The organism is Gracilibacillus halotolerans (genome assembly GCF_014206945.1).
Lineage (GTDB): Bacteria > Bacillota > Bacilli > Bacillales > Amphibacillaceae > Gracilibacillus > Gracilibacillus halotolerans.
On the sequence record NZ_JACHON010000006.1, the window covers coordinates 1 to 56,172 of the forward strand.

Annotated in this window: 71 protein-coding genes, 1 rRNA gene and 2 other annotated features (1 of these 74 only partly in view); of the genes, 70 read left to right on the top strand and 2 right to left on the bottom strand. The window is 38.8% G+C overall.

All coding sequences use genetic code 11. From position 1 onward, the window contains the following. The first annotated feature begins 157 nt into the window (after positions 1 to 157). From rrf to rpsI, 69 genes are all read left to right on the top strand, one after another. Positions 158 to 273: ribosomal RNA gene (gene rrf, locus GGQ92_RS08215) — 5S ribosomal RNA — on the top strand. Positions 274 to 421: 148 nt separating this feature from the next. Next, the gene (locus GGQ92_RS08220) at positions 422 to 1,597 is read left to right on the top strand and encodes a GNAT family N-acetyltransferase (RefSeq protein WP_184246965.1); all 1,176 of its coding nucleotides are present in this window, start codon (positions 422 to 424) and stop codon (positions 1,595 to 1,597) included. A gap of 292 nt (positions 1,598 to 1,889) precedes the next feature. Beyond that, complete coding sequence (locus GGQ92_RS08225) at positions 1,890 to 2,588, top strand: MgtC/SapB family protein (RefSeq protein WP_184246968.1); 699 nt, start codon at positions 1,890 to 1,892, stop codon at positions 2,586 to 2,588. 120 nt (positions 2,589 to 2,708) lie between these two features. Continuing rightward, positions 2,709 to 3,173 (top strand): CtsR family transcriptional regulator, encoded by a 465-nt coding sequence (locus GGQ92_RS08230; RefSeq protein ID WP_184246971.1) that lies wholly within the window; start codon positions 2,709 to 2,711, stop codon positions 3,171 to 3,173. Positions 3,174 to 3,184: 11 nt separating this feature from the next. Next, positions 3,185 to 3,730 carry a protein-arginine kinase activator protein McsA gene (mcsA, locus tag GGQ92_RS08235; RefSeq protein WP_184246975.1) on the top strand — a complete coding sequence of 182 codons (546 nt, stop codon included), beginning with the start codon at positions 3,185 to 3,187 and terminating at the stop codon, positions 3,728 to 3,730. Then, the gene (gene mcsB, locus GGQ92_RS08240) at positions 3,720 to 4,793 is read left to right on the top strand and encodes a protein-arginine kinase McsB (RefSeq protein ID WP_184246979.1); all 1,074 of its coding nucleotides are present in this window, start codon (positions 3,720 to 3,722) and stop codon (positions 4,791 to 4,793) included. Before mcsA ends, mcsB begins: the two co-directional genes overlap by 11 nt. 4 nt (positions 4,794 to 4,797) lie before the next feature. Continuing rightward, positions 4,798 to 7,224 (top strand): ATP-dependent protease ATP-binding subunit ClpC, encoded by a 2,427-nt coding sequence (clpC, locus tag GGQ92_RS08245; RefSeq protein ID WP_184246982.1) that lies wholly within the window; start codon positions 4,798 to 4,800, stop codon positions 7,222 to 7,224. A 314-nt stretch (positions 7,225 to 7,538) separates the two neighbouring features. After that, positions 7,539 to 8,912: a DNA repair protein RadA gene (radA, locus tag GGQ92_RS08250; RefSeq protein ID WP_184246985.1), complete on the top strand. Its 1,374-nt coding sequence runs from the start codon at positions 7,539 to 7,541 to the stop codon at positions 8,910 to 8,912. Positions 8,913 to 8,979: 67 nt separating this feature from the next. Beyond that, positions 8,980 to 10,080, top strand: a complete 1,101-nt coding sequence (locus tag GGQ92_RS08255; protein ID WP_184246988.1) for a PIN domain-containing protein — start codon at positions 8,980 to 8,982, stop codon at positions 10,078 to 10,080. A 454-nt stretch (positions 10,081 to 10,534) separates the two neighbouring features. Then, positions 10,535 to 11,230 carry a 2-C-methyl-D-erythritol 4-phosphate cytidylyltransferase gene (gene ispD / locus GGQ92_RS08260; protein ID WP_184246991.1) on the top strand — a complete coding sequence of 232 codons (696 nt, stop codon included), beginning with the start codon at positions 10,535 to 10,537 and terminating at the stop codon, positions 11,228 to 11,230. Next, positions 11,227 to 11,709 carry a 2-C-methyl-D-erythritol 2,4-cyclodiphosphate synthase gene (gene ispF, locus GGQ92_RS08265; protein WP_184246994.1) on the top strand — a complete coding sequence of 161 codons (483 nt, stop codon included), beginning with the start codon at positions 11,227 to 11,229 and terminating at the stop codon, positions 11,707 to 11,709. Before ispD ends, ispF begins: the two co-directional genes overlap by 4 nt. Before the next feature lie 52 nt (positions 11,710 to 11,761). Continuing rightward, positions 11,762 to 13,228 carry a glutamate--tRNA ligase gene (gene gltX, locus GGQ92_RS08270; protein WP_184246997.1) on the top strand — a complete coding sequence of 489 codons (1,467 nt, stop codon included), beginning with the start codon at positions 11,762 to 11,764 and terminating at the stop codon, positions 13,226 to 13,228. Positions 13,229 to 13,297: 69 nt separating this feature from the next. Then, positions 13,298 to 13,548, top strand: a binding site (T-box leader). 215 nt (positions 13,549 to 13,763) lie between these two features. Next, positions 13,764 to 14,429, top strand: a complete 666-nt coding sequence (gene cysE / locus GGQ92_RS08275) for a serine O-acetyltransferase (protein WP_184247000.1) — start codon at positions 13,764 to 13,766, stop codon at positions 14,427 to 14,429. Then, a complete protein-coding gene (gene cysS / locus GGQ92_RS08280) occupies positions 14,410 to 15,807 on the top strand; it encodes a cysteine--tRNA ligase (protein ID WP_184247003.1) in 1,398 nt (465 codons plus the stop codon). Before cysE ends, cysS begins: the two co-directional genes overlap by 20 nt. A 2-nt stretch (positions 15,808 to 15,809) precedes the next feature. Then, positions 15,810 to 16,217 carry a Mini-ribonuclease 3 gene (locus GGQ92_RS08285; RefSeq protein WP_425486390.1) on the top strand — a complete coding sequence of 136 codons (408 nt, stop codon included), beginning with the start codon at positions 15,810 to 15,812 and terminating at the stop codon, positions 16,215 to 16,217. Beyond that, the gene (gene rlmB, locus GGQ92_RS08290; protein WP_184247009.1) at positions 16,214 to 16,963 is read left to right on the top strand and encodes a 23S rRNA (guanosine(2251)-2'-O)-methyltransferase RlmB; all 750 of its coding nucleotides are present in this window, start codon (positions 16,214 to 16,216) and stop codon (positions 16,961 to 16,963) included. The genes GGQ92_RS08285 and rlmB overlap by 4 nt, the downstream gene beginning before the upstream one ends. Next, entirely contained in the window at positions 16,963 to 17,472 is a 510-nt protein-coding gene (locus GGQ92_RS08295; RefSeq protein WP_184247012.1) for an NYN domain-containing protein, read from the top strand. Before rlmB ends, GGQ92_RS08295 begins: the two co-directional genes overlap by 1 nt. Before the next feature lie 105 nt (positions 17,473 to 17,577). Then, complete coding sequence (gene sigH / locus GGQ92_RS08300; protein ID WP_184247312.1) at positions 17,578 to 18,222, top strand: RNA polymerase sporulation sigma factor SigH; 645 nt, start codon at positions 17,578 to 17,580, stop codon at positions 18,220 to 18,222. A gap of 83 nt (positions 18,223 to 18,305) precedes the next feature. Further along, positions 18,306 to 18,452 (top strand): 50S ribosomal protein L33, encoded by a 147-nt coding sequence (gene rpmG, locus GGQ92_RS08305; protein WP_184247015.1) that lies wholly within the window; start codon positions 18,306 to 18,308, stop codon positions 18,450 to 18,452. Positions 18,453 to 18,490: 38 nt separating this feature from the next. After that, positions 18,491 to 18,670 (top strand): preprotein translocase subunit SecE, encoded by a 180-nt coding sequence (gene secE / locus GGQ92_RS08310; protein ID WP_184247019.1) that lies wholly within the window; start codon positions 18,491 to 18,493, stop codon positions 18,668 to 18,670. Positions 18,671 to 18,988: 318 nt separating this feature from the next. Then, positions 18,989 to 19,525, top strand: a complete 537-nt coding sequence (nusG, locus tag GGQ92_RS08315) for a transcription termination/antitermination protein NusG (RefSeq protein WP_184247024.1) — start codon at positions 18,989 to 18,991, stop codon at positions 19,523 to 19,525. A 162-nt stretch (positions 19,526 to 19,687) separates the two neighbouring features. Further along, positions 19,688 to 20,113 (top strand): 50S ribosomal protein L11, encoded by a 426-nt coding sequence (gene rplK / locus GGQ92_RS08320; protein ID WP_184247027.1) that lies wholly within the window; start codon positions 19,688 to 19,690, stop codon positions 20,111 to 20,113. A gap of 131 nt (positions 20,114 to 20,244) precedes the next feature. Continuing rightward, positions 20,245 to 20,940, top strand: coding sequence for a 50S ribosomal protein L1 (rplA, locus tag GGQ92_RS08325; RefSeq protein WP_184247030.1), 696 nt, complete (start codon positions 20,245 to 20,247; stop codon positions 20,938 to 20,940). Positions 20,941 to 21,003: 63 nt separating this feature from the next. Next, positions 21,004 to 21,141: a sequence feature (ribosomal protein L10 leader region), on the top strand. Between the two features lie 26 nt (positions 21,142 to 21,167). Then, complete coding sequence (gene rplJ, locus GGQ92_RS08330) at positions 21,168 to 21,668, top strand: 50S ribosomal protein L10 (protein WP_184247033.1); 501 nt, start codon at positions 21,168 to 21,170, stop codon at positions 21,666 to 21,668. Positions 21,669 to 21,720: 52 nt separating this feature from the next. Continuing rightward, positions 21,721 to 22,083 carry a 50S ribosomal protein L7/L12 gene (gene rplL, locus GGQ92_RS08335; RefSeq protein ID WP_184247037.1) on the top strand — a complete coding sequence of 121 codons (363 nt, stop codon included), beginning with the start codon at positions 21,721 to 21,723 and terminating at the stop codon, positions 22,081 to 22,083. Between the two features lie 102 nt (positions 22,084 to 22,185). Next, positions 22,186 to 22,806, top strand: a complete 621-nt coding sequence (locus tag GGQ92_RS08340; protein ID WP_184247315.1) for a class I SAM-dependent methyltransferase — start codon at positions 22,186 to 22,188, stop codon at positions 22,804 to 22,806. 416 nt (positions 22,807 to 23,222) lie between these two features. Beyond that, positions 23,223 to 26,762 carry a DNA-directed RNA polymerase subunit beta gene (gene rpoB / locus GGQ92_RS08345; RefSeq protein ID WP_184247318.1) on the top strand — a complete coding sequence of 1,180 codons (3,540 nt, stop codon included), beginning with the start codon at positions 23,223 to 23,225 and terminating at the stop codon, positions 26,760 to 26,762. Between the two features lie 38 nt (positions 26,763 to 26,800). After that, on the top strand, positions 26,801 to 30,409 hold the full coding sequence (gene rpoC / locus GGQ92_RS08350) for a DNA-directed RNA polymerase subunit beta' (RefSeq protein WP_184247040.1): 3,609 nt from the start codon (positions 26,801 to 26,803) through the stop codon (positions 30,407 to 30,409). Positions 30,410 to 30,637: 228 nt separating this feature from the next. Further along, entirely contained in the window at positions 30,638 to 30,886 is a 249-nt protein-coding gene (locus GGQ92_RS08355; protein ID WP_184247043.1) for a 50S ribosomal protein L7ae-like protein, read from the top strand. Between the two features lie 107 nt (positions 30,887 to 30,993). After that, positions 30,994 to 31,407, top strand: coding sequence for a 30S ribosomal protein S12 (gene rpsL, locus GGQ92_RS08360; RefSeq protein WP_184247046.1), 414 nt, complete (start codon positions 30,994 to 30,996; stop codon positions 31,405 to 31,407). 38 nt (positions 31,408 to 31,445) lie between these two features. Beyond that, positions 31,446 to 31,916 (top strand): 30S ribosomal protein S7, encoded by a 471-nt coding sequence (rpsG, locus tag GGQ92_RS08365; protein WP_184247049.1) that lies wholly within the window; start codon positions 31,446 to 31,448, stop codon positions 31,914 to 31,916. A 34-nt stretch (positions 31,917 to 31,950) separates the two neighbouring features. Continuing rightward, a complete protein-coding gene (fusA, locus tag GGQ92_RS08370; protein WP_184247052.1) occupies positions 31,951 to 34,029 on the top strand; it encodes an elongation factor G in 2,079 nt (692 codons plus the stop codon). A gap of 111 nt (positions 34,030 to 34,140) precedes the next feature. Then, the gene (tuf, locus tag GGQ92_RS08375) at positions 34,141 to 35,331 is read left to right on the top strand and encodes an elongation factor Tu (protein WP_184247055.1); all 1,191 of its coding nucleotides are present in this window, start codon (positions 34,141 to 34,143) and stop codon (positions 35,329 to 35,331) included. A gap of 400 nt (positions 35,332 to 35,731) precedes the next feature. Then, positions 35,732 to 36,040 (top strand): 30S ribosomal protein S10, encoded by a 309-nt coding sequence (rpsJ, locus tag GGQ92_RS08380; RefSeq protein WP_184247058.1) that lies wholly within the window; start codon positions 35,732 to 35,734, stop codon positions 36,038 to 36,040. 28 nt (positions 36,041 to 36,068) lie between these two features. Further along, on the top strand, positions 36,069 to 36,698 hold the full coding sequence (gene rplC / locus GGQ92_RS08385; RefSeq protein WP_184247061.1) for a 50S ribosomal protein L3: 630 nt from the start codon (positions 36,069 to 36,071) through the stop codon (positions 36,696 to 36,698). Between the two features lie 25 nt (positions 36,699 to 36,723). Next, on the top strand, positions 36,724 to 37,347 hold the full coding sequence (gene rplD / locus GGQ92_RS08390; protein WP_184247065.1) for a 50S ribosomal protein L4: 624 nt from the start codon (positions 36,724 to 36,726) through the stop codon (positions 37,345 to 37,347). 1 nt (position 37,348) lies between these two features. Beyond that, positions 37,349 to 37,636, top strand: a complete 288-nt coding sequence (rplW, locus tag GGQ92_RS08395) for a 50S ribosomal protein L23 (RefSeq protein ID WP_184247321.1) — start codon at positions 37,349 to 37,351, stop codon at positions 37,634 to 37,636. A 25-nt stretch (positions 37,637 to 37,661) separates the two neighbouring features. Next, entirely contained in the window at positions 37,662 to 38,492 is an 831-nt protein-coding gene (gene rplB, locus GGQ92_RS08400; RefSeq protein WP_184247068.1) for a 50S ribosomal protein L2, read from the top strand. A 57-nt stretch (positions 38,493 to 38,549) separates the two neighbouring features. Then, positions 38,550 to 38,828, top strand: a complete 279-nt coding sequence (rpsS, locus tag GGQ92_RS08405) for a 30S ribosomal protein S19 (RefSeq protein WP_184247071.1) — start codon at positions 38,550 to 38,552, stop codon at positions 38,826 to 38,828. Positions 38,829 to 38,847: 19 nt separating this feature from the next. Next, positions 38,848 to 39,189, top strand: a complete 342-nt coding sequence (gene rplV, locus GGQ92_RS08410; RefSeq protein ID WP_184247075.1) for a 50S ribosomal protein L22 — start codon at positions 38,848 to 38,850, stop codon at positions 39,187 to 39,189. 3 nt (positions 39,190 to 39,192) lie between these two features. After that, positions 39,193 to 39,834, top strand: coding sequence for a 30S ribosomal protein S3 (gene rpsC, locus GGQ92_RS08415; protein WP_184247078.1), 642 nt, complete (start codon positions 39,193 to 39,195; stop codon positions 39,832 to 39,834). 18 nt (positions 39,835 to 39,852) lie between these two features. Then, positions 39,853 to 40,287, top strand: coding sequence for a 50S ribosomal protein L16 (rplP, locus tag GGQ92_RS08420; protein ID WP_184247082.1), 435 nt, complete (start codon positions 39,853 to 39,855; stop codon positions 40,285 to 40,287). Beyond that, the gene (rpmC, locus tag GGQ92_RS08425; RefSeq protein ID WP_184247085.1) at positions 40,277 to 40,480 is read left to right on the top strand and encodes a 50S ribosomal protein L29; all 204 of its coding nucleotides are present in this window, start codon (positions 40,277 to 40,279) and stop codon (positions 40,478 to 40,480) included. The genes rplP and rpmC overlap by 11 nt, the downstream gene beginning before the upstream one ends. 18 nt (positions 40,481 to 40,498) lie before the next feature. Next, a complete protein-coding gene (gene rpsQ / locus GGQ92_RS08430) occupies positions 40,499 to 40,762 on the top strand; it encodes a 30S ribosomal protein S17 (RefSeq protein WP_184247088.1) in 264 nt (87 codons plus the stop codon). Between the two features lie 33 nt (positions 40,763 to 40,795). Next, positions 40,796 to 41,164 carry a 50S ribosomal protein L14 gene (rplN, locus tag GGQ92_RS08435; protein WP_184247091.1) on the top strand — a complete coding sequence of 123 codons (369 nt, stop codon included), beginning with the start codon at positions 40,796 to 40,798 and terminating at the stop codon, positions 41,162 to 41,164. A gap of 41 nt (positions 41,165 to 41,205) precedes the next feature. Further along, the gene (gene rplX / locus GGQ92_RS08440; protein ID WP_184247094.1) at positions 41,206 to 41,517 is read left to right on the top strand and encodes a 50S ribosomal protein L24; all 312 of its coding nucleotides are present in this window, start codon (positions 41,206 to 41,208) and stop codon (positions 41,515 to 41,517) included. 26 nt (positions 41,518 to 41,543) lie between these two features. Next, positions 41,544 to 42,083, top strand: a complete 540-nt coding sequence (rplE, locus tag GGQ92_RS08445; protein WP_184247097.1) for a 50S ribosomal protein L5 — start codon at positions 41,544 to 41,546, stop codon at positions 42,081 to 42,083. A 21-nt stretch (positions 42,084 to 42,104) separates the two neighbouring features. Continuing rightward, complete coding sequence (gene rpsN, locus GGQ92_RS08450) at positions 42,105 to 42,290, top strand: 30S ribosomal protein S14 (protein WP_054787917.1); 186 nt, start codon at positions 42,105 to 42,107, stop codon at positions 42,288 to 42,290. 29 nt (positions 42,291 to 42,319) lie between these two features. Beyond that, positions 42,320 to 42,718: a 30S ribosomal protein S8 gene (rpsH, locus tag GGQ92_RS08455; RefSeq protein WP_184247100.1), complete on the top strand. Its 399-nt coding sequence runs from the start codon at positions 42,320 to 42,322 to the stop codon at positions 42,716 to 42,718. A gap of 28 nt (positions 42,719 to 42,746) precedes the next feature. Next, positions 42,747 to 43,283, top strand: coding sequence for a 50S ribosomal protein L6 (gene rplF, locus GGQ92_RS08460; RefSeq protein WP_184247103.1), 537 nt, complete (start codon positions 42,747 to 42,749; stop codon positions 43,281 to 43,283). A 30-nt stretch (positions 43,284 to 43,313) separates the two neighbouring features. Continuing rightward, entirely contained in the window at positions 43,314 to 43,676 is a 363-nt protein-coding gene (gene rplR, locus GGQ92_RS08465) for a 50S ribosomal protein L18 (protein ID WP_184247106.1), read from the top strand. 18 nt (positions 43,677 to 43,694) lie between these two features. Further along, the gene (gene rpsE / locus GGQ92_RS08470; protein WP_184247109.1) at positions 43,695 to 44,198 is read left to right on the top strand and encodes a 30S ribosomal protein S5; all 504 of its coding nucleotides are present in this window, start codon (positions 43,695 to 43,697) and stop codon (positions 44,196 to 44,198) included. Between the two features lie 13 nt (positions 44,199 to 44,211). Then, positions 44,212 to 44,394, top strand: coding sequence for a 50S ribosomal protein L30 (gene rpmD / locus GGQ92_RS08475; protein ID WP_184247112.1), 183 nt, complete (start codon positions 44,212 to 44,214; stop codon positions 44,392 to 44,394). Between the two features lie 38 nt (positions 44,395 to 44,432). Next, positions 44,433 to 44,870: a 50S ribosomal protein L15 gene (gene rplO, locus GGQ92_RS08480; protein WP_184247115.1), complete on the top strand. Its 438-nt coding sequence runs from the start codon at positions 44,433 to 44,435 to the stop codon at positions 44,868 to 44,870. Continuing rightward, positions 44,870 to 46,165 carry a preprotein translocase subunit SecY gene (gene secY, locus GGQ92_RS08485; RefSeq protein WP_184247118.1) on the top strand — a complete coding sequence of 432 codons (1,296 nt, stop codon included), beginning with the start codon at positions 44,870 to 44,872 and terminating at the stop codon, positions 46,163 to 46,165. The genes rplO and secY overlap by 1 nt, the downstream gene beginning before the upstream one ends. A gap of 43 nt (positions 46,166 to 46,208) precedes the next feature. Further along, positions 46,209 to 46,859 (top strand): adenylate kinase, encoded by a 651-nt coding sequence (locus tag GGQ92_RS08490; protein WP_184247121.1) that lies wholly within the window; start codon positions 46,209 to 46,211, stop codon positions 46,857 to 46,859. A gap of 73 nt (positions 46,860 to 46,932) precedes the next feature. Then, positions 46,933 to 47,259 (top strand): KOW domain-containing RNA-binding protein, encoded by a 327-nt coding sequence (locus GGQ92_RS08495; protein ID WP_184247124.1) that lies wholly within the window; start codon positions 46,933 to 46,935, stop codon positions 47,257 to 47,259. Next, complete coding sequence (infA, locus tag GGQ92_RS08500; RefSeq protein WP_184247127.1) at positions 47,246 to 47,464, top strand: translation initiation factor IF-1; 219 nt, start codon at positions 47,246 to 47,248, stop codon at positions 47,462 to 47,464. The genes GGQ92_RS08495 and infA overlap by 14 nt, the downstream gene beginning before the upstream one ends. A 31-nt stretch (positions 47,465 to 47,495) precedes the next feature. Continuing rightward, positions 47,496 to 47,609, top strand: a complete 114-nt coding sequence (rpmJ, locus tag GGQ92_RS08505) for a 50S ribosomal protein L36 (RefSeq protein WP_003156543.1) — start codon at positions 47,496 to 47,498, stop codon at positions 47,607 to 47,609. Between the two features lie 21 nt (positions 47,610 to 47,630). Next, positions 47,631 to 47,996 carry a 30S ribosomal protein S13 gene (gene rpsM, locus GGQ92_RS08510; RefSeq protein WP_184247130.1) on the top strand — a complete coding sequence of 122 codons (366 nt, stop codon included), beginning with the start codon at positions 47,631 to 47,633 and terminating at the stop codon, positions 47,994 to 47,996. Positions 47,997 to 48,011: 15 nt separating this feature from the next. After that, entirely contained in the window at positions 48,012 to 48,401 is a 390-nt protein-coding gene (rpsK, locus tag GGQ92_RS08515) for a 30S ribosomal protein S11 (protein ID WP_184247133.1), read from the top strand. A 183-nt stretch (positions 48,402 to 48,584) separates the two neighbouring features. After that, positions 48,585 to 49,529 (top strand): DNA-directed RNA polymerase subunit alpha, encoded by a 945-nt coding sequence (locus GGQ92_RS08520; RefSeq protein ID WP_184247135.1) that lies wholly within the window; start codon positions 48,585 to 48,587, stop codon positions 49,527 to 49,529. A 32-nt stretch (positions 49,530 to 49,561) separates the two neighbouring features. After that, positions 49,562 to 49,915 carry a 50S ribosomal protein L17 gene (gene rplQ / locus GGQ92_RS08525; protein WP_184247138.1) on the top strand — a complete coding sequence of 118 codons (354 nt, stop codon included), beginning with the start codon at positions 49,562 to 49,564 and terminating at the stop codon, positions 49,913 to 49,915. A gap of 166 nt (positions 49,916 to 50,081) precedes the next feature. Beyond that, positions 50,082 to 50,912, top strand: coding sequence for an energy-coupling factor transporter ATPase (locus tag GGQ92_RS08530; RefSeq protein WP_184247141.1), 831 nt, complete (start codon positions 50,082 to 50,084; stop codon positions 50,910 to 50,912). Continuing rightward, complete coding sequence (locus GGQ92_RS08535) at positions 50,888 to 51,754, top strand: energy-coupling factor transporter ATPase (protein ID WP_184247143.1); 867 nt, start codon at positions 50,888 to 50,890, stop codon at positions 51,752 to 51,754. Before GGQ92_RS08530 ends, GGQ92_RS08535 begins: the two co-directional genes overlap by 25 nt. After that, on the top strand, positions 51,751 to 52,548 hold the full coding sequence (locus GGQ92_RS08540) for an energy-coupling factor transporter transmembrane component T family protein (RefSeq protein WP_184247146.1): 798 nt from the start codon (positions 51,751 to 51,753) through the stop codon (positions 52,546 to 52,548). The genes GGQ92_RS08535 and GGQ92_RS08540 overlap by 4 nt, the downstream gene beginning before the upstream one ends. Before the next feature lie 10 nt (positions 52,549 to 52,558). Then, complete coding sequence (truA, locus tag GGQ92_RS08545; RefSeq protein WP_184247149.1) at positions 52,559 to 53,296, top strand: tRNA pseudouridine(38-40) synthase TruA; 738 nt, start codon at positions 52,559 to 52,561, stop codon at positions 53,294 to 53,296. A 180-nt stretch (positions 53,297 to 53,476) separates the two neighbouring features. Further along, on the top strand, positions 53,477 to 53,914 hold the full coding sequence (rplM, locus tag GGQ92_RS08550; protein ID WP_184247152.1) for a 50S ribosomal protein L13: 438 nt from the start codon (positions 53,477 to 53,479) through the stop codon (positions 53,912 to 53,914). 20 nt (positions 53,915 to 53,934) lie between these two features. Then, on the top strand, positions 53,935 to 54,327 hold the full coding sequence (gene rpsI / locus GGQ92_RS08555) for a 30S ribosomal protein S9 (protein WP_184247155.1): 393 nt from the start codon (positions 53,935 to 53,937) through the stop codon (positions 54,325 to 54,327). 68 nt (positions 54,328 to 54,395) lie between these two features. Here the strand turns inward: rpsI and GGQ92_RS08560 are convergent, their stop codons facing one another. Beyond that, positions 54,396 to 55,310 (bottom strand): tyrosine-type recombinase/integrase, encoded by a 915-nt coding sequence (locus GGQ92_RS08560; RefSeq protein WP_246384263.1) that lies wholly within the window; start codon positions 55,308 to 55,310, stop codon positions 54,396 to 54,398. 128 nt (positions 55,311 to 55,438) lie between these two features. On the opposite strand from GGQ92_RS08560, the gene GGQ92_RS08565 reads away from it, so the two are divergent. Next, positions 55,439 to 55,804: a DUF6262 family protein gene (locus GGQ92_RS08565; protein ID WP_184247161.1), complete on the top strand. Its 366-nt coding sequence runs from the start codon at positions 55,439 to 55,441 to the stop codon at positions 55,802 to 55,804. Between the two features lie 129 nt (positions 55,805 to 55,933). Here GGQ92_RS08565 and GGQ92_RS08570 read toward each other — a convergent pair whose 3' ends face one another. Next, positions 55,934 to 56,172: the 3' portion of a tRNA-binding protein gene (locus GGQ92_RS08570; protein ID WP_184247164.1), read on the bottom strand. 91 nt of this gene lie beyond the right edge of the window; only the last 239 of its 330 coding nucleotides appear in the window; the start codon falls outside the window, past its right edge; the stop codon is at positions 55,934 to 55,936.

A 56,172-nucleotide genomic window follows, 5' to 3' on the forward strand; every position in this document is an offset into this window, starting at 1 on the left:
TTGATAGGTTCGAGGTGGAAGCATGGTGACATGTGAAGCTGACGAATACTAATCGATCGAGGACTTATCTATACTACAATGATTGTACGTTTTGATACTTGTCAAAAATATCTTATCCAGTTTTCAGGGTATAGAAATCCTGAAAAAATATATACTGTCTGGTGGCGATAGCGAAGAGGTCACACCTGTTCCCATACCGAACACAGAAGTTAAGCTCTTCAGCGCCCATGGTAGTTGGGGTTTTACCCCTGCGAGAGTAGGACGTCGCCAGGCAACTGAAAAAACTCTTAAGCATTAGTGCTTAAGAGTTTTTTGTATGTTTAAAACTGCTTAATTGCTTGTAAGTTCTTTAATAATTGTGTCTGTGTTATAATACTTAGTCAAAAGTTATTGTATAACGTAGAGAGGGTGGACAACTAAAATGCCTGATATTCGAAAAATTGATACACATATAAATGAAGAGATTTTACGTATGTCGGAATACGCTTTTCAGTATCGTCTAACTGAAGCCGAATTTAAGAGAAAGAAAAAGGATATTCAAAATCATAGTGTTTTTGGTTCCTTTGAGGAAGGAAACCTAGCAGCAAAAGTACATATTATTCCATTAGAAGTTTTTATTAATCGTCAAACTTATAAAATGGGTGGAGTAGCTGGTGTAGCAACATGGCCAGAATATCGAAGAAGTGGACATGTGAAGGGGTTATTAAAGCAATCCCTACAAGATATGAAAGAAAAAGGTCAGGTATTATCATTCTTACATCCATTCTCAATTCCTTTTTATCGAAAATATGGTTGGGAATTAATATTTGAGCAAAAGAAATTAAAAATTCCAATCAATGATTTACGGAAAAAGTGGAATATAGATGGAAAGGTTAGAAGAACGCCATTTAATGAGGATGCGATATCTGTCATTCAGCCAGTATATGAGAGTTTTGCGAAAAATTACAATGGTCCATTGACTCGTGATATTAACTGGTGGATGAATAGAATTTGGAATGAAGATTTAGTCGTTGCAATCGGTTATAACGAGAAGGATGAGGCGGATAGCTATATTATCTACAAAGTGAAAAATCGTATATTTCAAGTAGAGGACTATGCTTATCATTCTTTATTTGGTCTAAAGAGAATATTAGAATTTATGTCGAATCACGATTCTATGGTAGATTATATCGAAATTAAAGTACCTGCAAATGAGAAGATGGATTTACTATTTCAAGATCGACAATTAGAACAACAGGTCAAGGCTTATTTTATGGGGCGTATAGTAAATGTCGAGAAGTTTTTACAACAATTCCCTTATAAAGCATCAGAGGGTTTTAAGCCATTTCAATTACGTGTAGAGGATGCCTTTATGCCTGAAAACTCAGGGACCTATGTATTTGAACAAGATCAACACACTATAACAATAAAGAAGCAAGATAATACAGATTACCCTGTTATTGAGTGTTCTGTTCAACAATTAACAGCAATCATGTTAAGTTATCAAACTGCTCAAGAGCTCGCAGCAATGGGACTAATTACAGGAGACGAGCAATCTATCGAACAATTAAATAGTCTTGTTCCAGTGCAACAAACCTATATGCCAGATTTCTTTTAAACGTATTTCTGTTAAGTCTCTAACTATTAGAGGCTTAACAGATTTTTTATATTTTGACCAAAGCGTGAGGTATATCAATCTCTCTACAATAACGCTTGAAAGCAATATTTTAAAGTAAGGATAAATATATTTAAAAAGTAGTGAATATTTTGTATAATAGAAACCCTTCAACACATGGAACTTTATGGGAATGCCTTTACTTGAAATTAAATAAAACTGTATGCTTCGTTCTACTCGGGTTTACTACGAATAAAAATGGGATATTACATGGAGGAAGGAGTGGAATTAAAGAGTGATAGAAGAGATTTTTGACCCACAATTTACTGAATCAATTGTAAAAATTTTAATTGCTTTAGCCTTATCTGGGGTTATTGGTTTTGAGAGAGAGATTAATAAGCATTTCGCAGGATTTCGTACCCATATATTAGTTGGTGTGAGTGCATGCTTGATGATGTTATTATCGATTAATGGTTTTGAATATTTTATTGAAAAATATGATAATGTACGTTTTGACCCTGCACGTATCCCTTCCTATGTCATAAGTGGAATTGGTTTTCTAGGTGCAGGTACCATTATGGTCAATCGAGGTACGATTCGAGGATTAACTACAGCAGCCTCTATTTGGGCAGTGGCTGGATTAGGTTTAATTGTAGGGATAGGGATGTACAAAGAAGCAGTATTTACTACCATCATCATTCTTATAAGCTTAATTGTACTAAATAAGTTTGAAATTATATTACATCGTAAGGAACATCAAATATCCTTTGAAGTAAGAATCTCCAATCAACAAGAACCATCTGCTTTTATGGAAAAAATCCAAAGTTTTTCTATAGATATTAAAGAAGTAAACATTTCTCAAGAAGATGAAAATACGACAAAAATCAAAATGTTTATAAATGCGAAGCATCGAAAAAACAAAGATAATTTGTATGTATGGCTAATGCAGCAAAAAGAAGTCGAAAGAATCATGATTAAATTTCATGGCGAGTAGGTTTATTGATAGTTGATAAGGTAATAATATGAAGAGATGATATTGTTGGCAATGACTTCTGATTTGAGTATAATAGACGTATAGTCAAATATAGTCAAAGTCAGATTGGAGGCGGGAAGCATGCGCAATATTTCCGATGTTATAGAAGAATACTTGAAGGAAATCATACAGCGTAATGACAAACAAATCATTGAAATAAAGCGAAGCGAAATTGCGGATCAATTTGAGTGTGTGCCCTCGCAAATTAATTATGTCATCAATACAAGATTTACCTTGGAAAAAGGTTACTTAGTAGAGAGTAAGCGCGGTGGCGGAGGGTTTATTCGAATTAGTAAAGTAACCAATGAAGATAAAGCAAAGCTTATTGACGAAATCCTCCTCATGGTCCAACCAAAAATCTCTCAACAAAAAGCAACGAACATTTTAGAGCGATTATTAGAAGAAGAGCTAATCACCAGTAGAGAGGCAAGGATTATGCTCCATGCGATAGAACGGGAGACATTACCATTCCAATTGCCGATTCGTGATGAACTTAGGGCAAGGATATTATCAGCAATGCTACAGGCTTTGAAATATCATTTCTAGGAGGTGAGTTGATGGAATGTCAAGAATGCCATCAAAATCCCGCAACGATTCACTTTACCCAAGTGATTAATGGTGATAAGAATGAAATACATGTATGTGAAAAATGTGCTGTTGAGAAAGGTTATATTCATCATAAAGAAGAGCCTTACTCATTGCATCACTTACTCTCAGGGTTATTTCACTTCGATACAGACTTAATGCAGCAGAGTCAACAAAATAAAAAAGCAACGCTGACTTGTAATAATTGTGGAATGACGTACCGACAGTTTGCGAAAATAGGTAAATTTGGTTGTAGTCAATGTTATTTAACATTTAACGAACATTTAAACCCTCTATTACGTCGTGTACATGGTGGAAATACAATGCACGAAGGGAAAATACCTAAACGACAGGGAACAAGCATTTATCAACGGAAGCAATTACGTGATATGAGGGAAAAATTAAGAAATTTGATAGAAGAGGAAGCTTTTGAAAAAGCTGCAGAGGTTCGTGACCAAATTAAAGAATTAGAGCGAACGATAGGTCAGTCGGAAGAAGGTGAACATGATGGGTCTTGAGCACTTTATGAATGAAGCGATTAGCCCATGGCTTAAAGAAGAAGGACCAGATAGTGACATTGTAATGAGTAGTCGAATTCGTTTGGCTCGGAATCTAGATGGGGTTTCTTTTCCGCTTATTGCAAATGAAAAACAATTAGAAGAGATTCTGTACTTTGTAGAAAAGGAATTCAATCAACGGTCTTACGCATCTTATTCAGATTTTGAATTCCTCCGATTATCAGAGTTAAAACAAATTCAAAAGCAAGCACTAGTTGAAAAACACTTAATAAGTCCTCATTTAATTGAAAGATCCGATAATGCGGCAGTATTAATCTCTAAAAATGAGCAAGTCTCCATCATGGTAAATGAAGAGGATCATATACGAGCGCAATTATATTTTCCAGGATTCCAGCTAGAACGGGCATTAAAGGAATCTTTTCAAATAGATGATTGGTTAGAAGAAAAATTAGACTTTGCTTTTGATGAAAAATTTGGTTATTTAACGACTTGTCCCACAAATGTCGGTACAGGCATGAGAGCCTCTGTTATGATGCATCTACCCGCACTTGCCATTACAAGCAGGCTAAACCGAATGGTACCAGCTATCAACCAAATTGGCTTGGTGGTGCGAGGGTTGTACGGAGAGGGAAGTGAAGCACGAGGTAATATCTTTCAAATTTCGAATCAAGTAACACTAGGGAGATCAGAAGAAGATATTATTGAGGACTTGAATGGAATTGTGCAGAAATTAATTGAACAAGAAAGAGAAGTGAGACAAAATTTAGTTCAAGAAACTCCAATAGAATTAGAAAATAAAATTTATCGTTCATTGGGGACTCTAAAGTACAGCCGAATCATAGAATCAAAAGAAGCTGCGCAATGCTTGTCGGATGTGCGACTAGGGATTGACCTCGGTTTTATCCATAATATACCGAGATCTATCTTGAATGAATTAGTTGTATTAACACAGCCAGCATTTTTACAGCAATATGCGAAAAAAAGGCTATCTGCAAGTGAAAGAGATATATTTAGAGCTTCGCTTATCCGCGAACGACTTACATTAGAAGAGAAGGAGGAATGATGAGATGATGTTTGGACGATTTACCGAAAGAGCACAGAAGGTACTAGCATTATCACAGGAAGAGGCAGTGAGATTAGGCCATAACAATATAGGAACAGAGCATATTTTACTCGGTCTAGTGAATGAAGGAGAGGGTATTGCAGCTAAAGCACTCCATGCAATTGGGCTAGGTGCAGACAAAATACGAGAAGAGGTAGAATCTCTCATCGGAAAAGGGAATCATGTATCTCAATCCATTCACTATACACCTCGTGCAAAGAAAGTCATCGAATTGTCCATGGATGAAGCACGTAAACTGGGTCATTCTTATGTGGGGACAGAACATATCCTTCTCGGTTTAATACGTGAGGGAGAGGGAGTTGCAGCTAGAGTTCTTAATAACCTAGGTGTAAGCCTAAATAAAGCTCGTCAGCAGGTTCTGCAGCTATTAGGCAATACAGAGTCAAATGGGTCTCAAAACGGCCGTAATAGCCAATCTAATAGTGCAAGCACTCCAACCCTTGATTCCTTAGCACGTGATCTGACGGCAATTGCCAAGGAAGGTAAAATTGATCCTGTTATCGGTAGGGAAAAAGAAATCGAACGTGTTATTCAAGTATTGAGTAGAAGAACGAAGAATAACCCTGTACTAATTGGTGAGCCAGGTGTCGGTAAAACTGCGGTAGCAGAAGGGTTAGCGCAACAAATTATTAATAACGAAGTGCCGGAAACATTACGTGATAAACGTGTCATGACGTTAGATATGGGGACCGTTGTCGCAGGCACTAAATACCGCGGTGAATTTGAAGACCGTTTAAAGAAAGTAATGGAAGAAATACGACAAGCTAACAACGTCATTTTATTCATTGATGAGCTTCATACATTGATTGGTGCTGGTGGAGCAGAAGGAGCGATAGATGCTTCTAACATATTAAAACCATCTCTTGCGCGTGGAGAGCTTCAATGTATTGGTGCTACTACGCTAGATGAATATCGTAAATATATCGAGAAGGACGCAGCATTAGAGCGCCGTTTCCAGCCAATTCAAGTGGATCAACCATCTGTAGAGGAATCCATTCAAATCTTAAAAGGTCTACGTGATCGCTATGAGGCACATCACCGCGTTACGATAACAGACGATGCGATTGAAGCGGCAGCGAAACTATCAGATCGATATATTACGGATCGCTTTTTACCAGACAAGGCGATTGATTTAATCGACGAAGCAGCTTCTAAAGTCCGTTTACGCTCTTACATCACACCACCTAACTTAAAAGAATTAGAGCAACAGCTTGAGGAAGTTAGAAAAGAAAAAGATGCCGCTGTACAAAGTCAGGAATTTGAAAAAGCTGCTTCTCTCCGTGATAGCGAACAAAAGTTACGCCAAGAATTAAAAGAGACCGAAGCGAAGTGGAAAGAAAAGCAAGGACAAGAGAACAGTGAGGTAGTAATTGAGGATATAGCTAGCGTTGTTTCTCTATGGACTGGAGTGCCTGTAGCTGCTCTAACAAAGGATGAGAGCGAGCGACTGCTCAACTTAGAATCAATCCTTCATGATCGTGTAGTAGGCCAGGATGAGGCTGTTAAAGCTGTTTCTCAGGCTATTCGCCGAGCAAGAGCCGGGTTAAAAGACCCGAAACGTCCGATTGGTTCCTTTATCTTTTTAGGTCCAACTGGGGTTGGAAAAACCGAATTGGCTCGTGCATTAGCGGAAGCAATGTTTGGCGAAGAGGATGCGATGATCCGAGTCGATATGTCCGAATACATGGAAAAGCATACGACTTCTCGTTTAGTAGGATCTCCTCCAGGTTATGTTGGCTATGAAGAAGGCGGACAATTAACAGAGAAAGTAAGACGTAAACCTTATTCTGTTGTCCTCCTAGATGAGATCGAAAAGGCACATCCTGAAGTATTTAATGTTCTATTACAAGTATTAGAAGATGGCCGATTAACGGATGGGAAGGGTCGTACGGTAGACTTCCGTAATACTGTACTCATTATGACCTCCAATGTAGGTGCTTCTGAACTAAGGAGAAATAAATATGTAGGCTTTAGTCTTGGAGATGAGCAACAAAACTATAAAGACATGAAAGATAAAGTTACAGATGAACTTAAAAAAGCCTTTCGTCCAGAATTTTTAAACCGTATTGATGAGACGATTGTCTTCCACTCTCTAGAGAAGAAGCATATGCGCTATATCGTCGATTTAATGGTAAATCAACTACAAGACCGTTTGAAAGAACAAGAGATTAACTTTACTCTCACAGAAAAGGCACTTAATCATATTGCTGAGGAAGGATTTGAACCAGAATATGGAGCAAGGCCTTTACGCCGGTCTATTCAGAAAAATGTAGAGGACTTACTTTCAGAAGAATTGCTAAAAGAAAACATTAAAAAAGGTGAACAAATCACGATAGATATCAATGACAGTGGTAAATTCACTATTCAGTAGAATTCCATAAAATGAATGCTATTGGAAAAGGACACTAGTGCCAATTAACAGTATTGGCGCTAGTGTCTATCCCTCTTTTTACATAATGTTTACACGTAGTAATTAGGCTAAAAACTGGCTTCATTAGCTGACCAGCTTTCTCCAAATGCTTTATCCCTCGAGTCAATGTAGTAATCTTCTATTTTTCCATGAGTAAATCTGTTTATATGAAGATATTTTTTTACACTTTTTCCATACAACCTTAAAGAAATTGATAGATGTTTGTAACTTCATAGATATGTTTATCGTATATAATAGTAGAGGAGAGTTATAAATTGGTGAAACGAAAAACGAAGTTTGTATGTCAGTCATGTGGATACGAATCGCCGAAATGGATGGGGAAATGTCCTGGGTGCCAAGAATGGAATACATTAGTGGAAGAAGAGACTGTAACCTCTTCTAGAGGAAATTGGGCGATGCGTTCGACGACCACACCCCAAAAGCCGATGACAATTAGCTCAATTTCATCGGAGAAAGAGCCGAGAATTACGACGAGTATGCAAGAACTAAATCGCGTATTAGGTGGAGGAATCGTACCAGGATCGTTAGTTTTAATTGGGGGGGATCCGGGTATTGGAAAGTCGACGCTTCTTTTGCAGGTCTCTAACCAACTAGCTGAAAAGCCATTGGATGTTCTTTATATTTCGGGAGAAGAGTCGGCGAAGCAAACGAAACTAAGAGCTGAAAGACTAGGGATTACTAGTGGGAACTTATATGTATTATCTGAAACTAATTTAAGAGATATAGCTAGTCAAATTAATGAATTACAGCCAAAATTTGTCGTCATCGACTCGATTCAAACGATCTATAAAGAAGAAGTTACGAGTGCACCAGGTAGTGTTTCGCAAGTTCGCGAATCTACAAGCGAATTAATGAAAATCGCTAAACAGCAACATATACCTATTTTCATTGTAGGTCATGTGACAAAGGAAGGCTCCATCGCGGGACCGCGTCTTTTAGAGCATATGGTGGATGCTGTGCTGTACTTTGAAGGAGAGCGACACCATACGTATCGAATTTTGCGTAGTGTAAAGAACCGATTCGGTAGCACGAATGAGATGGGTATATTCGAAATGAAAGAAGAAGGTTTGACGGAAGTGCTCAACCCATCCGAGATGTTCTTAGAGGAGCGTTCACAGGGTGCTGCAGGCTCTACGATTGTTGCTTCGATGGAAGGGACAAGGCCTGTTCTTGTAGAAATACAATCGCTCATTTCACCTACGAGCTTTGGTAATCCGCGGAGAATGGCGACAGGTATCGATTATAACCGTGTCCCGTTATTAATGGCTGTCTTAGAAAAAAGGGTCGGATTAATGCTCCAAAACCAGGACGCCTATGTAAAAGTGGCGGGTGGCGTTAAATTGGACGAGCCTGCTATTGACTTGGCTGTCGCAGTATCTATTGCATCCAGCTTTAGGGATCTTCCTTCACAGAAAGACGATGTCCTCGTCGGAGAAGTTGGTTTGACTGGAGAAGTTAGAAGAGTGTCACGAATAGAACAACGAGTCCAAGAGGCTGCGAAGCTTGGATTTAGCCGAGCAATTATACCAGCTAGAAATCTAGATGGCTGGAACCCTCCGAAATCAATCGAAGTGATCGGTGTTCATTCTGTCCAAGAAGCCATTCAAAAAACTTTAGGGAATGGTTAAGTAGTTGAAAAAGCAACGTTTAAAATATGAGAAACAGGAGAGAATGGAAATAGGAGGTGAAAAAGTGGTGTTAAAGCGATTTGTGCAATTATTTTTTATTATAGCTGGAGGAACGGCAGGATATTTATATATTCCGAGATTGATGGAGTTACTAGGTTTCTCTGGAGATACGTGGATTGTGTCAACACCAACCGGTCCATATGTAGGTCTAGTAATCGGCGCAATTATTCTATTTGTCTTATCTCTGTGGCTTGCTGATTACATTGTTAACTTTTTTACGTGGATTGAAGAATCACTAATAAAGCTACCAGTGGCAGACCTATTGTTCGGAAGCTTAGGGATTATTATCGGTCTAATCATTGCTTATTTTCTTACCAGTCCTATCCAAGCAATTGAGTTAAAAATAGTCTCGCAAGTTTTCCCTATTTTTCTAAGTATTTTGTTAGCTTATTTTGGCTTTCAAGTCGGGTTTAAACGAAGAGATGAATTCTTAAGTTTATTTGCCTTACCTAGAAGGGAAAAAAGAAGACCGGTTCAGGAAGAAGCGGAAAAAGGTGTACCTAAACCAAAAATTTTGGATACGAGTGTCATTATTGACGGAAGAATAGCAGATATCTGTCAAACTGCCTTTTTAGAAGGTTCTATTTTAATACCTCAGTTTGTATTGGAAGAGCTTCAACATATAGCGGACTCATCCGATACGTTAAAACGTAATCGAGGAAGAAGAGGACTTGATATACTGAATCGTATGCAGAAGGATCTCCCGGTTAGTGTGGAAATCTATGAAGGTGATTTTGAAGATATTCAAGAGGTAGATAGTAAGCTAGTAAAACTCGCTAAAGTATTGAACGGTATAGTTGTAACGAATGACTTTAATTTGAATAAGGTTTGCGAATTTCAACATGTACAAGTTCTAAACATTAACGATTTGGCTAATGCCGTTAAACCGGTAGTCCTTCCTGGAGAAGAGCTCCACGTACAAGTTATTAAAGACGGTAAAGAGCAAAATCAAGGTGTTGCTTATTTAGATGATGGAACAATGATTGTAGTAGAAGAAGGCAAGACATATATGGGTAAAACAATCGAGGTAATTATTACGAGCGTTCTCCAGACTTCTGCTGGAAGGATGATCTTTGCAAAGCCGAAATTGCTTGAAAAAGCATTGTAAAAAAGGTATAACATAGTAAGGATAGAAAGTGATAACGTATGGTTATCACTTTTCTGTTTTGTTCTGGAATGGGGCTGAGACAGAAGTATTTTTATAATTCTAGAACCAAATATTATAACAACGCCTTGTCAAAAAACTTCGCTTTCCGCAGGCAACGCCTCAACTAATTACAAAAGCTTTCAAAGAACTTTTGTAATGGATTTTCGGCTGTTGCTTTTCCTGCAGGAGTCTTGTATTTTGACTCGGCTTCTAGTATGCTCCTATATCATGCTTTTGTGTTATCTATTTTGGTTTTGACTTAATCACTTTTCTGTTTTATAAAGAAGTCCCCTTTAATTTGGATAGCAGTGGGTGATTTTGTTCATTTATCCTACATAGAAAATAATGTTATCCGGCTATCTTAGAGCAATTTATATAAAAAGCAATGGGTCGGTAATATAGAAGAGGTGACCAAATGGTACCATATGTTGCTATTGTTTTAGCGGCAGGTCAGGGAAAACGCATGAAGGCCGGCAAAAATAAGCAATTTATTGAGTTGGACGGAAAGCCGCTCATCATTCATACGTTATCTCGATTTTTGGATGATGAATGGTGTACGAATATTAGACTTGTAATCCAGCCGTTTGATTTAGAAGAAATAGAAGCTTTACTCAGAACCTATCAAATTCGAGAGCGAATTGAGTTAGTGCACGGTGGGGAAGAACGGCAACATAGCAGTTACTTAGGCTTGAAGTCACTCCAAGCAGAAAGTGACCAAGTCGTAATGATTCATGATGGTGCTAGACCGTTTGTTAGACAAAAATATCTCCATGAGCTCGCAAAAAAAGCAAAAGACACAGGTGCTGCACTTCTGGCTGTTCGAGTTACAGACACAATTAAGCAACGAAATAACCAGCAGTTACAAACGCTGAACCGTGAGACTCTATGGGCTGCTCAAACCCCACAGGCATTCACGTATAACAAAATCATGGAAGCACACGAGCGAGCAAAAGATGAAGAATTTTTAGGGACGGATGACATCTCTCTTTTAGAGCGTATGTCACACCCGATTGATATTGTGGAAGGTAGTATTGAAAATATGAAATTAACCACACCGGACGACATTTTAAGAGCGAAGTGGTTACTGCAAGAGTGGAGGGAAGAGGAATGATTCGAATAGGTCAAGGATTTGATGTACATGAATGGGCGGATAATCGACCGTGTATCATTGGTGGAATAGAAATTCCGTTTGAACGGGGATTAATCGGACATTCAGATGCTGATGTATTATTACATACGATAACCGATGCTTGTTTAGGTGCAATTGGTGAAGGAGATATCGGACGACATTTCCCAGATACAGATCCAGCATACAAAGATGCCGATTCACAAGTTTTATTAAAAGAAGTATGGAAAATGGTCAAGGCTAGAGGGTATGAGTTAGGAAATGTGGACTGTACAATTATTGCTCAAGCACCGAAGATGGCGCCTTATATCGAGGATATTCGTAATAATGTAGCTCGATTATTAGAGAGTTCTGTAGAAGACGTGAATGTAAAAGCTACAACGACGGAAAGACTAGGTTTTACGGGAAGAGAAGAAGGTATTGCTGCATTAGCGGTAATATTGTTACGTAAAACTGAAGGATAGTGGTAAAATAATGCCATGACAACAATCATTGTTTAAAAGCGGAGGGATGAAAATGAGCAATCGAGTACGTGTTAGATATGCACCTAGCCCAACAGGTCATTTACATATTGGGAATGCTCGTACAGCTTTATTTAATTATTTATATGCAAAGCATTTTGATGGAGATTTTATTATTCGAATTGAAGATACAGATGAAAAGCGAAATGTAGAAGGTGGGGAAGAAAGCCAACTAAAGTTCCTTAAATGGTTAGGTATCGAATGGGATGAAGGTGCGGATATTGGTGGTGAGTACGGTCCTTACCGTCAGACAGAACGATTAGATATTTATAAAAAATATGTAGACGAGCTTTTAGAAAGAGGCCTTGCCTACAAATGTTATATGACGGAAGAAGAACTAGAGCAAGAACGTGAAGAACAGAAAAGTCGTGGTGAAGTCCCGAAATATTCAGGGAAGCATCGTGATTTGACAGAGGAACAAGTACAACAATTTGAAGCAGAAGGTAGACAACCGAGTATTCGCTTCCGAGTTCCTGAGAATAAAACATATACGTTTAACGACATTGTTCGGCAAAATATTACATTCGAATCTAGCGATTTTGGAGATTGGGTAATCGTTAAGAAAAATGGTGTCCCTACGTATAATTTCGCTGTAGCGATAGACGATCATTTAATGGGTATTACACATGTTATGCGTGGTGAAGAACATATATCGAATACACCGAAGCAGCAAATGATCTATGAGTCATTCGGTTGGGAAGCACCAAAATTTGGCCACATGACGCTTATTCTGAATGAAAACCGTAAAAAGTTAAGTAAACGTGATGAACACATCTTGCAGTTTATCGAGCAATATAAGAATCTTGGATTTGTTCCGGAAGCTCTGTTTAACTTCATTACACTCTTAGGATGGTCACCAGTTGGAGAAGAAGAATTATTTACAAAAGAGCAGTTTATCGAGATGTTTGACCCTGACCGACTCTCTACATCTCCAGCAATTTTTGATCCGACAAAATTAAAATGGATGAATAACCAATACTTAAAGCAAGCGCCTCTAGAAAAAGTTGTAGAGCTAAGTCTTCCACATTTAATTGAAGCTGGCAAGCTACCTGAGAGTATGGACGAAAACCAAAAAGAATGGGCAATTAATCTAATTGGCTTATACCATGAACAACTATCTTACGGTGCAGAAATTGTCGAATTAACAGAGCTCTTCTTTAAGAAAGAAGTAGATTATGATGAGACGTCTTTAGACGTACTTAGAGAAGAACAAGTACCTGAAGTGTTAGAAGTATTTATGGCGAAATTAAACGAAATAGAAGAATTTTCACCAGAAGCAATCAAGACTGCAATCAAGGCTACACAAAAAGAAACGAAACAAAAAGGTAAAAAGCTATTCATGCCAATCCGTGTTGCTTCTACGGCAGAAGTACATGGACCTGAATTGCCAAACGCTATTTATTTATTAGGCAAAGAGACAGCTGTGGCTCGCGTTGAAAATGCTCTTCAAATAATTAAATAATGCTATTTTATTTCGTAAAACAAAATAGTAGCAATTCTACATGTAGTAACTATAATAATATATAAGAAATAGTGAACGTTGATGAGGAAAAGTAAAATGATTTGGATCCTTACAGAGAAAACCATCTAGGCTGCGAATGGTTAGGGTCGTTTCTTTTGAAATGCACCTCGGAGTTTTGTCCAGAACCAATAGTTAGTATGGGCAAACGGAATGCCACCGTTATTGGCGTAAGAGGGGGAATACTGTCTGATCTTGCAGTATTTGATTGTATGTTTCCTATATCCCCAAACAGAGTGGAACCGCGCTAAGGCGTCTCTGAGTGTATCTCAGAGGCGTCTTTTTCTGTTGTCTTATTCTTTTGTGGCCTTAAGTAATGCTTTTCTGTGGCAAAGAATGCCACGCAACGCCTTGCTTAAGCGTATGAAAATCAGATCACATGGGGTTGCAACATGTAAGCGATGCAATAATTTCTAAAAATATCAGTTAATTTTTAAGATAGAAAACCTTTAAAAGTTAACAAAGGAGGGGATGGTCAGTGGGCTTTTTTAAAATGCTAAAAGAAGACATGGACGTTGTCTTTGACCAGGATCCAGCAGCAAGGTCTTATATAGAAGTCTGCCTTACGTATTCTGGGCTCCATGCGATATGGAGTCATCGAATTGCACATGGTTTTTATCGAAAAAAGTTTTTCTTTATAGCACGTCTAATCTCACAAATAAGTCGTTTCTTTACCGGGGTGGAAATCCATCCAGGAGCAAAAATTGGCCATCGCTTTTTCATCGATCATGGGATGGGTGTCGTCATTGGTGAGACGTGTGAAATAGGCGATAATGTGACCATCTATCAAGGTGTAACCTTAGGGGGAACAGGTAAAGAAAAAGGCAAAAGACACCCGACGATTAAAGATAATGTATTGATTGCTACAGGTGCTAAAGTATTAGGATCGATAACAATTGGAGAAAATTCTAAAGTTGGTGCAGGATCGGTTGTTTTAAAGGACGTTCCAGATCATGCTACGGTAGTAGGCATACCAGGTAGGGTGGTTGTGCAAAATGGAGAAAAAGTAAAAGACCTCGATCATCACAAACTACCAGATCCAATGTATGAATTATTAAATCGAATGGATACTGAAATAAAAGAGCTACAAAAGGAAATAGCTGCTTTGAAAGGAGCAAAACACAATGACGATCAAAGTATTTAACACGTTAACTCGTCAAAAAGAAACATTTGAACCAATAGAGGAAAACAAAATAAAAATGTACGTGTGTGGGCCTACAGTTTATAACTATATTCATATAGGTAATGCACGTCCTGCTATAGTGTTTGATACAGTAAGGAGATATTTCGAATATAAAGGTTATGATGTGGATTACGTTTTAAACTTTACGGATGTAGACGATAAATTAATTCGAGCGGCAAAAGAGCTTGGTGAGGAAGTGCCTGTAATTGCCGACCGTTTTATTCAAGCTTATAAAGAAGATGTTGGAGCATTAGGGGTGAAGGAAGCCGTTCATCACCCTCGTGTGACAGATACGATGGACGACATTGTTGCCTTTATTCAAACACTTATCGATAAAGGTCACGCTTATGAATCAGAAGGTGACGTATATTTTAAGACACGTTCTTTCGACTCTTACGGGAAGTTGTCGCAACAATCTATTGATGAACTAAGAGCAGGAGCAAGGATCCGTGTTGGAGAGAAAAAACATGATCCATTAGACTTTGCTTTGTGGAAAAACACAAAAGATGGGGAAATTAGTTGGGAAGCGCCATGGGGAGTAGGCCGACCAGGCTGGCATATTGAATGCTCCGCAATGGCTAAGAAGTATCTTGGAGATACGATTGATATTCATGCTGGTGGCCAAGATTTAACCTTCCCTCATCATGAGAATGAGATAGCGCAATCGGAAGCTGCGAACGGGAAATCTTTCGCTAACTATTGGATGCATAATGGGTACATTAATATAAACAACGAAAAAATGTCAAAATCACTTGGGAATTTTGTGTTAGCACATGACTTAATCCAAGAACACGACCCAAGAGTTCTACGCTTCTTTATGTTAAGTGTGCACTATCGCCATCCAATTAACTTCAGCGAAGAATTGTTAGAGAGCGCTCAGAATAGCTTTGCTAGAATCGAAAACGCCATCCAAAACCTGGAACATCGTAAAAATAGTAGTATGAATTTGACCGAGGACAAGGACGTATGGTTAAAAAAGATAGATGCATTAAAACAACAATTTGAGCAAGAAATGGATGATGACTTTAACACAGCTAATGCAATTGCTGTAATGTTTGATTTAGTAAAAGAAGCAAATATTTATGTGAATTCGAGCCACACTCATACAGAGGTGATTGAACATTTCTTGGAGACTTTTGACCTGTGGTTAGGCATATTAGGTATACCGGACAAAGCTACAGAACTTCTAGATGAAGAAATAGAAAGTCTTATCCAACAGCGTGAAGATGCAAGAAAAAATCGTGAATTTCAACTTGCAGATCAAATCCGAGATGATCTAGTAGAAAAAGGAATTATTCTTGAAGATACACCGCAAGGAACGAGATGGAAGCGGGGCTAATGATGACACGAGTAAAAGCCAATGAATTAAAAAGCTTAGCACTTGCTTATATGGGTGATGCTGTATATGAGAAGTATGTTCGAGAGCATCTAATTGAACAAGGGAAAGTAAAAGTACAAGAATTGCACTCTTTAGCTATTACGTATGTAAAAGCTGATGCGCAAGCCAATGTTTTGAAAGAATGGCTTGCGCAAGAGAAATTAACGACAGAGGAAACACAAATTGCAAAGCGAGGCCGCAATGCAAAGTCAGGTTCGACTCCTAAAAGTACTACTGTCCAAACATATCGATACAGCACAGCTTTTGAAGCATTGATAGGCTTTTTATATTTAGACGGACAAATAGATCGCTTAGAAGAACTCATTCAACTTGCTATTGAAAAGGTAGAGGAAGGAGTGGAAATGGAATGAATGGTGAATGGATCTATGGAAAAAACACAGTAATAGAGGCATTGCAATCGCCTCGAGCAATGGAGCAGCTTCTTTTAGCAGAAAACTTAAATCCACAGTTAGCAAACAAGCTTCGAGCTTTAGCGAAACAAAAAGACACATTGATTAAATCCGTACCGAAAAAGAAGCTCGACCAAATGGTAGAAGGAAATCACCAAGGGATTGTTGCGCTAGTAGCTGCTTACGAATATGCGACGTTAGATGATTTATATGATCGAGCTAACAGCAAGGGAGAGTCACCTTTCTTTTTAATATTGGACGAGATAGAAGACCCACACAATCTAGGTTCTATCCTTAGAACAGCCGATGCCACAGGAGTTCACGGATTAATTATACCAAAGAGAAGATCAGTAGGCTTAACGGAGACAGTAGCGAAAACTTCCGTTGGTGCGATTGAGCATATTCCTGTTGCTAGAGTGACCAACATCGTTCAAACTATTAAGGAGTTAAAGGAACAAAATATATGGGTAGTTGGCACAGAAATGAAGGCAACGGAGGATTATCGAAAGTTGGACGGAAGTCTACCAATAGCTCTTGTTATTGGTAATGAAGGAAAAGGAATCAGTAGACTAGTGAAGGAGAATTGTGATTGGACGGTAAGCCTTCCGATGAAAGGTCATGTGTCATCATTAAACGCCTCTGTTGCGGCTAGTCTTCTCATGTATGAAGTGGTAAGAAAAAGGGACGCTAACGACGGTGAACAATAATGGATGTATTACTAGTAGATGGCTATAACATTATTGGTGCGTGGGATGAGCTAAAGAGATTACGTGATGAGGATTTAGATCAAGCTAGAAATTTACTCGTGGAAAAGATGGCGGAATATGGTTCTTATAGAAAGAGGCGGGTCATCGTTGTATTTGACGCCTATGAAGTGAAGGGAATTGAAAATAAACAAAAACACTTTAATGTGGAAATTATTTTCACGAAAGAGCAAGAAACAGCAGATGAATGTATCGAACGCCTTATAAAAGAGTTAAAAAATGTTAAAACAAAAGTGTTTGTTGCTACATCTGATTTTGCAGAACAAAGAACTATATTTGGCCAGGGTGCTTACCGAATTTCTGCACGAGAGCTAGCAATCGAGGTTCAAAATATTGAACATGAGATCGAGCAGGATATTAAATTCCATCAACATCAAACAGTACGTAGCACAATACCATTGGAAGAAGATATAAGAAAATTGTTTGAAGACTGGAGACGAGGTAAGAAATAAGATGCGGTTGACGGTTGTAAAGCGCTTACTGTATAATAATGTTATTACTAGTATCTAATACCTATATTATATGGTACATAACCAGAAGGAGTTCTAGTGACCGTCATGCGTACGAAAAATAGAGAGGTTCAATTTAAGAAATTAGACGATAATGAATTGGTGCTTCTTGCTCGGGAAGCAGATTCAGATGCCTTAGACTATTTAATAAATAAATATAAACCTTTCGTGCGCGCCAAAGCGAAATCTTATTTTCTCGTAGGAGCAGATCAAGAAGATATTGCGCAAGAGGGTATGATTGGATTATTTAAAGCGATTCGTGACTTTCAATTTGATAAGCTCTCTTCCTTTAGAGCCTTCGCTGAGCTCTGCATTACTCGCCAAATCATCACAGCGATTAAAACAGCGACAAGGCAGAAGCATATACCATTAAACTCGTATGTTTCGTTGGACAGGCCTATTTACGAGGAAGATTCAGAGAGAACTTTAATTGACGTTATAGAAGCTTCGGTTACGATAGATCCTCAAGAAATGCTTGTAACACAAGAGGAATATGGAGATATGGAGACGCGACTTGCTGAGATTTTGAGTAAGCTAGAACGGGAAGTTCTCAACCTTTATTTAGAAGGGAAAAGCTATCAAGAAATATCTGTGCAATTAAAGCGCCATCCAAAATCCATTGATAATGCTCTACAAAGAGTAAAACGGAAATTAGAGAAATATTTAGAGGAAAGCGACCTACAAATCATTTAACCTATCGTTGACAGTGTAGTTTCGTCATGCTACATTTAAATAAAATAAATTCTATTAACAGGTCTGGATGAGGTGGACAAACATTGGCAAAAAAGGTTACGTTAGCCTGTGAATTCTGCGATAGCAGAAATTATAGCACAGATAAAAATGATGCCAATTCCAAAAGAATGGAAGTAAAGAAATTTTGCAAAAGATGCAATCGACATACCATCCATCGTGAAACAAAATAGCTGGACCAGGAGCAGAAGACAGTTTGGAGGAATCTTTTGTGAAGCCATTTAGTTTTTTGAAAAATGTAAATCGAGAAATGAAGAAAGTGTCTTGGCCTAGAGGTCCAGAACTTACTCGATATACAATTATCGTAATTTTTACTGTATTGTTTCTTACAGTGTTCTTTGCAGTCATTGATCTTGGAATTACGCAATTATTAAACTTATTATTTGAATAATTTCTGCTTTCCTATGTTATACTGATACTGACGAAGACGTTTGGTGTGAAATGGAAAAGAAATTGTTTTTTCTTTAAAGAATTTCTTTAAAGAATGTAATAGATAAATAATTATATACGACTATATCGAATAGAGAACCCGGTTAACGGGTTTTTTTATACGAAGAAATAGACATCTTTTTCATTAGAAATGCAGTTACATATTTCAAATTATGTACTTGTATGGTTTCATAAAGCGGAAGTTTTCACGAGAATGAACGAAAAATCTTTAACGTTAAAGCGTATAAGGGAGGGACGGGCGTAAGGTAGCCCTCAATCAATGGAGAAAAAATGGTATGTCGTCCATACGTATTCAGGTTATGAGAATAAGGTAAAAACGAATCTAGAGAAACGTTTAGAATCAATGGGAATGGAAGATAGAATCTTTCGTGTTTTGGTCCCAGAAGATGAAGAGACCGAAATGAAGGACGGGAAAAAGAAAGTTACAAAGAAAAAAGTATTCCCTGGTTATGTGTTAGCAGAAATGATTATGACAGATGATTCTTGGTATGTTGTAAGAAACACACCTGGTGTAACAGGATTTGTAGGTTCAGCTGGAGCTGGATCTAAACCAACTCCTCTATTAGAAGAAGAGGTAGAAACAATCCTAAAACGAATGGGCTTTGAGAAGACGGTAGTAGATGTGGACTTTGAAGAAGGCGAGACTGTTGAAGTTGCAGACGGACCGTTTGATGGATTCTCTGGGAAAGTGGAAAGCATTGACTTAGACAAACAGAAAGTAAAAGTACATGTTAATATGTTTGGTAGAGAAACTCCGGTAGAACTAGATTTTGCCCAAGTTAAAAAGCTATCTTAATTAGTGATAAACGAGTTTCTTATCATAAGCACTTGCAATAACTGAAAAAAAATGCTAAAATTCTTATGTTCTTTATGCCTCGAGTGTAAGGTGTATTTACATGAAAAGAGTGGGAGGGTATAAACCCTATTACCACATCACGGACTTAAGGAGGTGTGTCTCGTGGCTAAAAAAGTAGAAACAGTTGTTAAACTACAAATTCCGGCAGGAAAAGCAAACCCAGCACCGCCAGTTGGACCGGCTTTAGGTCAAGCAGGTATTAATATTATGGGATTCTGTAAAGAGTTTAACGCTAAAACACAGGATCAAGCTGGTATGATTATTCCAGTAGAAATTACGGTGTTCGAAGACCGTTCATTTACATTTATTACAAAAACTCCACCAGCGGCAGTATTGCTTAAGAAAGCAGCTGGTATTGAATCAGCTTCAGGTGAGCCTAACCGTAACAAGGTAGCAACACTTAAGCGCGATAAAGTAAAAGAAATCGCAGAACTGAAGATGCCTGATTTAAACGCTGCTGATGTAGAAGCTGCAATGCGTATGGTTGAAGGTACAGCACGCAGCATGGGAATTACGATTGAAGACTAAATCTCACGTGCGTGAAGCTTAATGGGAAGGCTGCGGAAGTGGAGAACAAATTCATCAACCGCAGCTTTTTTCTGTTAAGTTGCTTATTAAGTGGGAGGTATAACCGCTAAAACCACAGAGGAGGAAGAAAATTGGCAAAGAAAACTAAAAAACAACAAGAAGCATTAAAACTTGTTGATCGTACAAATGAATATGATGTAAAAGAAGCTCTTGAGTTAGTGAAAAAAGCAGCAACAGCAAACTTTGATGAAACAGTAGAGGCTGCTTTCCGTTTAGGTCTAGATCCTAAAAAAGCAGACCAGCAAATCCGTGGAGCAATGGTGCTTCCACATGGTACTGGTAAAACACAAACTGTTCTTGTATTTGCTAAAGGTGATAAAGCGAAGGAAGCAGAAGCTGCTGGAGCTGATTATGTAGGAGATCAAGAACTAATTGAAAAAATCAACCAAGGTTGGTTCGGTTTCGATGTAGTTGTTGCTACACCAGATATGATGGCTGAAGTAGGGAAATTAGGTCGAGTTCTTGGACCAAAAGGATTGATGCCTAACCCGAAAACAGGTACAGTAACATTTGAAGTAGAAAAAGCAGTGAAAGAAATTAAAGCAGGTAAAGTAGAATACCGCTTAGATAAGCAAGCGAATGTTCATGTTCCAATTGGAAAAGTTTCATTCGATATCGACAAGCTTGTTGAAAACTATACTGCACTAATCGAAACAATTGTTAAAGTAAAGCCTAACGCTGCAAAAGGAACGTACATCCGTAACGCGGCGGTTTCATCTACGATGGGACCTGGTGTGAAAATTAATACTTCTGAATTCGTGAAATAATTTTCCGCTTGACTTCAAGGCCTACTTTTAATATAATTCACAAGGGTACGATACGTAACCATTAAAGTTAAATACATTATACCGTAGACAGCAGGTGCTATTGCTTAATATCCTGCCGAGGTGTTTCTGGATAAAAGGTGCAGTTCTCTGTGCCTAACTAGAACCTCCCATGTCTACGGGAGGTTCTTTTTCTTTAACGGTATAATGAAGTTGCAGGAGGTGGAACAATGTCAAAAGTAATTGAAGCAAAAAAACAAGTTGTTACTGAAATCGCAGATAAATTACGCGAAAGCCAAACTACTATTTTAGTTGACTACCGTGGGTTGACTGTATCAGAAGTAACAGAATTGCGTTCTCAACTTCGCGAAGCAGGTGTTGAATTTAAAGTTTACAAAAACTCTATGACGCGCCGTGCTGTAGAAGAGGTAGAACTAACAGACTTAAATGATATTCTTACAGGACCAACAGCAATTGCGTTCAGTAAGGATGACATTATTGCCCCAGCCAAGATTCTTAGCAATTTCGCTAAAGACCATGAGGCTTTAGAAATTAAAGGGGGAGTAGTAGAAGGTTCAGTTGCTACGCTTGATCAAATCAAAGAGCTTGCTGATCTTCCAAACTACGAAGGTATGGTATCTATGCTTCTTAGTGTACTTCAAGCTCCAATCAGAAACTTCGCATACGCTACGAAGGCTGTTGCAGAGCAAAAAGAAGAGCAAGGCGCATAAAAAAACGAATTATCTTATGACAGGTTAATATAAAAATTAGGAGGAAAAAATTATGTCTAAAGATCAAATTATTGAAGCAATTAAAGAAATGTCTGTTCTTGAATTAAACGACTTAGTAAAAGCAATCGAAGAAGAATTTGGTGTAACAGCAGCAGCTCCAGTAGCGGTTGCAGGTGCAGCTGGTGGAGAAGCAGCAGAAGAAAAGAGCGATTTTGATGTTGTTCTTGAAAATGCTGGTGCTTCTAAAATTAAAGTTGTTAAAGCGGTTCGCGAAATTACAGGTCTTGGCCTAAAAGACGCAAAAGAATTAGTTGACAACGCTCCAGGAGCAATTAAAGAAGGCGTAGCTAAAGAAGAAGCTGAAGAAATGAAAGCTAAACTTGAAGAAGCAGGCGCTACTGTAGAATTAAAATAATCAACGTTAATAATTAGAAAAAGCTCGCTGTTTTAAGCGGGCTTTTCTTTACATCAACTTATAAGAGCTATGAAACAACGACTGAAAAAAGGCTGTGAGTTTATGTCAGAGCAATATTTTTCTTCTAATCCAAATAAGGAAAGTAAACCTCAACATTGGACGTTTACGTTGCGAGGATTTCCATTCACTTTTTATACCGATGCTGGAGTGTTTTCAAAAAAAGAGGTTGACTATGGATCGAGAGTATTAATAGAGACATTCGAAGCACCTAATGTAGATGGTGGAATATTAGATATTGGATGTGGCTATGGTCCAATCAGTCTAGCACTCGCCAAATCATTTCAAGAGCGAGAAGTGGTAGGAGTGGATGTGAATCGTCGTGCTTTAGCCTTAGCACAGAAAAATGCTGCGGAAAATAAAATTTCAAATGCAAGCTTTTTAGAAAGTGATATAACAGAGGCTGTGAAGGAATCTAGATTTGCATCAGTGGTAACAAATCCACCCATTAGAGCTGGTAAGAAAATAGTGCATGCTATTTTCAGAGAAGCGAAAAATGTACTGAAAGCAAACGGTGAGCTATGGGTTGTAATTCAGAAAAAACAAGGTGCTCCCTCAGCGAAGAAAGAATTAGAATCTATTTTTGATGAAGTGGAAACGGTGAAGAAAGATAAAGGATATTATATATTGCGCGCCAAAACATTTGACGCTACTAGTTCGTTGTGATAATATTATAAAATGCCAACATTCCGAATGCTTTGTCAAGAGTTTTTTAGGAAAAATGAATATTTTTTTCCGGTTTGGCAATACTAGGTATTATGGGAAACTTTCATTGGGAGGAAATTCCACATTGAGATGGTTGAAATATTGGATAAGAGAATTCCACTATAACACTTAATTTCCTTATTTTATTTTCCACAACATTTTTTAATTGAATACCATTTGCTTTTGCAAATGTCTTAATATATAACTTGTGAACAGTCTTGCCACAAGTTTGTTCGGTATGGATGAACCGAACTTTTTAACACTTACTAAATTTATACGATACATAGCAAAATGTCAAATTTGCTAAAATATCAAAATAGTAAGTGGTTATTGCATGCATGCAATTACTTTTTATTACGGATCAAGGGGTGAAGCAGTTGACAGGTCAACTTGTTCAGTATGGACGACACCGCCAGAGAAGAAGCTATGCGCGTATTAGTGAGGTATTGGAGCTGCCGAATTTAATCGAGATTCAGACGGCGTCTTATCAGTGGTTTTTAGAAGAAGGTCTACGAGAAATGTTTCGAGATATCTCTCCTATCGAAGATTTTGCAGGAAATCTCTCGTTAGAATTCGTAGATTATAGTCTGGAAGAACCGAAATACCCTGTTGAAGAAGCGAAAGAAAGAGACGTAACCTATAATGCGCCATTACGCGTAAAAGTGCGTCTGATTAACAATGAAACTGGGGAATTGAAAGAGCAAGAAGTATTTATGGGTGACTTCCCATTAATGACAGACACAGGAACGTTTATTATAAATGGTGCAGAGCGTGTAATCGTATCTCAGCTAGTACGTTCGCCTAGTGTCTATTACAGTAAGAAAATAGACAAGAATGGAAAGCGAGGCTTTGCAGCTACGGTAATTCCGAACCGAGGTGCTTGGTTGGAGTTTGAAACAGATGCGAAAGACGTAGTACATGTTCGTATTGACCGAACTCGTAAACTTCCAATTACGGTATTGCTTCGAGCGTTAGGTTTCGCAAACAATCAGGAAATCCTAGATGTATTAGGAGAGAACGAATTCCTTAGAAACACGCTAGAAAAAGACAATACGGAAACTAGTGAAAAAGCTTTACTTGAGATATATGAAAGATTACGTCCGGGTGAGCCGCCAACCGTCGAAAACGCAAAAAACTTGTTAGTATCACGCTTTTTTGATCCTAAAAGATATGATTTAGCACATGTAGGACGTTATAAAATCAATAAAAAACTACATCTAAAAAATCGTTTATTCAACCAAGTACTCGCGGAACCTATTGTTGACCCAGAAACTGGTGAAGTAATAGCTGAACGCGGAGATAAGCTTGATAGACGTTTATTAGATAAAGTACTAGAAGTGTTAGATGCAGAAGAGAACCGTTTTGGTGAGTCAATCATAGAACCTCATGAAGGTGTTCTAGATGAACCAATTCGAATTCAATCTGTAAAAGTAATGGATCCGACTGATCCAGAAGGTGAAAGAACGCTAAACATTATTGGAAATAATAATGTAGAAGATGACACGAAAAACATTACACCTGCAGATATTTTAGCTGCAATCAGCTATTTCTTTAACATCTTGCATGGTGTCGGAGATACAGATGACATTGATCATTTAGGGAACCGTCGTTTGCGTTCTGTAGGCGAATTGTTGCAAAACCAATTCCGTATCGGTTTATCCCGTATGGAGCGTGTAGTACGTGAGAGAATGTCGATTCAAGACACATCTTCCATCACGCCACAACAATTAATTAACATTCGACCAGTTATTGCGTCGATAAAAGAGTTTTTTGGTAGCTCGCAGTTGTCTCAGTTCATGGACCAGACGAACCCACTTGCTGAGTTAACGCATAAGCGTCGTTTGTCCGCCTTAGGACCTGGTGGTTTAACGAGAGAACGTGCAGGTTTTGAGGTTCGAGATGTTCACTATTCCCATTATGGGCGTATGTGTCCAATCGAAACTCCAGAGGGGCCGAACATTGGACTAATTAACTCACTTTCAAGCTATGCTAAAGTAAATAAATTCGGCTTTATTGAAACGCCATATCGTCGTGTAGACCCAGAAACACACAAAGTAACTACAACGATGGATTACTTAACGGCTGACGAGGAAGATAATTATGTTGTTGCTCAGGCGAACGCTTTGTTAAATGAGGATGGATCGTTCGTTGAGGAAGAAGTTATCGCTCGTTTCCGTGGAGAAAACATTATGGTGAAGAGAGAACAAATTGACTATATGGATGTTTCTCCAAAACAAGTTGTTTCGGCTGCAACGGCATGTATTCCGTTCTTAGAAAACGATGACTCCAACCGTGCGCTTATGGGTGCTAACATGCAACGTCAGGCAGTGCCGTTGATGAAGCCGGTAGCTCCTATTGTAGGTACTGGTATGGAATATGTATCTGGTAAAGACTCAGGTGCTGCAGTTATCTGTCGTCATGACGGGATTGTAGAACGTGTAGAAGCAAAAGAAATTCTTGTACGTCGAGTTACAGAAATGGACGGCAAAGAAATAGAGGGAGACCTTGATCGCTATCGATTACAAAAGTTTATCCGTTCCAACCAAGGAACATGCTATAACCAACGTCCAATTGTTAGTAGAGGAGACCGTGTTACAAAAGGTGAAATACTAGCAGATGGTCCATCGATGGAAGATGGAGAGCTGGCATTAGGCCAGAACGTCCTCGTAGCATTTATGACTTGGGAAGGTTATAACTACGAAGATGCTATCATTATGAGTGAACGTCTTGTTAAAGATGATGTGTACACTTCTATTCATATTGAAGAATATGAATCAGAAGCTCGTGATACGAAACTTGGACCAGAAGAAATCACTCGTGATATTCCTAACGTAGGGGAAGACGCACTTCGTGACTTGGATGAACGAGGAATTATACGTGTAGGAGCAGAAGTAAAGGATGGGGATCTGCTAGTTGGTAAGGTAACGCCTAAGGGAGTTACGGAACTATCTGCAGAAGAAAGACTATTGCATGCTATTTTCGGTGAAAAAGCACGTGAAGTCCGTGACACATCTCTACGTGTTCCTCATGGTGCTGGCGGTATTGTTTTAGATGTGAAAATCTTTAACCGTGCTGACGGTGATGAGTTACCACCAGGTGTTAATCAGCTTGTTCGTGTATATATCGTTCAAAAACGTAAAATTCACGAAGGAGATAAAATGGCAGGACGCCACGGTAATAAAGGGGTTATTTCGAAAATTTTACCGGAAGAAGATATGCCATTTCTACCTGACGGAACGCCAGTTGATATCATGTTAAACCCACTTGGGGTTCCATCTCGTATGAACATCGGTCAGGTTTTAGAATTACACTTAGGTATGGCCGCGAGAAAATTAGGTATCCACGTTGCGTCACCAGTATTTGATGGTGCGACAGAAGAAGATGTTTGGGATACATTAGAAGAAGCAGGATTACCTAGAGATGCAAAAACAGTATTATATGATGGACGCACCGGAGAAGCTTTTGATAATAGAGTTTCTGTAGGTGTTATGTATATGATTAAGCTTGCACACATGGTAGACGATAAGTTACACGCCCGTTCTACTGGTCCGTACTCTCTTGTTACGCAACAACCATTAGGTGGTAAGGCGCAATTTGGCGGCCAGCGTTTTGGTGAGATGGAAGTATGGGCGCTGGAAGCATACGGTGCTGCTTATACATTGCAGGAAATTTTAACTGTAAAGTCAGATGATACAGTTGGTCGAGTGAAAACGTATGAAGCTATCGTGAAAGGTGAGAACGTACCTGAACCTGGTATACCAGAATCATTTAAAGTATTGATTAAGGAGCTTCAAAGTTTAGGTATGGATGTTAAGATGTTGTCTGGAGACGAAGAAGAAATCGAACTCCGTGATGATGACGATGATTTGCAATCAGCAGATAGTTTTAATCTAGAAATAGAAGAACCTACTAAATAATAGTAGCTAACCCAAACATTTAAAGGGAGGTAAACCCTTTGTTGGATGTCAATAATTTTGAATATATGAAAATCGGTCTTGCTTCACCCAACAAAATCCGTTCATGGTCTTACGGTGAGGTAAAAAAGCCAGAAACAATTAACTATCGTACGTTAAAACCAGAAAAAGATGGTTTATTCTGCGAGCGCATTTTCGGTCCTCAAAAGGACTGGGAATGCCATTGCGGAAAGTACAAACGAGTTCGCTACAAAGGCGTAGTTTGTGATCGATGTGGTGTAGAAGTTACAAAAGCTAAAGTGCGTCGTGAAAGAATGGGGCACATAGAATTAGCAGCACCTGTTTCCCACATTTGGTATTTCAAAGGAATTCCGAGTCGTATGGGTCTAGTGTTAGATATGTCTCCTCGTGCTTTGGAAGAAGTCATTTATTTTGCGGCATATATTGTCATTGATCCGGGTGAAACCCCATTAGAGAAAAAGCAACTTCTCTCTGAAAAAGAATATCGTGTTTATCGTGATAAATATGGTAGTTCTTTTAAGGCAGAGATGGGTGCCGAAGCAATGAAGAAAATCTTGCAAGATATTGATTTAGAGAAAGAAGTAGAACTTCTACGTGAAGAGCTAAAAACTGCACAGGGGCAGAGAAGAACTAGAGCGATTAAGCGCCTAGAAGTAATGGAAGCATTCCGTCACTCAGGAAATGATCCTAGTTGGATGATTCTTGATGTTCTTCCGATCATTCCACCTGAATTACGTCCAATGGTACAGTTAGACGGTGGACGTTTCGCTACTTCTGACCTTAATGACTTGTACCGCCGTGTAATTAACCGTAACAACCGCCTGAAGCGTTTGTTAGATTTAGGTGCACCAAGCATTATTGTTCAGAATGAAAAGAGAATGTTACAAGAAGCAGTAGATGCTTTGATTGATAATGGCCGTAGAGGACGACCTGTAACAGGGCCTGGTAACCGCCCATTAAAATCTCTATCCCATATGTTGAAAGGGAAACAAGGTCGATTCCGTCAGAACTTACTTGGTAAACGTGTAGACTACTCTGGTCGTTCGGTAATCGTAGTTGGACCACAATTAAAAATGTACCAATGTGGCTTACCAAAGGAAATGGCAGTAGAGCTTTTTAAACCGTTTATCATGAAAGAATTAGTAGAGCGTGGACTAGCACATAATATTAAGTCCGCTAAACGCAAGATTGAACGATTGCACGAAGAGATATGGGATGTGCTTGAAGATGTTATTAAAGAACATCCAGTACTATTGAACCGTGCACCAACTTTACACAGATTAGGTATTCAAGCTTTTGAGCCAACTCTAGTAGAAGGACGCGCAATCCGACTTCACCCACTTGTTTGTACAGCATATAACGCTGACTTCGATGGTGACCAGATGGCGGTTCACGTACCACTATCAGCAGAGGCTCAAGCAGAAGCGCGTATTCTTATGCTCGCTGCTCAAAACATCTTGAACCCTAAAGATGGAAAACCAGTTGTTACTCCTTCTCAGGATATGGTTTTAGGTAACTATTACTTAACGATGGAGCGCGAAGGTGCTATCGGAGAAGGAATGATATTTAAAGATTATAATGAAGCGTTGATTGCTTATCAAAACGGATATGTACATTTACACTCTCGAGTTGCAGTTCAACCATCGTCCTTAAATAAAGGTTCGTTTACGGAAGAACAAAATTCGAAATTAATGGTAACAACCGTAGGTAAGTTAATATTCAATAATATGCTTCCGGACTCATTCCCTTATATGAATGAACCGACACAATATAACCTACAAGTAGCAACACCTGATCAGTACTTTATCGAAAGAGGATCAGATGTTAAAGAGGAAATTGCAAAGCGAGAAATTATTTCTCCGTTCAAAAAGGGTATCCTTGGTGATATCATTGCAGAAGTATTTAAGAAGTTTAAGATTAGCGAAACATCCAAAATGCTTGACCGCATGAAGGACTTAGGTTTCTCTTATTCTACAAAAGCGGGAATTACAGTAGGGGTTTCTGATATCGTCGTTTTAGCCGAAAAAGAAACAATCCTTCAAGAAGCCCAAGAAAAAGTTGATCGAGTATTAAAACAATTCCGTAGAGGTCTAATTACGGAAGAAGAGCGATACGATCGCGTCATTTCTATATGGTCAGAAGCAAAAGATGTTATTCAAGAAAAATTAATGAAATCACTAGACCAAAGAAACCCAATCTTTATGATGAGTGATTCAGGAGCTCGTGGTAACGCATCGAACTTTACTCAGCTTGCGGGAATGCGTGGTCTAATGGCTAACCCGGCTGGTAGAATTATCGAATTACCGATTAAATCTAGCTTCCGTGAAGGGTTAACAGTACTAGAGTACTTTATCTCTACACACGGTGCTCGTAAAGGTCTTGCGGATACGGCACTGAAAACAGCCGACTCAGGTTATTTAACTAGACGTTTAGTGGATGTTGCACAAGATGTAATTATCCGTGAAGATGATTGTGGTACTGACCAAGGGTTAACGGTTAGCGCAATTCAAGAAGGTTCCGAATTAATCGAACCATTAATTGACCGTCTGATTGGGCGTACTTCCTTCCAAATAGTGAAGCATCCTGAAACGGAAGCTGTATTAGTTGGGAAGAATGAAGTGATTAATGAAGATACAGCTAAACAAATTGTCGATGCTGGTATCGAAGAAGTAATCATTCGATCTGTCTTTACATGTAATACGAAACATGGTGCATGTAAGAAGTGTTACGGACGTAACCTTGCGACTGGCGAAGAGGTAGAAGTAGGCGAAGCGGTTGGTATCATCGCGGCGCAATCTATCGGTGAGCCAGGTACACAGCTTACGATGCGTACATTCCACACTGGTGGGGTTGCCGGAAGTGATATTACACAGGGTCTTCCACGTATTCAAGAAATATTCGAGGCGAGAAACCCTAAAGGTCAAGCGGTAATTTCTGAATTGCATGGTGTTGTAAAAGATATTACAGAAGTAAAAGATAAGCAAGAAATCGTCGTACAAGGTGCGGTGGAATCAAGAACGTATACAGCTTTATACGGTGCTCGTTTAATCGTAAACATTGGTGATGAGGTTGAAGCAGGTCAACCATTAACAGAAGGTTCTATCGATCCGAAAGAATTGTTAAAGGTAAAAGGTGTTCAAGGAGTACAATCCTACTTGCTTAAAGAAGTACAGAAAGTTTACCGTATGCAAGGGGTAGAAATCGGCGATAAGCACGTTGAAGTTATGGTTCGCCAGATGCTTCGTAAAGTACGTGTAGTTGATTCAGGAGACACAGATGTTTTACCTGGTTCTTTACTCGAAATCCACCAGTTTAAAGACCAAAACAAGGATGCTATTATATCCGGTGGGCAGCCGGCTGTAGCACGACCTGTATTGTTAGGAATTACAAAAGCGTCTCTAGAGACAGATTCGTTCTTGTCAGCTGCATCCTTCCAAGAAACAACGAGAGTTCTTACGGACGCAGCTATTAAAGGAAAACGCGACGAGTTACTAGGATTGAAAGAGAATGTCATTATTGGTAAGCTCGTTCCTGCAGGTACAGGTATGCAACGATATCGTAAAATTAAAGAAAAATTAGATGTGCCAGTACAACAAGAAGCAACGGATGAAGAAGAGATAACACAGTAAGCAATACTACTGTAGGTTCATTCCTCACCAACTCAGAGGAATGAACCACATGTTATCTTGTTTCAATTAAAAGAGAGATAAAAAATGTTTATAATAACAGGGAAAAAGGATTAGCACCTAGCAAAAAAGATATATTAAATTTTATTAATATAAGTTGACATGAAAAACTGGTGATGATAGTATATTTAAGGTGCTTCCGATTCTCTTGTTGCTTTGGAGGATGTTTTCATGTCTTATGATAAAGTAGCACAAGCAGATGCTGAAAAAATTATCGGAACGAAGCAAGTGATCAAAGCCATTAAAAATGGTGAAGCAAAAGAAGTGATTATCGCTACAGATGCTGATTCACATATAAGGAATAAAGTATTAGAAGCAGTTGAAGGCACGGATATTCCTATTTCCTATGTAGATTCAATGAAAAAACTAGGGAAAACGTGTGGAATAGAAGTCGGAGCTGCGACAGTAGCGATTAAGTAATCAAGTTTTGGTAGGCGTATGTTTACGAAGACTTTGTTTTTTGCTTAATTATGAACCACCTGGATGTGTGGGATTACAATTAAAGAAAAGAAGGGAGGATAAAAATAATGCCAACAATTAACCAGTTAGTAAGAAAAGGTCGTGTTTCTAAGCCGAAAAAATCTGACTCACCTGCATTAGGTAAAGGATATAACAGCCGTAAGAAAATGGCGACTGACTTAGCATCTCCACAAAAACGTGGTGTTTGTACACGTGTTGGTACACTAACACCTAAGAAGCCAAACTCTGCGTTGCGTAAATATGCTCGTGTTCGTTTGTCTAACCAAATCGAAGTAACAGCGTATATTCCTGGAATTGGTCACAACCTACAGGAGCACAGTGTTGTACTTCTTCGTGGAGGACGTGTAAAAGACTTACCGGGTGTTCGTTATCATATCGTACGTGGTGCGCTTGATACAGCAGGAGTAGAAGGTCGTATGCAAAGCCGTTCTAAATATGGAGCGAAAAAGCCTAAAAAATAATAAAATAGCTTAAAGAATGTTGGAAAGGAGGGGAAGATATGCCACGTAAAGGACCAGTACCAAAGCGTGATGTCTTGCCGGATCCGTTATATAACTCTAAATTGGTTACTCGTTTAATTAACCAAATCATGGTGGACGGAAAAAGAGGTAAAGCACAAAAAATTCTATATAGTGCTTTTCAATTAGTTGAAGAGCGTAGTGGGCAACCAGCAATGGAAGTCTTCGAACAAGCAATGAAAAATGTTATGCCAGTACTTGAGGTGCGTGCACGTCGTGTTGGTGGATCAAACTACCAAGTACCGATGGAAGTACGTCCTGAGCGTCGTCAAGCATTAGGATTACGTTATATCGTAAACTATTCTAGACTACGCGGTGAAAAGACAATGGAAGAACGTCTTGCGAATGAAATTCTTGATGCATCGAACAATACAGGTGCAGCAGTTAAGAAACGCGAAGACATTCATAAAATGGCAGAAGCGAACAGAGCATTTGCTCATTATCGCTGGTAAGCACAAACTTTTCATATAGGAAGGAGAAAGAATCATGGCTAGAGAGTTCTCCTTGGAGAATACACGTAATATCGGTATCATGGCACACATTGATGCTGGTAAGACAACAACAACTGAACGTATTCTGTTTTATACTGGTCGTATCCACAAACTTGGTGAAACGCACGAAGGTGCATCCCAAATGGACTGGATGGAGCAGGAGCAGGAACGTGGTATTACGATTACTTCCGCAGCAACGACTGCACAATGGAAAGGTCACCGAATTAACATCATCGACACACCTGGGCACGTAGACTTCACAGTAGAAGTAGAACGTTCCCTACGTGTACTTGATGGTGCGGTAACGGTTCTTGATGCTCAATCTGGTGTTGAGCCTCAAACAGAAACTGTTTGGCGACAAGCAACAACTTACGGAGTACCTCGTATCGTTTTCGTAAACAAAATGGATAAAACAGGTGCAGACTTCTTATACTCATTAGGAACACTTAATGATCGTTTAGGAGCGAATGCACACCCTGTACAACTTCCTATTGGTGCGGAAGATCAGTTCGAAGGAATTATCGACCTTATCGAAATGGAAGCATTCTATTATGAAGATGATTTAGGTACACGTACAGAAGCTAAGCCGATTCCAGACGATTTAAAAGACAAAGCAGAAGAATTACGTACGAACCTTATTGAAGCAGTAGCAGAACTTGATGAAGATTTAATGGAACGTTATTTAGAGGGAGAAGAAATCTCCAATGACGAATTACGTAAAGCGGTGCGTTCTGCAACGTTGTCTGTTGAATTCTTCCCAGTATTCTGTGGATCAGCATTCAAAAACAAAGGGGTTCAATTGTTAATCGATGGTGTTGTAGATTATCTACCATCACCACTTGATATTCCGCCAATCGAAGGTACTGTTCCTCAAACAGAAGAAGCAGTAGTTCGTAAAGCAGATGACAACGAACCATTCTCTGCATTAGCGTTTAAAGTAATGACAGATCCATTCGTCGGGAAATTAACTTTCTTCCGAGTGTATTCTGGAACATTAAAATCAGGTTCATACGTTCAAAACTCCAGTAAAGGAAAAAGAGAACGTATTGGACGAATTCTACAGATGCACGCGAATTCTCGTGAAGAGATTGATGAAGTTCACGCTGGAGACATCGCAAGTGCCGTTGGTTTAAAAGATACAGCAACAGGGGATACTCTATGTGCTGAAAAAGATCTTGTAATCCTTGAGTCTATGGAATTCCCTGAGCCTGTTATCTCTGTTGCGATTGAGCCTAAGTCTAAAGCTGACCAAGATAAAATGGGTATGGCATTAGCTAAATTGGCTGAAGAAGATCCAACATTCAAAACAGAAACAAACCAAGAGACTGGCCAAACAATTATCTCTGGTATGGGTGAACTTCACCTAGACGTAATTGTTGACCGCCTCAAGAGAGAATTCAAAGTAGAAGCAAATGTTGGTGCTCCACAAGTATCTTACCGTGAGACATTCCGTCAGGCTGCTGAAGTTGAAGGTAAATTCGTTCGTCAGTCAGGTGGTCGTGGTCAATACGGACACGTTTGGGTTAAATTCGAACCAAACGAAGAAGGAGCAGGCTTCGAATTTGTTAACAACATTGTTGGTGGGGTAGTACCTCGTGAATATATTCCTGCCGTTGAAGCTGGTATTAAAGAATCAATGGAAAATGGTGTACTTGCAGGTTATCCACTAATCGATGTTAAAGCAACACTATATGATGGAAGCTATCATGATGTTGACTCTAACGAGACTGCATTTAAAGTAGCAGCATCTATGGCACTTAAAGGTGCTAAAAACAAATGTAATCCAGTACTATTAGAACCAATGATGAAAGTGGAAATCGTTATGCCAGAAGAATACATGGGTGATATCATGGGTGACGTAACTTCCCGTCGTGGACGTGTAGAAGGTATGGAAGCTCGTGGAAATGCTCAAGTAGTTAATGCATTCGTTCCACTATCTGAAATGTTTGGTTATGCAACAGCATTACGTTCTAATACACAAGGACGCGGTACGTATACAATGTACTTCGATCACTACGAAGAAGTACCGAAGAGTGTAGCAGAAGAAATTATTAAGAAAAATGCTGGTGAATAATTGATTTTTTTCTAAAACTCACGTATAACATGTATTATAGGCACGGATTAGTCTGCTGCTGAAATACTTGTAAATAAAATTATACTTATTCATTTAAAGGAGGAACTATAAATGGCTAAAGAAAAATTTGACCGTTCGAAACAACACGTTAACGTTGGAACTTTAGGACACGTTGACCACGGTAAAACAACTTTAACTGCTGCTATCACAACTGTAATGGCAAAAGTAAATGGTGACGGAGACGCGAGAGGTTACGACCAAATCGATAACGCACCAGAAGAAAAAGAGCGTGGAATCACAATCTCAACTTCCCACGTAGAGTATGAAACAGAAACTCGTCACTATGCACACGTAGACTGCCCAGGACACGCTGACTATGTTAAAAACATGATCACAGGTGCTGCGCAAATGGATGGAGCGATTCTAGTAGTATCTGCTGCTGACGGTCCAATGCCACAAACTCGTGAGCACATTCTTTTATCTCGTCAAGTAGGGGTACCTGCATTCGTAGTATTCCTAAACAAAGTTGACATGGTTGATGACGAAGAGCTTCTTGAATTAGTTGAAATGGAAGTTCGTGACCTATTAACTGAGTATGACTTCCCTGGTGACGATGTTCCAGTAATCGCTGGTTCTGCACTAAAAGCACTTGAAGGTGACGCAGCATACGAAGAAAAAATCGTTGAGCTTATGGCAGCAGTTGATGAGTATATCCCAAGCCCTGAGCGTGACACTGATAAACCGTTCATGATGCCAGTAGAGGACGTATTCTCTATCACTGGTCGTGGTACTGTTGCAACTGGACGTGTTGAGCGTGGAGTTGTAAAAGTTGGAGACGAAATCGAAATTATCGGTCTTGCAGAAGAGCCTGGTAAAACAACTGTAACTGGTGTTGAAATGTTCCGTAAGCTTCTTGATTACGCAGAAGCTGGAGATAACATTGGTGCACTTCTTCGTGGGGTTGCTCGTGAAGATATTCAACGTGGTCAAGTACTTGCTAAGCCAGGTACGATTACTCCACATACTAAATTTAAAGCAGAAGTTTACGTATTATCAAAAGACGAAGGTGGACGTCATACTCCATTCTTCTCCAACTACCGTCCTCAGTTCTACTTCCGTACAACTGACGTAACTGGTATTTGTGAATTACCTGAAGGTGTAGAAATGGTTATGCCTGGAGATAACGTTGAAATGACTGTTGAACTTATCTCTCCAATCGCGATTGAAGAAGGAACTAAATTCTCAATCCGTGAAGGTGGACGTACAGTAGGCGCTGGCGTTGTAGCTGCGATTTCTCAGTAATTATAACGACATATAAAAAAGCAGGTGGTGCATTCCGCCTGCTTTTTGCTTCTTACCAAGCTAGAGGGTGTTAGGAGAAATAAGATCGCTATCTTCAATGAGCACTTTTATAAAGTAGTTCGAGGATGAAAAAACACTCAAAAACTAACTATAAGGCTCTCATTTTTTTGTACTTTTATAGTAAAGATTGAGATTTACAAATAATCTAGAGAAATATGCAAAAAAATCATGATAAACCTTGCATTCTCTCTACTTTTTTTATATAATGTTTAATGTTGGTCACAAACAGGCGATGATGCGGAAGGTTGTTGGCACACCCGGCCCCTTTGCCATGGGTGGTGTGAAAAGAAATTTTCGCGGAGAATGTCTATAATGATATGGGCAAAAAGGAGGGAAAATAATGGCAAAAGAGAAAATTAGAATTCGTTTAAAAGCTTACGATCATAGAATTCTTGATCAATCTGCAGACAAAATTGTAGATACTGCAAAAAGATCTGGTGCGGGTGTTTCTGGTCCGATTCCATTACCTACGGAAAAGACAGTTTACACTATTTTACGTGCTGTTCATAAATACAAAGATTCTCGTGAGCAATTTGAGATGCGTACACATAAACGTCTAATTGACATTGTTAGTCCTACACCTAAAACGGTTGATGCGCTAATGCGTCTTGATCTACCATCTGGTGTGGATATCGAAATTAAATTATAAAATTGATAATTAATAGGAGGTGTGACGGATGACGAAAGGAATCTTAGGTCGCAAAATCGGCATGACTCAATTATTCTCTGAAACAGGAGAAGTCGTACCAGTAACTGTTATTGAAGCAGAACCTAACGTAGTATTACAAAAGCGTACTGAAGAGAACGATGGTTATGAAGCGATTCAAATTGGCTTTGCTGATCAAAAGAAAAATCGTACTAATAAACCTGAAGTAGGTCATGCTGAAAAAGCAAATACTACTCCTAAGCGCTTCGTTCGTGAAATCCGTGACGTAAATCTTGACGAGTATGAATTAGGTCAAGAAATTAACGTAGAGATTTTCCAAACTGGAGACAAAATTGATGTAACAGGTACTTCTAAAGGGAAAGGATTCCAAGGCTCTATCAAGCGTCATAATCAAGCACGCGGACCGATGTCTCACGGATCTCGTTACCATAGAAGACCAGGTACAATGGGTGCAGTAGACCCAATGCGCGTATTCAAAGGTAAAAACTTACCTGGACAAATGGGTGGAGAGCAAATCACTATCCAAAACCTAGAAGTAGTTAAAGTAGATGCTGAACGCAACCTACTATTAGTAAAAGGTAACGTACCAGGTGCAAAAAAATCATTCGTTAAAATTACGAGTGCAATTAAGGCTAACTAATTAATAACCGAAGGGAGGATACGTCATGCCTAAAGTAGCACTATACAATCAAACTGGTTCTCATGTTGGAGATGTTGAGATCAATGACGATGTTTTCGGCATTGAGCCTAACGAGCATGTACTATATGAAGCAATCGTTATGCAGCAAGCTTCATTACGTCAAGGTACACATAAAGTAAAAAACCGTTCGGAAGTAAGAGGTGGAGGACGCAAACCATGGCGCCAAAAAGGTACTGGTAGAGCACGTCAAGGTTCTATACGTTCACCACAGTGGGTAGGCGGTGGAACAGTATTCGGTCCTACACCAAGAAGCTACAGCTACAAATTACCAAAAAAAGTTCGTAAATTAGCGCTTAAGTCTGCTCTTTCTTCTAAAGTGAAAGATGACAGTTTAATTGTTTTAGAAGGTCTTGCGATCGATACACCAAAAACAAAAGAAGTTGTCTCTATGCTTCAAGCATTAAACGCAAATGAAAAAGCATTAATCGTTACTGCTGATAGAGATGAAGTATTAGAAAAGTCTGCAAACAACCTTCAAGGAGTTAAAGTTATCTCAGTAGGTGAAGTAAACGTACTGGATTTAGTTGCTCATAACAAACTAATCATTACGAAGGAAGCAGCTGAAAAAGCAGGGGAGGTGCTTGGATAAGATGGAAGCTCGTGATATCGTTAAGCGCCCTGTAATTACAGAAAACTCTGCTGATCTAATGGCAGAAAAGAAATACACATTTGAAGTAAATAAAAAAGCAAACAAACACCAAATCAAAGATGCAGTTGAAGAAATTTTTGGTGTAAAAGTAGTTCAAGTAAACACTATGAACTTAAAAGGTAAGTTTAAACGTATGGGAAGATACGGAGGATATCGTCCGGACCGTAAAAAAGCCATCGTTCAACTATCTGAAGATAGTAAAGAACTAGATTTCTTTGAAAGTCTATAAATTGAATTAAAAGGAGGGAAAAAAGATGGCGATTAAAAAGTATAAACCGACATCTAACGGTCGTAGAAATATGTCCGTACTTGATTTCGCGGAGATTACAACAGATACTCCTGAAAAATCACTATTAGCACCTTTAAGCAAACGTGCTGGTCGTAACAACCAAGGTAAATTAACTGTTCGTCATCATGGCGGTGGTCATAAGCGTAAGTACCGTATCATCGATTTCAAACGTAACAAAGATGGAATACCAGGTACCGTTGCTACAATCGAATATGATCCTAACCGTTCTGCAAACATTGCACTTATCCATTATGCTGATGGTGAGAAGCGTTATATTCTTGCACCTAAAGGCATTAAAGTAGGTGACAAAATAGAGTCTGGTCCAAACGCAGACATTAAAGTAGGTAATGCATTACCTTTAGAAGATATTCCAGAAGGTACGGTTATCCACAACATCGAGCTTAAGCCAGGTCGTGGAGGACAATTAGCTAGATCTGCTGGAGCTGAAGCACAATTACTAGGTCGTGAAGGTAAATACGTATTAGTACGTTTAGCTTCTGGTGAAGTAAGATTGATTCTAGCTACTTGTCGCGCAACAGTAGGCCAAGTTGGAAACATTGAGCATGAATTAATACGCGTTGGTAAAGCAGGTCGTTCTCGTTGGTTAGGCAAGCGTCCAACAGTTCGTGGATCTGTAATGAACCCTAACGATCACCCACACGGTGGTGGTGAAGGACGTACACCAATCGGACGTAAATCACCTATGTCTCCATGGGGTAAACCAACTCTTGGATTGAAAACACGTAATAAGAATAAAGCATCTAACAAATATATCGTTAGAGGCCGTAAAAAATAACGGGGTTGTAAGACGGGAGTTAATACCCGTCCAGCAATCACGAAGGGAGGCTTATACATGGGTCGTAGTTTGAAAAAGGGACCTTTCGCAGATGAACATCTTTTGAATAAGGTTGAAAAATTAAATGAAGATGATAAAAAACAAGTAGTAAAAACGTGGTCTAGACGTTCTACTATTTTCCCTAACTTTGTCGGTCACACAATCGCAGTTTATGATGGCCGCAAACATGTACCGGTTTATATCACGGAAGATATGGTTGGACACAAATTAGGAGAATTTGCACCAACGCGTTCTTTCAGAGGGCATTCCGGTGATGACAAGAAAACAAAACGCTAAATGAGAGGAGGTACTCCCTATGCAAGCTAAAGCAGTTGCAAAATCTGTTCGTATTGCTCCTCGTAAAGTCCGTCTCGTTATCGACTTAGTCCGCGGAAAAGAAGTAGGAGAAGCAATCGCAATTTTAAAACACACTCAGCGCGGTGCATCACCAGTAGTTGAGAAATTAATTAACTCTGCTATCGCAAATGCAGAGCATAACTATGAAATGGATCCAAACAATCTATATATTTCTGAAGCGTTCGTGAACGAAGGTATGACATTGAAACGTTTCCGTCCAAGAGCACAAGGACGTGCATCACAAATTAACAAAAGAACTAGCCATATTACAGTAGTTCTATCAGAAAAAAAGGAGGGATAATCTGTGGGACAGAAAGTAAATCCTAACGGTCTTCGTGTAGGTGTTATCCGTGACTGGGAATCAAAATGGTACGCAGGAAAAGATTATGCTGATTTATTACATGAAGACATCAAAATTCGTGAATATATTGAAGAACGTTTAAAAGATGGAGCAGTATCCAAAGTTGAAATTGAGAGAGCTGCAAATCGTATCAATATTTCTATCTCTACAGCTAAACCAGGTATGGTAATCGGTAAAGGTGGATCTGAGGTAGAAGCACTTCGTAAATCTCTTAACCAACTAACAGGTAAAAGAGTTCACATTAATATTGTAGAAGTTAAAAGAGCAGATTTAGATGCGAAATTAGTAGCTGAAAATATCGCTCGTCAATTAGAAAATCGTGTTTCATTCCGTCGTGTACAAAAACAAGCTATCCAACGTGCTATGCGTGCAGGAGCTCAAGGAGTTCGTACACAAGTATCTGGTCGATTAGGCGGAGCAGACATGGCTAGAGCAGAACATTACAGTGAAGGTACAGTTCCACTTCATACTTTACGTGCTGATATCGATTATGGTACTGCAGAAGCAGATACTACTTATGGAAAATTAGGTGTAAAAGTATGGATTTATCGTGGAGAGGTCCTTCCAACAAAAAGCAGTAAATAAGGAAGGGGGCAATATAATATGTTAATGCCAAAACGTGTTAAATATCGTAAACAACATCGTGGTCGTATGAAAGGTAACGCAAAAGGCGGTACAGAAGTTACATTTGGCGAGTTCGGTCTTCAAGCTGTTGAAGCTTCATGGATTACTGCACGTCAGATCGAGGCTGCTCGTATTGCAATGACTCGTTATATGAAACGTGGTGGGAAAGTTTGGATTAAAATCTTCCCAGACAAACCATATACTGCAAAACCCCTAGAAGTACGAATGGGTTCAGGTAAAGGTGCTCCAGAAGGTTGGGTATCTGTAGTAAAACCAGGTAAAATCATGTTTGAAATTGGTGGTGTATCTGAAGAGGTTGCTCGCGAAGCGTTGCGATTAGCATCTCATAAATTGCCAATTAGAACGAAATTCGTAAAACGACAAGATATTGGTGGTGAAATGAATGAAGGTTAAAGAAATTAGAGAATTAACCACTGCCGAAATAGAACAACAGGTAAAGACATTAAAAGAAGAACTCTTTAACTTACGATTCCAACTTGCAACTGGCCAATTGGAAAACACAGCACGTCTTCGTGAAGTACGCAAGTCTATTGCACGCATGAAGACGGTAGCGCGTGAAAGAGAGCTCAACGTAAATAATGGATAATAAAGGAGGTCAGCCTCAATGAGTGAGCGTAATAATCGTAAAGTTTATACTGGACGCGTAGTTTCAGATAAAATGGAAAAGACAATCACAGTCTTAGTTGAAACATATAAATTTCACCCTTTATACGGCAAGCGAGTGAAATATTCTAAAAAGTTTAAAACACATGATGAAAACAATACAGCTAAAATTGGCGACGTTGTTCGCATTATGGAAACTAAACCACAATCTAAAACGAAAAGATTTCGTTTGATTGAAGTTGTAGAAGAATCAGTAATTATTTAACAGTCGGTAAAGTCCGAAGGGAGGTACACACAGATGATTCAACAGGAATCTCGATTAAAAGTTGCTGACAACTCTGGTGCTCGTGAAGTACTTACTATTAAAGTACTTGGAGGAACTGGACGCAAAACAGCAAACATTGGTGATGTAATTGTTTGTACGGTGAAAGAAGCAACACCTGGAGGCGTTGTTAAAAAAGGTGAAGTCGTGAGAGCTGTTATTGTACGATCAAAGAGTGGTGTAAGAAGAAAAGACGGTTCTTATATCCGATTCGATGAAAATGCAGCTGTTATCATCCGTGAGGATAAAAGTCCAAGAGGTACACGTATATTTGGACCTGTTGCACGTGAACTGCGCGATGCACAATTTATGAAAATCGTATCATTAGCTCCAGAGGTAATCTAGGAAGCACGAGCGTTAAAAACGTGTGAGGAGGTGCGCATAGCATGCATGTTAAAAAAGGTGACAAAGTCCAAGTAATAGCTGGTAAAGATAAAGGAAAACAAGGAAATATCCTTGCAGTTTTCCCTAAAAAAGATCGAGTTCTTGTAGAAGGAATTAACATGGTTAAGAAACACGCAAAACCTTCACAAGAAAACCCGCAAGGCGGTATTTTAAATCAAGAAGCATCTATTCATGTTTCGAATGTAATGCCAATTGATCCTAAATCAGGTGAGCCAACACGAGTTGGTTATGAAGTGCGAGATGGTAAGAAAGTTCGAATCGCTAAAAAATCTGGTGAAGCTCTAGATAAATAATATAGCGATGAAAGGAGGTTTACATGATGAACACTTTAAAGGAAAAGTACAATAATGAAGTAGTTTCTTCTCTAATGGAGAAATTTAATTATAAATCTGTAATGGAAGTCCCAAAAGTAGAAAAAATCGTAGTAAACATGGGTGTCGGAGATGCGGTACAAAACTCTAAAGCTCTTGATATGGCAGTAGAAGAATTATCGCAAATCACTGGACAACGCCCAGTAATTACAAAAGCGAAGAAATCAATCGCAGGTTTCCGTTTACGTGAGGGAATGCCAATAGGTGCTAAAGTAACTTTACGTGGCGAAAGAATGTATGATTTCCTTCAAAAGCTTGTTGATGTATCTTTACCACGTGTACGTGACTTCCGTGGTATCTCAAAAAAAGCATTTGATGGCCGTGGTAACTATACTTTAGGTGTTAAAGAGCAATTAATCTTCCCGGAAATTAATTACGATCAAGTAAGCAAAGTGAGAGGTATGGATGTTGTGATCGTAACAACAGCTAATACGGACGAAGAAGCTGCTGAACTTCTAACACAACTTGGCATGCCTTTCCAAAAATAATCGAATAAAGGAGGGAAAAGCATGGCTAAAAAATCAATGATCGCTAAACAAAAACGCCCTGCAAAATTCAAAGTTCAAGAATATACTCGTTGTGAACGTTGTGGACGCCCACATTCAGTAATTCGCAAATTTAAACTTTGCCGAATTTGTTTCCGCGAATTGGCATACAAAGGTCAAATTCCAGGTGTTAAGAAAGCAAGCTGGTAAAACCCCAGATTGGGAAGGAGGTATTTTTAATGGTTATGACAGATCCAATTTCAGATATGCTGACACGAATCCGTAACGCTAACATGGTACGCCATGAGAAATTAGAGTTACCAGCATCGAATCTTAAAAAAGAAGTTGCAGAAATTTTAAAGCGCGAAGGATTCATTCGCGATTACGAATACATTGAAGACAATAAACAAGGTGCTCTTCGAATCTTTTTGAAGTACGGTCCAAACAATGAACGAATCATAACTGGCCTGAAACGTATTAGTAAACCCGGTTTACGTGTTTATGCAAAAGCAGACGAACTTCCTAAAGTACTAAACGGCTTAGGAATTGCAATTGTTTCTACTTCAAAAGGAGTTTTAACTGACAAAGAAGCACGCCAACAAGCAGTCGGCGGAGAAGTATTAGCTTATATCTGGTAATTATTCTTTATGACAGGAGGTGTACTGCATGTCACGTATCGGTTTAAAACCAATCGAAATTCCACAAGGTGTGGAAGTTAAAATAAATGATAACAATGTAACTGTAAAAGGTCCTAAAGGTGAGCTTAGTCGTTCTATTCATTCTGAGATGATCGTTAAAGTTGAAGATAATCAAGTAACGGTTAGCCGCCCAAATGATAGCAAGCTTGCAAAGTCTCTACATGGTACAACTCGTAGCATCATTTTCAACATGGTTGAAGGTGTGAAAAATGGCTTTGAGAAAGCTTTAGAAATCCAAGGTGTAGGTTACCGAGCTCAATTACAAGGGAAAAAACTTGTAGTAAACGCTGGTTACTCTCATCCAGTAGAAATCGTTCCTGAAGAAGGAATCGAAGTTGAAGTACCAACAAACACACGTATCGTTATTAAAGGGTACGACAAAGAAAAAGTTGGCGCACTAGCAGCTAATATCCGTGCTATTCGTCCGCCTGAGCCATATAAAGGTAAAGGTATTCGTTATGAAGGCGAATATGTACGTCGTAAAGAAGGTAAGACTGCTAAGTAAGATTAGCTAGGACAGAAAGGAGTGACCCAGATGATCACAAAACCTGATCGTAATGATGTTAGAAAAAGAAGACATCAAAGAATCCGTAAATCACTTTTTGGAACAGCTGAACGTCCTCGTTTGAATGTTTACCGTTCCAACAAGCATATTTATGCACAGTTAATCGATGACGAAAATAGTGTAACTCTAGCAAGTGCTTCTACTGTTGATAAAGAGGTAAGCCTAGAATCTACTAGTAATACAGCTGCAGCAGAAAAAGTTGGCGAGCTTATTGCGAAACGTGCATTAGATAAAGGACATAAGAACGTAGTATTTGATCGTGGAGGATATTTATATCACGGTCGTATCAAGACATTAGCAGACGCTGCTCGTGAAGCAGGTCTTGAATTTTAATAGAAGGAGGGACATAATTTGCAAAATACTATCGATCCGAACAAACTAGATCTTGAAGAACGTGTTGTTACAATTAATCGTGTAGCAAAGGTTGTTAAAGGTGGACGTCGTTTCCGTTTTGCTGCATTGGTTGTTGTTGGAGATAAAAATGGTCATGTAGGCTTTGGAACTGGTAAAGCTCAAGAAGTGCCAGAAGCAATTAGAAAAGCATTTGATAATGCAAAGAAAAACTTAATTACAGTACCAATCGTAGGAACTTCTATTCCACACGAAATCCATGGTCAATTCGGAGCAGGAAATGTACTATTAAAACCTGCTGTTGAAGGTACAGGGGTTATCGCAGGTGGACCTGTTCGTGCGGTATTAGAATTAGCAGGTATTGGTGATATCCTTTCTAAATCATTAGGTTCGAATACGCCGATTAACGTGATTCGTGCAACATTAAACGGTTTAGAGAACTTAAAACCTGCAGAAGAAGTTGCAAAACTTCGTGGAAAAACTGTAGAAGAATTGTTAGGATAAGGAGGGAAACATTATGTCTAATAAATTAGAAATTACCCTCAAACGCAGTGTGATTGGTCGTCCTGGAGATCAAAAAGAAACTGTTAAAACTCTAGGCCTTAAAAAAATTCGCCAATCAGTAGTACGTGAAGATACTCCAGCTGTCCGAGGCATGATTAATAAGGTATCTCACTTAGTAGAAGTGAAAGAAATATAATAATGTCCGAAATGATATAACAATGAGGAGGTGCTCGAATGAAACTTCATGAATTGAAACCAGCTCAAAAGAGAAAAAGCCCTAATCGTGTAGGACGTGGTATGTCCTCAGGAAATGGAAAAACTTCTGGTCGAGGACATAAAGGTCAAAAAGCTCGTTCTGGCGGTGGTGTTCGTCCAGGATTTGAAGGTGGACAAATGCCTTTATTCCAACGACTTCCTAAGCGTGGATTCACAAATATTCACCGTAAAGAGTTTTCTATTGTCAACCTAGAAGCATTAAACCAATTCGATGAAGGTACGGAAGTTACACCTGAGCTTTTACTTGAAACTGGTACGTTAAGCAAAGTAAAGGCCGGAGTTAAGATTCTTGGTAACGGTAAGTTAGAAAAGAAATTAACAGTAAAAGCTCATAAGTTCTCTGCTTCAGCTAAAGAAGCAATCGAAGCGGCAGGCGGCCAAGTTGAGGTGATTTAATGTTTCAGACAATCTCCAATTTTGTGCGTGTGGCAGATATTAGACAAAAGATCGTATTTACGTTACTGATGTTAATTGTTTTCCGTCTTGGAACATTCATTCCAGTTCCTTTTACAGATAGAACAGCGATTGATTTCATGAATGAACAGAACGTTTTCGGTCTTTTAAATACGTTCGGTGGAGGAGCCTTACAAAATTTCTCCATCTTTGCAATGGGTATTATGCCATACATTACCGCATCCATTATTATGCAGTTGCTACAAATGGATGTTGTTCCGAAATTCACTGAGTGGAAAAAGCAAGGTGACGTAGGACGTAAAAAACTGGCACAAGTTACTCGTTACGGTACAATTGTTATTGCTTTTATCCAAGCAAGTGCAATGTCCGTAGGTTTTAACGCAATGTCAGGTGGAATGTTGATCAGCAATCCTAGTATTGGAAAGTTCGCTGTTATTGCCATCGTATTAACTGGTGGTACTGCCTTTCTTATGTGGGTTGGTGAGCAAATTACCGCGAATGGAGTTGGCAATGGTATATCCATTCTAATCTTCGCTGGTATTGTTGCTGCTGTCCCTAATGGTATTAACCAGATTTATGCACAATACTTTGGTTCTGCAACAAATGATGAACTTTTCTTAAATAGTGTGATTGTACTATTAATTGTGTTAGCAATTATCGCAGTCACAGTAGGTGTTATCTTCATCCAGCAAGCATTACGTAAAATTCCAGTACAATATGCAAAAAGATTAGTAAACCGTTCACCAGTGGGTGGTCAATCCACACATTTACCTTTAAAAGTGAATGCTGCAGGTGTTATCCCTGTTATCTTTGCGATTGCATTCATTATTGCTCCGAGAACCATTGCAGGTTTCTTTGAGAACAATGATTTCGCGAATATGATTGCCAATATTTTTGACTATACACAACCAATTGGAATGGTTATCTACGTTGCTTTGATTATCGCATTTACGTATTTCTATACGTTTGTTCAAGTTAACCCTGAACAAATGGCAGATAATTTAAAGAAACAAGGTGGCTATATTCCGGGAATCCGACCAGGAAAAAATACAGAGACATATCTAACTAGGGTAATTAATCGTTTGACTTTCGTCGGTTCGTTATTCTTAGCTGCTGTATCTGTATTACCTTTGATCCTTGGAAGTGTTGCTGGACTGCCACAAGCAGTTCAAGTTGGTGGTACAGGATTATTGATTGTCGTAGGGGTAGCATTGCAAACAATGAAACAACTAGAAGGACAATTAGTAAAACGTAATTATAAAGGATTCATCAAATAAATCCTTCGTAATTTGCACTTGAAAGAGAGCGAGGGGAAAGTCATTGAACTTAATCCTAATGGGTCTTCCTGGTGCTGGTAAAGGTACGCAGGCAGACAAAATTGTTGAGAACTATAACATCCCTCATATTTCTACAGGAGATATGTTCCGATTAGCTATCAAAGAAGGTACTGAACTTGGACAAAAAGCAAAATCATTTATGGATGAAGGAGCACTAGTTCCTGATGAAGTAACCATTGGTATTGTTAGAGAAAGATTGTCCAAAGAAGACTGTAATAATGGTTTCTTGCTTGACGGTTTTCCAAGAACACTTGCTCAAGCAGAAGCATTAGATAGCCTGTTAACAAGTATGGGAAGAAAAATCGACTATGTACTACACATCGATGTAGACCAAAACGTTTTAGTTGAAAGACTGTCTGGTAGACGCATTTGTCCTAAGTGTGGAACAGCATATCACGTACTGTTTAATCCTCCCCAAGAGGAAGGCATATGTGATAAAGATGGCGAAGCACTTATCCAACGTGAGGATGACAAAGCAGAAACAGTTAAAAAACGACTAGAAGTAAATGTAGAACAAACACAACCAATGTTAGATTTTTATGGTCAAAAGGGAGATCTTGTAACCATCAATGGAGAGCAAGATATTCAAAACGTGTTTGAGGACATTAACAAGAAACTGACAGAAATCTCTTAAATGATAAACTGTTAGATAGGGAAGCAGATACTAGAAGTAGTAGAACTTGATACCTAAGTGAAGGTGATGATGGTTGAGCGAAACGGACAGTATTCCCGAATTTGGCCAAGTTGTTCAAATCCTACAAGGACGGGACACTGGAAAATATGCTATTGTTATCGGAATGATTGACAGTCGTTATGTATTATTGGCGGATGGAGATAAACGTAAATATGATCGTCCAAAGAAGAAAAACATTCAACATGTCTCATGTATGAATTATGTATCTCCTGAAGTGAAGAATAGCCTACTCGAAACAGGGCGCGTAACTAATGGTAAATTGCGCTACGCAATTTCCAAGTTTGTCGATGAAATGATGGCAGATTTGCAGAAGGGAGACCAGCTCGATGGCGAAAGATGATGCAATTGAAGTAGAAGGTACAGTAATGGAAACATTACCGAACGCAATGTTTAAAGTCGAACTAGAGAATGGTCATACCGTACTGGCACACGTATCCGGTAAGATTCGTATGAATTTTATCCGTATATTGCCAGGCGACAAAGTAACGGTTGAACTTTCTCCATATGATTTAACTAGAGGGCGCATTACGTACCGTTATAAATAAAATACTCCGATACCAGAGGAGGTAATGGAAGATGAAGGTAAGACCATCTGTAAAACCGATTTGCGAGAAATGTAAAGTTATTCGTCGTAAAGGAAAAGTAATGGTAATTTGCGAGAATCCGAAACATAAACAAAAACAAGGATAAAAAAGGAGGTGCATCACGTCCATGGCACGTATTTCAGGTGTTGATATCCCGCGTGATAAACGCGTAGTTATCTCTTTAACATATATTTATGGCATTGGTAAAACCACTGCACAAAAAGTTCTAGCAGAAGCTGGAGTAAACCAAGATACCCGTGTTCGCGATTTAACAGAGGAAGAACTAGGTAAAATCCGCCAAGCAATTGATGGAGTTACTGTAGAAGGTGATCTTCGTAGAGAAGTATCTCTAAACATTAAACGTCTAATTGAGATTGGATCTTATCGTGGAATTCGCCACCGTAGAGGTTTACCTGTACGCGGTCAGAATACGAAAAACAACTCAAGAACACGTAAAGGTCCACGTAAAACAATGGCTAACAAGAAGAAATAAAGGAGGTTATGAATAATGGCACGTAAACAAACAACTCGTAAGCGTAGAGTGAAAAAGAATGTCGAGGTTGGAATCGCCCATATCCGTTCAACATTCAATAACACAATCGTTACTATTACGGATGTTCAAGGGAATGTAATCAGCTGGAGCAGTGCTGGTGCATTAGGTTTTAAAGGTTCTCGTAAGTCTACTCCTTTTGCGGCACAAATGGCAGCAGAAGCAGCTGGTAAAACAGCTCAAGACAACGGAATGAAAACTCTTGAAGTTACAGTTAAAGGTCCAGGAGCTGGACGTGAAGCTGCAATCCGTTCTCTTCAAGCAGCAGGTCTAGAAGTAACAGCTATTCGTGATGTAACACCAGTTCCTCATAATGGCTGTCGCCCACCAAAACGTCGTCGAGTATAAGCAATTGGTATATAATTTGTTAATCTGTCTATAATGGTTTATGATAGCTTCATATAGCAATGTAGACCGTGAAAAACATGGATTCGACAGTGCATAGTGCAGAACGGGAACTGCCTGCCTGGGGAATTTCGGTTAGACCGGTGTCTAACCGGGGTTTCGACGTTTTTAAGGAGGGGTTAATGGATGATCGAAATTGAAAAACCAAAAATTGAAACAGTAGAAATCAGTGATGATGCCACATATGGCAAATTCATCGTAGAGCCACTAGAGCGTGGATATGGTACTACACTAGGAAACTCCTTGCGTCGTATACTATTATCCTCACTTCCAGGTGCTGCTGTAACATCTGTACAAATTGAAGGAGCTTTACACGAATTCTCAACGATAGATGGTGTCGTGGAAGACGTAACGACGATCATTCTTAATTTAAAGAAACTTGCACTAAGAATATATTCGGATGATGAAAAAGTTCTTGAAGTAGATGTTCAGGGAGAAGGGAAAGTTACGGCCGCAGATATTATCTTTGATAGTGATGTCGAAATTTTAAACCCAGAACTCCATATTGCAACTCTCGATACAAATGGACATTTAAAGATGCGTATAACAGCACAACGAGGTAGAGGGTATCGACCAGCTGATGTGAATAATCATGAAGACCGTCCAATTGGTGTCATCCCGGTTGACTCTATCTTCACACCTGTATCAAAGGTAACCTATCAAGTAGAAAGTACACGCATTGGGCAGGACGCTAACTTTGATAAGCTTACTTTTGATGTGGAAACAGATGGTAGTATACGACCTGAAGAGGCTGTATCATTAGGAGCCAAGATCTATACAGAGCATTTAGATATCTTTGTTAGTTTAACAGAGGAAGCTAAAAATGCTGAAATAATGATCGAAAAAGAAGAAGATCAAAAAGAAAAAGTTCTCGAAATGACAATCGAAGAACTTGACTTGTCTGTCCGATCTTATAACTGTCTGAAGCGTGCAGGTATTAACACGGTTCAGGAGTTAAGTCAGAAGTCTGAAGAAGACATGATGAAAGTTCGAAACCTGGGACGTAAATCTCTAGAAGAAGTAAAACATAAACTGGATGATCTTGGTTTGGGTTTACGAAACGATGATTAAGACCGGCATCAAGAGTGAAGGAGGGAATAAACGTGGCTAGAAAATTAGGACGTACGACAGATCAACGTAAAGCTTTGCTTCGTGGTTTAGCAACAGACTTAATTATCCATGAACGTTTAGAAACAACGGAAGCAAAAGCAAAAGAATTAAAATCCGTAGTAGAAAAAATGATTACTCTCGGTAAACGCGGTGATCTTCATGCTCGCCGTCAAGCAGCAGCTTTCCTGTATAAAGCAGAAGCGAATGAAAACGAAGATGCTGTGCAGAAATTATTTAACGACATCGCTGCTCGGTATGAAGACCGCCAAGGTGGCTATACTAGAGTGCTTAAATTAGGCCCACGCCGTGGTGATGGTGCTGAAATGGCGATTATCGAGCTTGTATAATCCTATAAAACGCAAACGAAGGGCGGGAAGCTGATCTCAAATTGAGGTGCATCCAAGCCCTTTTTTTGCATCCAAGTATTGCTGTTGACGTATAATTTTTTTCAATAATATTAGATACCAGTTTTTATTACCCGGGAAATACATACTAAGGGGAAATCCTGTATTTATGATAAAATTTCAAGATGTTTCTTTCCGATATCGTGATACCGATGCATGGGTCATTGATTCTTTGAATTTAACTATAAAGGAAAATCAAAAAGTAGCTATTATAGGGAAAAATGGTTCAGGAAAATCAACAATAGCGAAATTAATTAGTGGCCTGTTATTACATGAGTTAGGGCATATTTATGTAGAAAACGACCAGTTAACACCAGAGAATCTTTTAGACATCAGAAAGAAGATAGGCATGGTATTTCAAAATCCTGAAAACCAATTTGTCGGCATGACAGTTAAAGAAGATATTGCGTTTGGACTCGAAAATCGAGGCGTTAAGAGAGAAGTAATGCTTGAAAAAATCGTCGATATCTTAGAGCAGGTTAGTATGCTTGAGTATATTGACAGGGAGCCACAACATCTTTCTGGTGGCCAAAAACAACGGATTGCTATCGCTAGCGCTATGGTATTAGAGCCGAAGATACTCATCTTGGATGAAGCAACTTCTATGTTGGACCCAGTGGGGAGAAAAGAAATGATGTCGCTAGTCGAAACTCTACATAACCGCAAACCGTTTACGTTATTAATGATTACCCATGAGCTAAATGAAGCGATACTTGCCGATCGAATTATTGTAATCGAAAAAGGAAAGGTTGTACTGGATGGCACTCCTCGAGAGCTTTTCACTCATCATAACCATGCACTTGATGAGCTAGGATTTCCAGCACCTTATACGATTCAGCTTGCAAAGGGACTTGAGAAAAACGGTTTTTCTTTAGAACCTTTTCCTTTGGATCAAGAGGAGTTGATTTCAGCATTATGGAAATTACATTTAAAGAGGTAAGCTATACCTATTATCCGAATACTCCATATGAGAAAAAAGCGTTACACAATGTTAGTTTCCATATTCCATCTGGAGCATTTGTTGTTATTGTAGGAGCTACAGGTTCTGGAAAATCAACCTTGCTCCAACATATGAATGGTTTGTTACAGCCAAGTAGTGGGAAGGTCTCTATTGGTGACTATCAGCTACCCATCACTTCAAAGAAGGTTTCATTAAAGGAGCTAAGAAAAAGGGTTGGTATTGCTTTCCAATTTCCTGAGCATCAACTTTTTGACGAAACCGTGAGAGAAGATATCCTATTTGGACCAAAAAACTTCGGCATACCAGAAAAGGACATGGAGCACCGTCTACAAGAGGTAATTCATCTTGTTGGTCTAGATGAAGAGCTAATCGAAAGATCCCCGTTTGAGCTAAGTGGTGGCCAAATGAGAAAGGTTGCGATTGCGGGTGTACTAGCGTCTAAACCTGACGTTCTCGTTTTAGATGAGCCAACAGCAGGCTTAGATCCTATTTCTCGCGTTGAGATGATGGAACTTTTTTCATCTCTTCATCGATTAGAGAATATCACGACAATCTTAGTTACACATCATATGGAGGACGCATTAAAGTACGCAGACTATATGATTGTCTTATCCAACGGGAGAATACATTCTAAAGGTAAACCAGTAGATATTTTTAATAACCAAGATGCTCTAAAAGAGGTCCAACTATTGTTGCCAGAAAGTATTGACATGTTTCATAAACTAAATCAAACATTTGATTTAAATCTTTCTTATCGCGGTCAATCCCCATTTGATTTAGCGAAAGAAATTATATCTAGTTTAGGGGAAGATTCATCATGAAGTCGTGGTTAGTAATAGGACAATACTTACCAGGAAATTCATTCATTCACCGATTAGATCCACGAACAAAATTAATTATTATATTTAGCTTTGTTTGTGTACTTTTTTTTGCTAATCACTGGACAGGCTATCTATTATTTACCACATTCACGATAGTATCGATTGTCTTGTCGAAAGTAAGCGTGCCTTTTCTACTTAAAGGGATTACACCTGTTTGGTTTTTCATCGTATTAACTTTTTTCCTGCATATCCTCATTACAAAAGAAGGTGAGATACTGTGGGAGCTTGGATGGTTTCAAGTTTACGAAGCAGGTCTTCAAAGAAGTATCGAAATATCATGGCGTTTGTTGATATTAGTTGTCTTCACTTCACTTTTGACTTTAACAACAGCACCGATGGAGATAACGGATGCTTTAGAGTCATTGCTCGGCCCACTAAAAAGATGGAACCTTCCGATTCATGAGCTAGCTTTAATGATGTCTATATCATTACGCTTTATCCCTACATTAATGGATGAAACAGAGAGAATCTCCAAAGCTCAAGCGTCTCGAGGGGTTGACTTAAAGTCTGGTACTTTAAAAGATAGAATGTATGCTTTTATTCCTTTATTAATTCCACTTTTTATTGGAGCATTTAAACGGGCAGAAGACCTCGCAACTGCAATGGAAGTTAGGGGATATCAGGGCGGCGAAGGTAGAACAAAATTACGAGCATTGCAGTTCTCTAATTTAGACATCATAGCTGCAATCGGGTATGTAATCGTACTTATTCTTTTTATTTATATAAGACAGTGAGGGAAGCTTCATGCGTATGAAAATGGTCATTAGCTATGACGGTACGAATTTCTCTGGTTATCAAATACAACCAGGAAAAAGAACGATACAAGGAGAAATTGAAAAAGCTCTTGGGAAAATGCATAAAATAGATAAGGTACCTGTCATTGCCTCAGGACGGACGGATAGTGGTGTCCATGCAATCGGTCAGGTAATTCATTTTGATACGCAGCTACAAATTGAGCCTAGCAATTGGTTACGAGCACTAACATCCTTACTCCCCTCAGATATTCAGATTATCGACATAGGAAAGGTCGATGATCATTTTCATGCGAGATATGATGCAAAATCGAAAGAATACCGTTATGTTATCTTTCATAGAGAGCAACCAGATATATTTAAACGACATTATGCCTATTGGGTAGCAGAAAGCCTGGATATTGATAAGATGAAGCAGGCGTTAACATATATAGAGGGTAAACACGACTTTACATCGTTTTGTGCAGCAAATAGCGGTGTTAAAGGCGATAAAATTCGGACGGTTTTACAAGCAGCTCTTGAGGAACAAGGTGATGAAATAATCTTTACGATCAGAGGCGATGGTTTTTTATATAATATGGTTCGTATCATCGTAGGTACTGTTGTGGAAGTGGGTAAAGGGAAAAGAGACCCGGAAGAAATACTTAATATTTTGAGAGCGAAAAACCGGAAAGTAGCTGGAAAAACAGCTCCAGCTCATGGCCTGTTTTTATGGAATGTTCAATATTGAACTGCTAACGAAAAACAACTGAAAAACACTGTCAAACTATTGACTTCGTAGGCTAAATAGTATATTATGAACTATGGCATTTTATTTTCTATACCACGACTAGCCCCGGAAAGTTACTCGTGTTTAGAATATAAATTCGAAAAAAACGTGAATCATTAGAGATTTAGGAGGTTAGCTAACATGCGCACAACTTTCATGGCGAATGAAAATAATATTGAACGCAAATGGTATGTTGTAGATGCAGAAGGACAAACGTTAGGTCGCCTAGCAAGTGAAGTGGCTTCTATCCTTCGCGGAAAACATAAACCAACATATACACCACATGTTGACACTGGTGACAATGTCATCATTATCAATGCGGAAAAAATAGAATTAACAGGTAATAAATTGGCTGATAAAATGTATCACCGTCACTCTAATCACCCAGGTGGATTGAAATCCCGTACTGCAGGTGAAATGCGTGAAAAGTATCCTGAGCAAATGCTTGAACTTACAGTTAAAGGCATGCTACCAAAAGGAAGCCTAGGACGTAAAATGGGCAAAAAACTTCATGTGTATCGTGGAGCAGAACATAAACATGAAGCACAAAAACCAGAAGTATACGAACTTCGCGGTTAATTAAAAGGAGGTAAACTATAGTGGCACAAGTACAATATTACGGTACAGGACGTCGTAAGAAATCTACTGCACGTGTACGTTTAGTCCCTGGTACTGGAAAAATTGTTGTAAACAATCGTGATGGAGAAGATTATTTCCCATATGAAACATTACGTGCGATCATCAAACAACCATTAGCAGCTACAGAAACAGAAGGTAGCTATGATGTATTGGTGAATGTACATGGTGGTGGATTTACAGGACAGGCAGGCGCTATCCGCCATGGTGTAGCTCGTGCATTGTTAGAAGTTGATCCAGAATACCGCACAACACTAAAACGTGCTGGATTCTTAACACGTGACGCAAGAATGAAGGAACGTAAAAAATACGGTCTTAAAGGCGCTCGTCGTGCACCACAGTTCTCAAAACGTTAATCGAAACATTGATATATCAATGTTTACAGAGCTTTTTTGGTTCAAGTTGGTTCAAATTAACTTGAACCTTATAAAGCACTTAACAGATTTAAAGCATCGGCATCTTGCTGGTGCTTTTTTTCTGGCATTAATTCCAGATAATAATTCTGTGTGGTTTGAATATTAATGTGACCTAATCGTTTGGATACATATGCAATATCTATATCTTGAGAAAATAGAAATGATGCATGAGTGTCTCTTAAACCGTGAAACGTTGTCTTTTTAATATCTAATTTCTTCAATAACTCCGCTAATTGTCCCGACTGTTTAAAACCGCCAAAGCTAAAAATATAACCATTCTCTTTAACAGGAATTTTACGAATGAGTTCATATACTTCTTTGTTAATAGAAACATCACGTTTTGCATTTTGTGTCTTTAATGAAGTATCGCCAGAAGTAGGACTAATCGAATGTCTAACTTTGATACCATATTCATAAAGGCTCTCTGGTCTAATCGCTAGTAGTTCTCCACGCCGCATGCCTGTTTCTAATGCAAGTAATACAAGCAAGTTAAACTCGTCCTCTGGATGCTGTATAACGTAATTACGAAGCTTTCTAAAATCGGTGATAGATAATGCTTTATTCCGTTTAGGTGGATTCTCTCCACGTGTTTTTACTAAACGAGCAAAATCATTTGCAATATAGCCACGAGCATATGCATCACGTAAAGATGTTTTTATTTTAAGAAGTACCTCATGTGTTGTCTTTCGAGAATGTGTCTTGGCGTACTCATCAATCTTCTTCTGAACAACAATATCATTTAAATCTTTTAATTGGATATCTTGAAGTAAGTTTCTAATAACCCCCAATGTTCGAACGTAATTTTGAAATGTTGTTTCCTTAACATCATTCCTCTTTACTAGATAAATCCAATTCTCAAAGAAATCTGCAAAAGTTGTAGTTCTATGTGCGAGCTCTTTACCTTCCCCTTTAGCTAATTCCATTTCTAAAGCCCAAAGTTTAGCTTCTTTCTTAGTCGGAAATGTTTTAGTTAGTTTTCTATGCTTTCCATGTCTGTACAAAGAAACCTGTGCTCTATAGGAATTTCATTCGTTAAAGGAGACGAATTAGTATGACTAGAAAGAGTAACACAACTGCTATAATTCAACTTTCAAAAGAGAAGTCTGAGAAAACAAGAATTAGGGTTGAAAAGACAATTTCAGAAATGGCATTGAAAAAAGAGAAGATCAATTTTAATTCCATAGCACAAAAAGCAAATGTCTCAAAGTCATGGCTTTACAAACAAAAAGATATTAGAACTAGGGTGGAGACATTAAGAGGGATGCAGATAAGCGAGTTAACCCCCCGTAAACCTAGTAAAAGCCCTCATTCAGAGGATGTACTAATAAAGACCTTAAAAAACCGTATAAAGACATTAGAAGAAGAGAACAAACAACTAAAAGATCAAGTTCAAAAATTACATGGCAAGTTGTTTTAGCGGAATTGTGGCTCTTAAGATTTGTAACTAAATTCAATAGAAAGTAAAAAACACATGTTAATAGATCAAAAAAAGAACACAAATGAACTATGTCATTTGTGTTCTTGAAATTAACATTCAGACTTAAATTTATCCTAAACGGTCACCTTTTTTAACCTTTTGTTGAGGTTCTATGAGAACAACACCTTGCTCTGAATAAACACCCATAACTAAAACCTCTGAACTAAAATCAGCAACTCTTATCGGAGGAAAGTTGACTACTCCTAATACTTGTTTACCAACTAGTTCATTTAAATCATAACAATCTGTTATTTGAGCACTACTTTGTTTAATTCCTATCTCTTCTCCAAAGTCCACCCATAATTTAT

Coding starts and splice junctions, on each gene's coding strand:
- GGQ92_RS08220 (WP_184246965.1), top strand. CDS start 422: ATGCCTGATATTCGAAAAATTGATACACATATAAATGAAGAGATTTTA.
- GGQ92_RS08230 (WP_184246971.1), top strand. CDS start 2,709: ATGCGCAATATTTCCGATGTTATAGAAGAATACTTGAAGGAAATCATA.
- mcsA (WP_184246975.1), top strand. CDS start 3,185: ATGGAATGTCAAGAATGCCATCAAAATCCCGCAACGATTCACTTTACC.
- mcsB (WP_184246979.1), top strand. CDS start 3,720: ATGGGTCTTGAGCACTTTATGAATGAAGCGATTAGCCCATGGCTTAAA.
- clpC (WP_184246982.1), top strand. CDS start 4,798: ATGATGTTTGGACGATTTACCGAAAGAGCACAGAAGGTACTAGCATTA.
- ispD (WP_184246991.1), top strand. CDS start 10,535: ATGGTACCATATGTTGCTATTGTTTTAGCGGCAGGTCAGGGAAAACGC.
- ispF (WP_184246994.1), top strand. CDS start 11,227: ATGATTCGAATAGGTCAAGGATTTGATGTACATGAATGGGCGGATAAT.
- gltX (WP_184246997.1), top strand. CDS start 11,762: ATGAGCAATCGAGTACGTGTTAGATATGCACCTAGCCCAACAGGTCAT.
- cysS (WP_184247003.1), top strand. CDS start 14,410: ATGACGATCAAAGTATTTAACACGTTAACTCGTCAAAAAGAAACATTT.
- GGQ92_RS08285 (WP_425486390.1), top strand. CDS start 15,810: ATGACACGAGTAAAAGCCAATGAATTAAAAAGCTTAGCACTTGCTTAT.
- rlmB (WP_184247009.1), top strand. CDS start 16,214: ATGAATGGTGAATGGATCTATGGAAAAAACACAGTAATAGAGGCATTG.
- GGQ92_RS08295 (WP_184247012.1), top strand. CDS start 16,963: ATGGATGTATTACTAGTAGATGGCTATAACATTATTGGTGCGTGGGAT.
- sigH (WP_184247312.1), top strand. CDS start 17,578: ATGCGTACGAAAAATAGAGAGGTTCAATTTAAGAAATTAGACGATAAT.
- nusG (WP_184247024.1), top strand. CDS start 18,989: ATGGAGAAAAAATGGTATGTCGTCCATACGTATTCAGGTTATGAGAAT.
- rplJ (WP_184247033.1), top strand. CDS start 21,168: ATGTCAAAAGTAATTGAAGCAAAAAAACAAGTTGTTACTGAAATCGCA.
- rplL (WP_184247037.1), top strand. CDS start 21,721: ATGTCTAAAGATCAAATTATTGAAGCAATTAAAGAAATGTCTGTTCTT.
- GGQ92_RS08340 (WP_184247315.1), top strand. CDS start 22,186: ATGTCAGAGCAATATTTTTCTTCTAATCCAAATAAGGAAAGTAAACCT.
- GGQ92_RS08355 (WP_184247043.1), top strand. CDS start 30,638: ATGTCTTATGATAAAGTAGCACAAGCAGATGCTGAAAAAATTATCGGA.
- rpsL (WP_184247046.1), top strand. CDS start 30,994: ATGCCAACAATTAACCAGTTAGTAAGAAAAGGTCGTGTTTCTAAGCCG.
- rpsG (WP_184247049.1), top strand. CDS start 31,446: ATGCCACGTAAAGGACCAGTACCAAAGCGTGATGTCTTGCCGGATCCG.
- fusA (WP_184247052.1), top strand. CDS start 31,951: ATGGCTAGAGAGTTCTCCTTGGAGAATACACGTAATATCGGTATCATG.
- tuf (WP_184247055.1), top strand. CDS start 34,141: ATGGCTAAAGAAAAATTTGACCGTTCGAAACAACACGTTAACGTTGGA.
- rpsJ (WP_184247058.1), top strand. CDS start 35,732: ATGGCAAAAGAGAAAATTAGAATTCGTTTAAAAGCTTACGATCATAGA.
- rplC (WP_184247061.1), top strand. CDS start 36,069: ATGACGAAAGGAATCTTAGGTCGCAAAATCGGCATGACTCAATTATTC.
- rplD (WP_184247065.1), top strand. CDS start 36,724: ATGCCTAAAGTAGCACTATACAATCAAACTGGTTCTCATGTTGGAGAT.
- rplW (WP_184247321.1), top strand. CDS start 37,349: ATGGAAGCTCGTGATATCGTTAAGCGCCCTGTAATTACAGAAAACTCT.
- rplB (WP_184247068.1), top strand. CDS start 37,662: ATGGCGATTAAAAAGTATAAACCGACATCTAACGGTCGTAGAAATATG.
- rpsS (WP_184247071.1), top strand. CDS start 38,550: ATGGGTCGTAGTTTGAAAAAGGGACCTTTCGCAGATGAACATCTTTTG.
- rplV (WP_184247075.1), top strand. CDS start 38,848: ATGCAAGCTAAAGCAGTTGCAAAATCTGTTCGTATTGCTCCTCGTAAA.
- rplP (WP_184247082.1), top strand. CDS start 39,853: ATGTTAATGCCAAAACGTGTTAAATATCGTAAACAACATCGTGGTCGT.
- rpmC (WP_184247085.1), top strand. CDS start 40,277: ATGAAGGTTAAAGAAATTAGAGAATTAACCACTGCCGAAATAGAACAA.
- rpsQ (WP_184247088.1), top strand. CDS start 40,499: ATGAGTGAGCGTAATAATCGTAAAGTTTATACTGGACGCGTAGTTTCA.
- rplN (WP_184247091.1), top strand. CDS start 40,796: ATGATTCAACAGGAATCTCGATTAAAAGTTGCTGACAACTCTGGTGCT.
- rplX (WP_184247094.1), top strand. CDS start 41,206: ATGCATGTTAAAAAAGGTGACAAAGTCCAAGTAATAGCTGGTAAAGAT.
- rplE (WP_184247097.1), top strand. CDS start 41,544: ATGAACACTTTAAAGGAAAAGTACAATAATGAAGTAGTTTCTTCTCTA.
- rpsN (WP_054787917.1), top strand. CDS start 42,105: ATGGCTAAAAAATCAATGATCGCTAAACAAAAACGCCCTGCAAAATTC.
- rpsH (WP_184247100.1), top strand. CDS start 42,320: ATGGTTATGACAGATCCAATTTCAGATATGCTGACACGAATCCGTAAC.
- rplF (WP_184247103.1), top strand. CDS start 42,747: ATGTCACGTATCGGTTTAAAACCAATCGAAATTCCACAAGGTGTGGAA.
- rplR (WP_184247106.1), top strand. CDS start 43,314: ATGATCACAAAACCTGATCGTAATGATGTTAGAAAAAGAAGACATCAA.
- rpmD (WP_184247112.1), top strand. CDS start 44,212: ATGTCTAATAAATTAGAAATTACCCTCAAACGCAGTGTGATTGGTCGT.
- rplO (WP_184247115.1), top strand. CDS start 44,433: ATGAAACTTCATGAATTGAAACCAGCTCAAAAGAGAAAAAGCCCTAAT.
- secY (WP_184247118.1), top strand. CDS start 44,870: ATGTTTCAGACAATCTCCAATTTTGTGCGTGTGGCAGATATTAGACAA.
- infA (WP_184247127.1), top strand. CDS start 47,246: ATGGCGAAAGATGATGCAATTGAAGTAGAAGGTACAGTAATGGAAACA.
- rpmJ (WP_003156543.1), top strand. CDS start 47,496: ATGAAGGTAAGACCATCTGTAAAACCGATTTGCGAGAAATGTAAAGTT.
- rpsM (WP_184247130.1), top strand. CDS start 47,631: ATGGCACGTATTTCAGGTGTTGATATCCCGCGTGATAAACGCGTAGTT.
- rpsK (WP_184247133.1), top strand. CDS start 48,012: ATGGCACGTAAACAAACAACTCGTAAGCGTAGAGTGAAAAAGAATGTC.
- GGQ92_RS08520 (WP_184247135.1), top strand. CDS start 48,585: ATGATCGAAATTGAAAAACCAAAAATTGAAACAGTAGAAATCAGTGAT.
- GGQ92_RS08530 (WP_184247141.1), top strand. CDS start 50,082: ATGATAAAATTTCAAGATGTTTCTTTCCGATATCGTGATACCGATGCA.
- GGQ92_RS08535 (WP_184247143.1), top strand. CDS start 50,888: ATGGAAATTACATTTAAAGAGGTAAGCTATACCTATTATCCGAATACT.
- GGQ92_RS08540 (WP_184247146.1), top strand. CDS start 51,751: ATGAAGTCGTGGTTAGTAATAGGACAATACTTACCAGGAAATTCATTC.
- truA (WP_184247149.1), top strand. CDS start 52,559: ATGCGTATGAAAATGGTCATTAGCTATGACGGTACGAATTTCTCTGGT.
- rplM (WP_184247152.1), top strand. CDS start 53,477: ATGCGCACAACTTTCATGGCGAATGAAAATAATATTGAACGCAAATGG.
- GGQ92_RS08560 (WP_246384263.1), bottom strand. CDS start 55,310: ATGGAATTAGCTAAAGGGGAAGGTAAAGAGCTCGCACATAGAACTACA.
- GGQ92_RS08565 (WP_184247161.1), top strand. CDS start 55,439: ATGACTAGAAAGAGTAACACAACTGCTATAATTCAACTTTCAAAAGAG.